The organism is Pseudomonas sp. PGPR40 (genome assembly GCF_022014505.1).
Lineage (GTDB): Bacteria > Pseudomonadota > Gammaproteobacteria > Pseudomonadales > Pseudomonadaceae > Aquipseudomonas.
In genome coordinates this window covers 342,746-398,789 of the sequence record NZ_JAKLSP010000002.1, presented here as the reverse complement: position 1 = coordinate 398,789, position 56,044 = coordinate 342,746, and the positions used below count along the sequence as shown (strand labels likewise).

Annotated in this window: 54 protein-coding genes, 1 tRNA gene and 4 pseudogenes (2 of these 59 cut by a window edge); 40 read left to right on the top strand and 19 right to left on the bottom strand. The window is 57.8% G+C overall.

Features of this window, described 5'->3' with window-relative positions:
• The 5 genes in view from MEB48_RS03785 to MEB48_RS03765 are tightly spaced (at most 55 nt apart) and all read left to right on the top strand, a layout consistent with a single transcriptional unit that may run on beyond the window.
• Nucleotides 1–342, top strand: the end of a protein-coding gene (locus MEB48_RS03785; RefSeq protein ID WP_095052164.1) for an ABC transporter permease. The gene continues 636 nt to the left of window position 1, outside the view; the window shows 342 of its 978 coding nt (coding positions 637–978); the start codon falls outside the window, past its left edge; its stop codon occupies nt 340–342.
• Between the two features lie 3 nt (nt 343–345).
• Nucleotides 346–1,365 (top strand): LacI family DNA-binding transcriptional regulator, encoded by a 1,020-nt coding sequence (locus MEB48_RS03780; protein ID WP_237881959.1) that lies wholly within the window; start codon nt 346–348, stop codon nt 1,363–1,365.
• Between the two features lie 55 nt (nt 1,366–1,420).
• Nucleotides 1,421–2,338 (top strand): ribokinase, encoded by a 918-nt coding sequence (rbsK, locus tag MEB48_RS03775; RefSeq protein WP_237881957.1) that lies wholly within the window; start codon nt 1,421–1,423, stop codon nt 2,336–2,338.
• Nucleotides 2,335–2,739: a D-ribose pyranase gene (gene rbsD, locus MEB48_RS03770; protein ID WP_237881955.1), complete on the top strand. Its 405-nt coding sequence runs from the start codon at nt 2,335–2,337 to the stop codon at nt 2,737–2,739. Before rbsK ends, rbsD begins: the two co-directional genes overlap by 4 nt.
• Nucleotides 2,740–2,772: 33 nt before the next feature.
• Nucleotides 2,773–3,801, top strand: coding sequence for a nucleoside hydrolase (locus tag MEB48_RS03765; protein ID WP_237881953.1), 1,029 nt, complete (start codon nt 2,773–2,775; stop codon nt 3,799–3,801).
• A 40-nt stretch (nt 3,802–3,841) separates the two neighbouring features.
• On the opposite strand, the gene MEB48_RS03760 is transcribed toward MEB48_RS03765, so the two are convergent.
• A complete protein-coding gene (locus tag MEB48_RS03760) occupies nt 3,842–4,048 on the bottom strand; it encodes a hypothetical protein (RefSeq protein WP_237881951.1) in 207 nt (68 codons plus the stop codon).
• Between the two features lie 132 nt (nt 4,049–4,180).
• Here MEB48_RS03760 and MEB48_RS03755 point away from each other — a divergent pair, with 132 nt between their 5' ends.
• Both MEB48_RS03755 and MEB48_RS03750 read left to right on the top strand, forming a co-directional pair.
• On the top strand, nt 4,181–4,486 hold the full coding sequence (locus MEB48_RS03755; protein ID WP_237881949.1) for a hypothetical protein: 306 nt from the start codon (nt 4,181–4,183) through the stop codon (nt 4,484–4,486).
• Nucleotides 4,487–4,650: 164 nt separating this feature from the next.
• Complete coding sequence (locus tag MEB48_RS03750) at nt 4,651–4,968, top strand: I78 family peptidase inhibitor (protein ID WP_237881947.1); 318 nt, start codon at nt 4,651–4,653, stop codon at nt 4,966–4,968.
• A gap of 72 nt (nt 4,969–5,040) precedes the next feature.
• Here MEB48_RS03750 and MEB48_RS03745 read toward each other — a convergent pair whose 3' ends face one another.
• Both MEB48_RS03745 and MEB48_RS03740 read right to left on the bottom strand, forming a co-directional pair.
• The gene (locus MEB48_RS03745) at nt 5,041–5,253 is read right to left on the bottom strand and encodes a cold-shock protein (RefSeq protein WP_003179963.1); all 213 of its coding nucleotides are present in this window, start codon (nt 5,251–5,253) and stop codon (nt 5,041–5,043) included.
• A gap of 290 nt (nt 5,254–5,543) precedes the next feature.
• On the bottom strand, nt 5,544–5,846 hold the full coding sequence (locus MEB48_RS03740) for a hypothetical protein (RefSeq protein WP_007905881.1): 303 nt from the start codon (nt 5,844–5,846) through the stop codon (nt 5,544–5,546).
• A 374-nt stretch (nt 5,847–6,220) separates the two neighbouring features.
• Here MEB48_RS03740 and thrS point away from each other — a divergent pair, with 374 nt between their 5' ends.
• The 10 genes from thrS (at nt 6,221) to MEB48_RS03690 (ending at nt 13,951) form a co-directional block, all read left to right on the top strand.
• Entirely contained in the window at nt 6,221–8,143 is a 1,923-nt protein-coding gene (thrS, locus tag MEB48_RS03735; RefSeq protein ID WP_237881945.1) for a threonine--tRNA ligase, read from the top strand.
• Nucleotides 8,143–8,694 carry a translation initiation factor IF-3 gene (gene infC / locus MEB48_RS03730; RefSeq protein WP_172435341.1) on the top strand — a complete coding sequence of 184 codons (552 nt, stop codon included), beginning with the start codon at nt 8,143–8,145 and terminating at the stop codon, nt 8,692–8,694. The genes thrS and infC overlap by 1 nt, the downstream gene beginning before the upstream one ends.
• Before the next feature lie 60 nt (nt 8,695–8,754).
• Nucleotides 8,755–8,949 carry a 50S ribosomal protein L35 gene (rpmI, locus tag MEB48_RS03725; protein ID WP_002553160.1) on the top strand — a complete coding sequence of 65 codons (195 nt, stop codon included), beginning with the start codon at nt 8,755–8,757 and terminating at the stop codon, nt 8,947–8,949.
• Nucleotides 8,950–8,977: 28 nt separating this feature from the next.
• The gene (rplT, locus tag MEB48_RS03720) at nt 8,978–9,334 is read left to right on the top strand and encodes a 50S ribosomal protein L20 (protein WP_007905879.1); all 357 of its coding nucleotides are present in this window, start codon (nt 8,978–8,980) and stop codon (nt 9,332–9,334) included.
• A gap of 109 nt (nt 9,335–9,443) precedes the next feature.
• A complete protein-coding gene (gene pheS, locus MEB48_RS03715; protein WP_007905876.1) occupies nt 9,444–10,460 on the top strand; it encodes a phenylalanine--tRNA ligase subunit alpha in 1,017 nt (338 codons plus the stop codon).
• A gap of 26 nt (nt 10,461–10,486) precedes the next feature.
• Nucleotides 10,487–12,865 carry a phenylalanine--tRNA ligase subunit beta gene (pheT, locus tag MEB48_RS03710; RefSeq protein ID WP_237881943.1) on the top strand — a complete coding sequence of 793 codons (2,379 nt, stop codon included), beginning with the start codon at nt 10,487–10,489 and terminating at the stop codon, nt 12,863–12,865.
• A gap of 3 nt (nt 12,866–12,868) precedes the next feature.
• Nucleotides 12,869–13,171, top strand: coding sequence for an integration host factor subunit alpha (gene ihfA, locus MEB48_RS03705; RefSeq protein WP_002553164.1), 303 nt, complete (start codon nt 12,869–12,871; stop codon nt 13,169–13,171).
• On the top strand, nt 13,152–13,508 hold the full coding sequence (locus MEB48_RS03700; protein ID WP_003179985.1) for a MerR family transcriptional regulator: 357 nt from the start codon (nt 13,152–13,154) through the stop codon (nt 13,506–13,508). The genes ihfA and MEB48_RS03700 overlap by 20 nt, the downstream gene beginning before the upstream one ends.
• 89 nt (nt 13,509–13,597) lie before the next feature.
• Nucleotides 13,598–13,674, top strand: a tRNA-Pro gene (locus MEB48_RS03695).
• A gap of 97 nt (nt 13,675–13,771) precedes the next feature.
• Nucleotides 13,772–13,951, top strand: coding sequence for a hypothetical protein (locus MEB48_RS03690; RefSeq protein ID WP_223509289.1), 180 nt, complete (start codon nt 13,772–13,774; stop codon nt 13,949–13,951).
• A gap of 47 nt (nt 13,952–13,998) precedes the next feature.
• Here the strand turns inward: MEB48_RS03690 and MEB48_RS03685 are convergent, their stop codons facing one another.
• A complete protein-coding gene (locus MEB48_RS03685) occupies nt 13,999–15,051 on the bottom strand; it encodes an AraC family transcriptional regulator (RefSeq protein ID WP_237881941.1) in 1,053 nt (350 codons plus the stop codon).
• Between the two features lie 5 nt (nt 15,052–15,056).
• Nucleotides 15,057–16,058 (bottom strand): AraC family transcriptional regulator, encoded by a 1,002-nt coding sequence (locus MEB48_RS03680; protein WP_237881939.1) that lies wholly within the window; start codon nt 16,056–16,058, stop codon nt 15,057–15,059.
• A gap of 167 nt (nt 16,059–16,225) precedes the next feature.
• On the opposite strand from MEB48_RS03680, the gene MEB48_RS03675 reads away from it, so the two are divergent.
• Complete coding sequence (locus MEB48_RS03675; RefSeq protein WP_167362856.1) at nt 16,226–16,372, top strand: hypothetical protein; 147 nt, start codon at nt 16,226–16,228, stop codon at nt 16,370–16,372.
• A 27-nt stretch (nt 16,373–16,399) separates the two neighbouring features.
• Here MEB48_RS03675 and MEB48_RS03670 read toward each other — a convergent pair whose 3' ends face one another.
• Complete coding sequence (locus MEB48_RS03670; protein ID WP_237881937.1) at nt 16,400–16,972, bottom strand: TetR/AcrR family transcriptional regulator; 573 nt, start codon at nt 16,970–16,972, stop codon at nt 16,400–16,402.
• 118 nt (nt 16,973–17,090) lie between these two features.
• Between MEB48_RS03670 and MEB48_RS03665 the strand changes: the two genes are divergently transcribed.
• The 3 genes from MEB48_RS03665 to MEB48_RS03655 are packed head-to-tail and all read left to right on the top strand — an operon-like array spanning nt 17,091 to nt 22,820.
• Nucleotides 17,091–18,248, top strand: a complete 1,158-nt coding sequence (locus tag MEB48_RS03665) for a MexC family multidrug efflux RND transporter periplasmic adaptor subunit (RefSeq protein ID WP_237881936.1) — start codon at nt 17,091–17,093, stop codon at nt 18,246–18,248.
• A gap of 27 nt (nt 18,249–18,275) precedes the next feature.
• Nucleotides 18,276–21,407, top strand: a complete 3,132-nt coding sequence (locus tag MEB48_RS03660; RefSeq protein WP_237881934.1) for an efflux RND transporter permease subunit — start codon at nt 18,276–18,278, stop codon at nt 21,405–21,407.
• Nucleotides 21,408–21,410: 3 nt separating this feature from the next.
• On the top strand, nt 21,411–22,820 hold the full coding sequence (locus MEB48_RS03655) for an efflux transporter outer membrane subunit (protein ID WP_237881932.1): 1,410 nt from the start codon (nt 21,411–21,413) through the stop codon (nt 22,818–22,820).
• A 102-nt stretch (nt 22,821–22,922) separates the two neighbouring features.
• On the opposite strand, the gene MEB48_RS03650 is transcribed toward MEB48_RS03655, so the two are convergent.
• The 3 genes and pseudogenes from MEB48_RS03650 to MEB48_RS03640 all read right to left on the bottom strand — a co-directional run.
• On the bottom strand, nt 22,923–23,489 hold the full coding sequence (locus MEB48_RS03650; protein ID WP_237881930.1) for a TetR/AcrR family transcriptional regulator: 567 nt from the start codon (nt 23,487–23,489) through the stop codon (nt 22,923–22,925).
• A 665-nt stretch (nt 23,490–24,154) separates the two neighbouring features.
• Entirely contained in the window at nt 24,155–25,222 is a 1,068-nt protein-coding gene (locus MEB48_RS03645; protein ID WP_237881928.1) for a phosphotransferase family protein, read from the bottom strand.
• Nucleotides 25,223–25,365: 143 nt separating this feature from the next.
• Nucleotides 25,366–25,668 (bottom strand): annotated as a pseudogene (locus MEB48_RS03640) (NAD(P)-dependent oxidoreductase); the annotation flags it as partial.
• Nucleotides 25,669–26,446: 778 nt separating this feature from the next.
• Here MEB48_RS03640 and MEB48_RS03635 point away from each other — a divergent pair.
• From MEB48_RS03635 to MEB48_RS03625, 3 genes are all read left to right on the top strand, one after another.
• Nucleotides 26,447–28,558 (top strand): 3-hydroxyacyl-CoA dehydrogenase NAD-binding domain-containing protein, encoded by a 2,112-nt coding sequence (locus MEB48_RS03635; RefSeq protein WP_237881926.1) that lies wholly within the window; start codon nt 26,447–26,449, stop codon nt 28,556–28,558.
• 112 nt (nt 28,559–28,670) lie between these two features.
• Nucleotides 28,671–28,811, top strand: coding sequence for a hypothetical protein (locus MEB48_RS03630; RefSeq protein WP_237881924.1), 141 nt, complete (start codon nt 28,671–28,673; stop codon nt 28,809–28,811).
• Nucleotides 28,811–29,593, top strand: coding sequence for an SDR family NAD(P)-dependent oxidoreductase (locus tag MEB48_RS03625; protein ID WP_237881922.1), 783 nt, complete (start codon nt 28,811–28,813; stop codon nt 29,591–29,593). Before MEB48_RS03630 ends, MEB48_RS03625 begins: the two co-directional genes overlap by 1 nt.
• Nucleotides 29,594–29,784: 191 nt before the next feature.
• On the opposite strand, the gene MEB48_RS03620 is transcribed toward MEB48_RS03625, so the two are convergent.
• Together MEB48_RS03620 and MEB48_RS03615 are read right to left on the bottom strand one after the other, a co-directional pair.
• A complete protein-coding gene (locus MEB48_RS03620; protein WP_237882026.1) occupies nt 29,785–30,366 on the bottom strand; it encodes a TetR/AcrR family transcriptional regulator in 582 nt (193 codons plus the stop codon).
• A 2-nt stretch (nt 30,367–30,368) separates the two neighbouring features.
• Nucleotides 30,369–30,680, bottom strand: a complete 312-nt coding sequence (locus tag MEB48_RS03615) for a hypothetical protein (RefSeq protein WP_237881920.1) — start codon at nt 30,678–30,680, stop codon at nt 30,369–30,371.
• A 133-nt stretch (nt 30,681–30,813) separates the two neighbouring features.
• On the opposite strand from MEB48_RS03615, the gene MEB48_RS03610 reads away from it, so the two are divergent.
• From MEB48_RS03610 to MEB48_RS03540, 15 genes and pseudogenes are all read left to right on the top strand, one after another.
• Nucleotides 30,814–32,238, top strand: coding sequence for a DUF1329 domain-containing protein (locus MEB48_RS03610; RefSeq protein WP_237881918.1), 1,425 nt, complete (start codon nt 30,814–30,816; stop codon nt 32,236–32,238).
• 22 nt (nt 32,239–32,260) lie between these two features.
• Nucleotides 32,261–33,907, top strand: a complete 1,647-nt coding sequence (locus MEB48_RS03605; protein WP_330932689.1) for a DUF1302 domain-containing protein — start codon at nt 32,261–32,263, stop codon at nt 33,905–33,907.
• A 26-nt stretch (nt 33,908–33,933) separates the two neighbouring features.
• Nucleotides 33,934–36,330 (top strand): efflux RND transporter permease subunit, encoded by a 2,397-nt coding sequence (locus tag MEB48_RS03600; RefSeq protein ID WP_269137380.1) that lies wholly within the window; start codon nt 33,934–33,936, stop codon nt 36,328–36,330.
• A 10-nt stretch (nt 36,331–36,340) separates the two neighbouring features.
• Nucleotides 36,341–37,306, top strand: coding sequence for a WD40/YVTN/BNR-like repeat-containing protein (locus tag MEB48_RS03595; RefSeq protein ID WP_237881913.1), 966 nt, complete (start codon nt 36,341–36,343; stop codon nt 37,304–37,306).
• Between the two features lie 166 nt (nt 37,307–37,472).
• Nucleotides 37,473–38,195 (top strand): annotated as a pseudogene (locus MEB48_RS29215) (PAS domain-containing protein); the annotation flags it as partial.
• 30 nt (nt 38,196–38,225) lie between these two features.
• A pseudogene (locus tag MEB48_RS29320) lies at nt 38,226–38,438 on the top strand (methyl-accepting chemotaxis protein); the annotation flags it as partial.
• Nucleotides 38,439–38,753: 315 nt separating this feature from the next.
• Entirely contained in the window at nt 38,754–38,912 is a 159-nt protein-coding gene (locus MEB48_RS03580; protein WP_237881911.1) for a hypothetical protein, read from the top strand.
• Nucleotides 38,912–40,195: an acyl-CoA dehydrogenase family protein gene (locus MEB48_RS03575; protein WP_237881908.1), complete on the top strand. Its 1,284-nt coding sequence runs from the start codon at nt 38,912–38,914 to the stop codon at nt 40,193–40,195. Before MEB48_RS03580 ends, MEB48_RS03575 begins: the two co-directional genes overlap by 1 nt.
• Before the next feature lie 54 nt (nt 40,196–40,249).
• Nucleotides 40,250–41,383 (top strand): saccharopine dehydrogenase family protein, encoded by a 1,134-nt coding sequence (locus MEB48_RS03570; RefSeq protein WP_237881906.1) that lies wholly within the window; start codon nt 40,250–40,252, stop codon nt 41,381–41,383.
• 10 nt (nt 41,384–41,393) lie between these two features.
• On the top strand, nt 41,394–42,953 hold the full coding sequence (locus tag MEB48_RS03565) for an AMP-binding protein (protein WP_237881904.1): 1,560 nt from the start codon (nt 41,394–41,396) through the stop codon (nt 42,951–42,953).
• Between the two features lie 17 nt (nt 42,954–42,970).
• Nucleotides 42,971–44,209, top strand: coding sequence for a thiolase family protein (locus MEB48_RS03560; RefSeq protein WP_237881902.1), 1,239 nt, complete (start codon nt 42,971–42,973; stop codon nt 44,207–44,209).
• 11 nt (nt 44,210–44,220) lie between these two features.
• Nucleotides 44,221–45,585, top strand: a complete 1,365-nt coding sequence (locus MEB48_RS03555; RefSeq protein ID WP_237881900.1) for an NAD(P)/FAD-dependent oxidoreductase — start codon at nt 44,221–44,223, stop codon at nt 45,583–45,585.
• Between the two features lie 115 nt (nt 45,586–45,700).
• Nucleotides 45,701–47,179 carry a flavin monoamine oxidase family protein gene (locus MEB48_RS03550; protein WP_237881898.1) on the top strand — a complete coding sequence of 493 codons (1,479 nt, stop codon included), beginning with the start codon at nt 45,701–45,703 and terminating at the stop codon, nt 47,177–47,179.
• 9 nt (nt 47,180–47,188) lie between these two features.
• Nucleotides 47,189–47,845, top strand: coding sequence for a c-type cytochrome (locus tag MEB48_RS03545; RefSeq protein ID WP_237881897.1), 657 nt, complete (start codon nt 47,189–47,191; stop codon nt 47,843–47,845).
• Nucleotides 47,846–47,880: 35 nt separating this feature from the next.
• Complete coding sequence (locus MEB48_RS03540) at nt 47,881–48,543, top strand: hypothetical protein (RefSeq protein WP_237881895.1); 663 nt, start codon at nt 47,881–47,883, stop codon at nt 48,541–48,543.
• Between the two features lie 146 nt (nt 48,544–48,689).
• Here MEB48_RS03540 and MEB48_RS03535 read toward each other — a convergent pair whose 3' ends face one another.
• The 7 genes and pseudogenes from MEB48_RS03535 to MEB48_RS03505 form a co-directional block, all read right to left on the bottom strand.
• Nucleotides 48,690–49,367 carry a c-type cytochrome gene (locus MEB48_RS03535; protein ID WP_237881893.1) on the bottom strand — a complete coding sequence of 226 codons (678 nt, stop codon included), beginning with the start codon at nt 49,365–49,367 and terminating at the stop codon, nt 48,690–48,692.
• Nucleotides 49,367–50,854 (bottom strand): flavin monoamine oxidase family protein, encoded by a 1,488-nt coding sequence (locus tag MEB48_RS03530; RefSeq protein WP_237881891.1) that lies wholly within the window; start codon nt 50,852–50,854, stop codon nt 49,367–49,369. Before MEB48_RS03530 ends, MEB48_RS03535 begins: the two co-directional genes overlap by 1 nt.
• A gap of 313 nt (nt 50,855–51,167) precedes the next feature.
• Nucleotides 51,168–51,848 carry a TetR/AcrR family transcriptional regulator gene (locus MEB48_RS03525; RefSeq protein ID WP_237881889.1) on the bottom strand — a complete coding sequence of 227 codons (681 nt, stop codon included), beginning with the start codon at nt 51,846–51,848 and terminating at the stop codon, nt 51,168–51,170.
• Between the two features lie 207 nt (nt 51,849–52,055).
• Complete coding sequence (locus MEB48_RS03520) at nt 52,056–52,352, bottom strand: EthD family reductase (RefSeq protein WP_237881887.1); 297 nt, start codon at nt 52,350–52,352, stop codon at nt 52,056–52,058.
• An 84-nt stretch (nt 52,353–52,436) separates the two neighbouring features.
• Nucleotides 52,437–52,853, bottom strand: coding sequence for a RidA family protein (locus MEB48_RS03515; protein WP_237881885.1), 417 nt, complete (start codon nt 52,851–52,853; stop codon nt 52,437–52,439).
• 14 nt (nt 52,854–52,867) lie between these two features.
• Entirely contained in the window at nt 52,868–53,701 is an 834-nt protein-coding gene (locus MEB48_RS03510; protein ID WP_237881883.1) for a phytanoyl-CoA dioxygenase family protein, read from the bottom strand.
• A 433-nt stretch (nt 53,702–54,134) separates the two neighbouring features.
• Nucleotides 54,135–54,495: pseudogene (locus MEB48_RS03505) on the bottom strand (transposase); the annotation flags it as partial.
• A gap of 789 nt (nt 54,496–55,284) precedes the next feature.
• Between MEB48_RS03505 and MEB48_RS29080 the strand changes: the two are divergent.
• On the top strand, nt 55,285–55,413 hold the full coding sequence (locus MEB48_RS29080) for a hypothetical protein (protein WP_256214295.1): 129 nt from the start codon (nt 55,285–55,287) through the stop codon (nt 55,411–55,413).
• A 437-nt stretch (nt 55,414–55,850) separates the two neighbouring features.
• On the opposite strand, the gene MEB48_RS03500 is transcribed toward MEB48_RS29080, so the two are convergent.
• On the bottom strand, nt 55,851–56,044 hold the 3' portion of the coding sequence (locus MEB48_RS03500) for an IS1182 family transposase (protein WP_237881881.1). 1,237 nt of this gene lie beyond the right edge of the window; 194 of the gene's 1,431 nt are visible here — the last part of the coding sequence; the start codon falls outside the window, past its right edge — the gene reads right to left on this strand; it ends in the stop codon at nt 55,851–55,853.

The window sequence follows — 56,044 nt, the reverse complement described above, 5'->3', positions numbered from 1 at the left end:
CCCAAACCGTACAAGATTCTGGTGTTCAGTCTGATGGGGCTGTTGGCCGGTATCGCTGCGTTGTTTCAAATTTCTCGCCTGGAAGCGGCGGACCCGAATGCCGGCTCCGGTCTGGAGTTGCAAGTGATCGCTGCGGTCGTGATCGGCGGTACCAGTCTGATGGGCGGGCGCGGTTCGGTCATCAGCACGTTCTTCGGCGTTCTTATCATCTCCGTTCTGGCAGCCGGTCTGGCGCAGATCGGCGCGACCGAACCAACCAAGCGCATCATCACCGGTGCAGTGATCGTGGTGGCGGTGGTGCTTGATACTTATCGCAGTCAGCGCGCAAGCCGGCGGACCTGAGCCATGGCAACAATCAAGGATGTAGCGGCACTCGCGGGCATTTCCTACACCACGGTTTCCCACGTGGTGAACAAGACACGGCCGGTCAGTGACGAAGTGCGGATCAAGGTCGAGGCTGCGATCAAAAGTCTCGACTACGTGCCCAGTGCCGTGGCTCGGTCGTTGAAAGCGAAAACCACCGCGACCATCGGCCTGCTGGTGCCTAACAGCCTCAACCCGTACTTCGCCGAGTTGGCCCGTGGCATCGAGGATTACTGCGAGCGCAACGGCTATTGCGTCATCCTCTGCAACTCCGACGACAACCCGGACAAGCAACGCAGCTACCTTCGCGTGTTGCTGGAAAAGCGCATTGACGGCTTGATCGTTGCCTCGGCTGGTGGTGACAGTGGCCTGGCCGAAGGTCTGGCGGGTGTGCGTACGCCAATGGTGATTGTCGACCGAGGGCTCGAAGGCGTTAATGCGGATCTGGTGCGCATCGATCACGAATATGGCGCCTATCTGGCGACCCGGCACTTGTTGGATCTGGGGCATCGGGACATCGCCACGATTGGTGGGCCGGCGAGTACCAGCGTGGCGCAGATGCGTCTGGCCGGTTATTGCCGCGCCTTGAAAGAGGCAGGTGTCGAAGTGCCGCGCGAGCGCATGCTGGAAAGCGACTTCACCAGCACCGGCGGCTACAACGCCGCCGCGATCCTGCTGGAAAAGAACCCGCCCAGCGCGATCTTCGCCGGTAACGACATGATTGGCATCGGTGTGTTGCGCGCCGCCGCCGAACGCAATATTCGGGTACCGACCGAGCTGTCGGTGATCGGCTTCGACGACATCCAGATGAGCCGTTACGTCTATCCGGCACTGACCACCGTGGGCCAGTCGATCCTGCAGCTTGGCGAGATGGCGGCCGAAGTGCTGTTGCGCAGGATTGCCACACCGGATCTGGTGACCGATCAACGCATCGTGACGCCCAGTATCGTCCTGCGCGAATCGACTGCGCCGCTGGCTGGTGTGTTTGCCCACTTCCGTTGAAAACAGACCGTCGCTAAACCAAAAGCACCGCTGAAACCGAATTGATGAGTGATGTATGCCAGCAAAAGTAGTGGTAATAGGCAGCCTGAACATGGACCTGGTAACCCGGGCGCCACGGCTGCCCCGTGGTGGTGAAACGCTGATCGGCCAATCGTTTACCACGGTTTCCGGCGGCAAGGGCGCGAATCAGGCCGTGGCCGCGGCGCGCTTGGGCGCGCAAGTATCGATGGTCGGTTGTGTCGGCAGCGATGCCTATGGCGAAGCGTTGCGGGGGGCGTTGTTGGCCGAGCAGATCGATTGCCAGGCAATCAGTACGGTCGAAGATTCCAGTGGCGTGGCGTTGATCGTGGTCGATGACAATAGTCAGAACGCGATCGTGATTGTTGCCGGTGCCAACGGTGCGCTGACGCCCGAAGTTATCGACCGTTTCGACGCGGTGTTACAAGCGGCAGATGTCATTATCTGTCAGCTGGAAGTACCGGATGCCACGGTCGGCCATGCTCTGAAACGCGGTCGTGAGTTGGGTAAAACCGTGATTCTCAATCCGGCGCCGGCCAGTCGCCCACTGCCGGCGGATTGGTATGCGGCCATCGATTACCTGATCCCCAACGAAAGCGAAGCCTCGGCCTTGAGCGGTTTGCCAGTGGATTCCCTGAGCACCGCCGAAACCGCTGCGAGCCGCTTGATCGCCATGGGCGCCGGCAAAGTGATCGTCACCCTGGGTTCCCAAGGATCACTGTTCGCCGATGGCAAACGCTTCGAGCATTTCCCGGCGCCGAAAGTGAAGGCGGTCGACACCACCGCAGCCGGCGACACGTTCGTCGGTGGTTTCGCAGCAGCCTTGGCGGCCGGCAAAAGCGAGGTCGAGGCGATCCGCTTCGGCCAGGTCGCCGCAGCGCTGTCGGTCACCCGGGCTGGCGCGCAACCTTCGATTCCCACCTTGTCCGACGTACAGGCCTTTAAAGCACCATGAAAAAGACTCCTTTGCTCAACGTCGCGCTGTCGCGGCTGATCGCCTCTCTGGGTCATGGCGACACGGTGGTGATCGGCGATGCCGGCTTGCCGGTTCCGCCTGGCGTCGAATTGATCGACCTGGCCTTGACCCACGGGATTCCGGATTTCGTCAGTACCTTGAAGGTCGTGCTCAGCGAAATGCAGGTCGAAAGCCATGTGCTGGCCCATGAGATTCTCGACAAGAAACCGTCGGCCTTGAGCACGCTGGCTGAACTGAATGCCGAAGGTGCGCTGGGCCGGCGTGAACTGCTCAGTCATGACCAATTCAAAGTACTCAGCCGACAAGCACGGGCGATTATTCGTACAGGCGAATGTCAGCCGTACTGCAACATTGTGCTGGTGGCTGGCGTAACGTTCTAACTTTCTGTTCTTCCCACGCACAAGGAGTGCGCTATGCACCGCTATGCTCAAAAACTGCACCACCTGCTCCGGAGTCTGCTGCTTTTGTCCCTGATTACCGCAACAAGCGCCCAAGCGGCGGAAAAGATCGACTTGATCATCGACACCGATCCAGGTGCCGATGACGTGGTCGCCTTGCTGTTTGCCCTGGCATCGCCAGAAGAGCTGAATATTCGTGCGCTGACCACCGTTGCTGGCAATGTGCGTCTGGACAAGACCTCGCGTAATGCCCGTCTGGCCCGTGAGTGGGCAGGGCGCGAGGAGGTGCCTGTTTATGCGGGCGCACCGAAACCGATGATGCGCACGCCGATCTATGCCGAAAATATCCACGGCAAGGAAGGTCTGTCGGGTGTCACCGTGCACGAGCCGAAGAAAGGCCTGGCCGAAGGCAATGCGGTCAACTATCTGATCGATACCCTGAAGACCGCCAAACCCCACAGCATCACCATCGCCATGCTCGGTCCACAAACCAATTTGGCGCTGGCGCTGATCCAGGAGCCTGAAATCGTTCAGGGCATCAAGGAAGTGGTGATCATGGGCGGTGCACACTTCAATGGCGGCAACATTACCCCGGTGGCCGAATTCAACCTGTTTGCCGATCCTCAGGCTGCGGAAGTGGTGCTGAAAAGTGGCGTCAAGCTGACTTACTTGCCGCTGGACGTGACCCACAAGATCCTGACCAGTGAAGCGCGCCTGAAGCAGATCGCCGCCCTGAACAACAATGCGAGCAAACTGGTGGGCGATATTCTCAACGAGTACGTCAAAGGCGACATGGAACACTACGGCATGTCGGGTGGTCCAGTGCATGACGCCACAGTCATCGCTTACTTGCTCAAGCCAGAGCTGTTCACCGGGCGTTCCGTCAATGTTGTGGTTGATAGCCGCGAAGGGCCGACCTTCGGCCAGACCATTGTCGACTGGTATGACGGCCTGAAGGCACCGAAAAATGCTTTCTGGGTTGAAAATGGCGACGCACAGGGCTTCTTCGACCTGCTGGCGCAGCGTCTGGCTCGCCTGAAGTAAGCTGTATACCCGCAGGTGCCAGCCTGCGGGTTTTTATGCATCATTCGGTCTCGGTTGCGCCCATATAGTCGACGGGGTACTTTTCGAGCACCTGTTTGATGAATGTTTGCGCGGCTTGTGTCCCCAATTCCTTGACCAGCAAATCAATACCGATGATTGCCAACTCTTCAGGGCTACCCGGGCTGTAAGAGCTATGACCCTGTGGCCACTTGGCTTTGATGTCGGCGTCGATGCTTACGGTGGTCATGATGGCGCTCGTGAAGTCGGGAAAGGCTGAATGTCGAGTTAACCATTTTGCGGGACGTTTGGCACTCCGACTTAGGCATGAGGGGAGGGCTATGCGACACTTGGTCTTTGACGAATTTTCAAGGACCATGCTGTGCAGATCGATTTGAACACTCCTGACGGCTTGACCCTCGAAGCGGTGCGTCAGCTGCTGGCCTCTGCCAGCGACGATGAACACACTCAGCTGCGGATCACCAAGGGCGGCATCGCCTACATTTCGTCGGGCATTGTGGGCGGCACGGATATCGAAGGGTTGCTGTTTCGGCTGGAGACCTGGGCCAAAGGTTCCGGTTATGTCGGGAAGGTAGCGGCCAGCGATGAGGTCTGGGTCATGCAGATTTTCAATGCACTCAAGGATAACTGGCCGAACCCGCCTTTCGACTACATCGACGTTTATTGAGCGCTGTTCATATTCAGTCACGATTGAATGATGAACGGCATGGCGATGCTCAGGCACACTCGCCGTGGCACGGATGGAGGGCAGGGTGATAGCGCCTGCCTGAAACCAAACGCCAAAATGGCGGTCGCACGATTTCAGCTTAACTATTGAAAAAAGGAGGCTTCATGCCTTGGAAGCTCGCGTCATTGGGTACTTTGTTGGCCGCCACTCTGCTGGCCGGTTGCAGCAGTACGTCCACCGATTCGGCAAAGGATTCTGTGGCGACCGACACCGGCCACAGCCGTTGTGAAGCCAAGGCTGCCGAATTCACCATTGGCAAAAAGGCTTCGCCCCAATTGCTCGAGCAGGCACGTACCCGCGCAGGCGCGCAGAATGCCCGGTTCCTCAAGCCTGACGACATGGTGACCCTGGAGTACCGTTCCGATCGCCTGAACCTGAACACCGACAACAACCTGGTGGTCACCCGCGTCAACTGCGGCTGATTGCTTCAGGCTTTTGTTTCGCCCATAAAAAACCCCGTCACATGGACGGGGTTTTTTTAGTGCGCCAGAAAATTACTCTGGGCGGACTTGTGCAGCTTGCATACCCTTTTGGCCTTTCTCAGCCACGAAGGAAACGGTCTGGCCTTCTTTCAGGCTTTTGAAACCGTCGCTTTCGATAGCTTTGAAGTGTACGAACAGGTCGTCACCGCCACCTTGAGGAGTGATGAAGCCGAAGCCTTTTTCATCGTTGAACCATTTAACGGTGCCGGTTTGGCGATTAGACATGGTGTATCTCCAAGAAACTTATATTTTCAGTAGTACTGTGCTGCTCAGGCCAACTGGGCACACCGGACTATCATAGTCGAAATGTTCGCTTTGGGAGCCCCCTGGGTGTGCTGTTTGCCCTACAGTCGCGTTTGCTTTGTTGCTTCGTGTGGCTGAAAGCCCCGGTTTAAAAGGCTTTCAGCCGAAAGTAAAGACAATAAAAAAACCTGAAAAACCTGCGCGATTTGTACGAAAAAGCCGAAAATCCTCACTTTTTATCAGCGTTGGGCCGAGTCAAAAGGACTTTTTTCTCATTTTTTCGCCGGTGCATTGGCCTTGCATTTGGCAATCTGCCCCAGTGCCTTCTGTTGCAGTTCCGGGCTGGCCTTGTTATCCATCAATGACTGAATGTCGCTGGCCGGGTACGACTTGATCGCGTCGGCACCACAAGCGCAGTGAGACTTGGCTGCCGCAGCGCCGATCTGCGGAGTAGCCGCCTGAGTGCACTGAGCCATGTATTTCTCGCGCTCGCCCTTTGGCCAATCGGCATGGGCAGCCAGGGGCAGCAACAGGACGACGGGTGCGACGATGGCGAATAAACGATTCAGACGCATGCTGGGATGCTCCTTTTGGGTCAATGTCTTGTTATCTGAGGGGTAAAGCAGGGTTCAAGTTCAGCACTCTGGCATAAAATTGCCTGATTTGCCCCAGCAGAAAACCTTGCCACCGCGACGACCGTTCATCTGTGCTAGCATGCCTCGCTCGGGCGTTTGCAGGCTCCGGATGACCTTCAGTCCCGGTAGCGGCAAAGGCGCGAATAACCCTGATTTGAATCCCAGTCACTCTGGTTCGGTTTTCCGGTTGGCCGCAAGGCTCCTGCCGCTGTAAGGCAGGCGTTCGTCATTGAATGGCCTGGATCGGATCTTGTACTGGCTCATCCCAACCCACGTGACCTTTGGTAGGGGTCACCACTAGGAGAGGAGGCGCCATGCCAACTATTACTCTTCCCGACGGCAGTCAACGTTCATTCGATCACCCGGTTTCCGTAGCCGAGGTCGCCGCATCCATCGGTGCCGGTCTGGCCAAGGCCACTGTGGCCGGCAAGGTCGATGGCAAGCTGGTCGACGCCAGCGACATCATCAGCAGCGACGCTTCGCTGCAAATCATTACGCCAAAGGATGAAGAGGGGCTGGAGATCATTCGCCACTCTTGCGCCCACCTGGTTGGCCACGCGGTCAAGCAGCTGTACCCGACGGCCAAGATGGTCATCGGGCCGGTGATCGACGAAGGTTTCTATTACGACATCGCCTTCGAGCGTCCGTTCACGCCGGACGACCTGGCCGCCATCGAACAGCGTATGCAGCAGCTGATCGAGAAAGATTACGACGTGATCAAGAAAGTCACTCCGCGCGCCGAAGTGATTGAAGTGTTCAAGGCCCGCGGCGAAGACTACAAGCTGCGTCTGGTCGATGACATGCCGAACGAGCAGGCCATGGGTCTGTACTATCACGAAGAATACGTCGACATGTGCCGCGGTCCGCACGTGCCGAACACGCGCTTCCTGAAATCCTTCAAGCTGACCAAGCTTTCCGGCGCCTACTGGCGTGGCGATGCCAAGAACGAGCAATTACAGCGCGTTTACGGCACCGCATGGGCGGACAAAAAGCAGCTGGCGGCTTACATCCAGCGCATCGAAGAAGCCGAGAAGCGCGATCACCGCAAGATCGGCAAGCGTCTGGGCCTGTTCCACACCCAGGAAGAGTCGCCGGGCATGGTGTTCTGGCACCCGAACGGCTGGACTCTGTACCAGGTGCTTGAGCAGTACATGCGCAAGGTTCAGCGCGATAACGGCTATCTGGAGATCAAAACTCCACAAGTCGTTGACCGCAGCCTGTGGGAGAAATCCGGGCACTGGGCCAACTACGCCGACAACATGTTCACCACGCAGTCCGAAAACCGCGACTACGCCATCAAGCCGATGAACTGCCCGTGCCACGTGCAGGTGTTCAATCAGGGCTTGAAAAGCTACCGCGAGCTGCCAATGCGTCTGGCCGAGTTCGGTGCCTGCCACCGTAACGAGCCGTCGGGTGCGCTGCACGGCATCATGCGCGTTCGCGCCTTCACTCAGGACGATGCTCACATCTTCTGTACTGAAGAGCAGATGCAGGCCGAATCCGCTGCATTCATCAAGCTGACCATGGATGTTTATGCCGACTTCGGCTTCAAAGACGTCGAGATGAAGCTGTCCACTCGTCCGGAAAAACGCGTCGGTTCCGACGAGCTGTGGGACCGCGCCGAAGCTGCATTGGCTGCAGCCCTTGATAGTGCTGGCCTGCCGTACGATCTGCAGCCTGGCGAGGGTGCGTTCTACGGTCCGAAGATCGAGTTTTCGCTGAAAGATTGCCTCGGCCGCGTCTGGCAGTGTGGTACCCTTCAGCTCGATTTTAACCTGCCTGTCCGTCTGGGAGCCGAATACGTCTCCGAAGACAACAGTCGCAAGCACCCGGTGATGTTGCACCGGGCGATCCTGGGTTCCTTCGAGCGTTTCGTCGGAATTCTGATCGAGCACTACGAGGGTGCATTCCCCGCGTGGCTGGCGCCGACCCAGGCAGTGATCATGAATATCACTGATAAACAGGCTGATTTTGCCGCTGAGGTTGAAAAAACCCTCAATGAAAGCGGATTTCGTGCCAAGTCTGACTTGAGAAATGAAAAGATCGGCTTTAAAATCCGCGAGCATACTTTGCTCAAGGTTCCCTATCTCTTGGTTATCGGAGATCGGGAAGTCGAGATGCAGACTGTCGCTGTGCGTACTCGTGAAGGTGCTGACCTGGGCTCGATGCCCGTCGCCCAGTTCGCTGAGTTTCTCGCGCAAGCGGTTTCCCGGCGTGGTCGCCCAGATTCGGAGTAATTATTATTAAGCGTGAAATGAGACAAGATAAACGAGCTGCACCGAAAGCCCCGATCAACGAGAATATCTCGGCACGCGAGGTTCGGTTAATTGGAGCTGAAGGTGAACAGCTTGGGATTGTGTCAATTGAAGACGCGCTTCTTAAGGCTGAAGAGGCCAAACTGGATTTGGTGGAAATTTCCGCCGATGCAGTACCCCCTGTTTGCAAGCTGATGGACTACGGCAAATCGATCTTCGAGAAGAAGAAGCAGATTGCCGCAGCCAAGAAAAACCAGAAGCAGATTCAGGTTAAAGAAATCAAGTTTCGTCCAGGGACGGAGGAAGGGGATTACCAGGTAAAACTGCGCAACCTGGTACGTTTCCTGAGTGATGGGGACAGGGCCAAGGTATCCTTGCGATTCCGCGGCCGTGAGATGGCCCACCAGGAGCTGGGGATGGAACTCCTCAAGCGAGTTGAAGGTGACTTGCTCGAGTACGGTTCGGTCGAACAGCATCCTAAGATGGAAGGACGCCAGCTGATCATGGTCATCGCCCCGAAAAAGAAGAAGTAATCAATAGGGCACGGCAGGCCTTCTGATTATGTTTATCAACTGAATGCGGAGTATCCGAACATGCCAAAGATGAAAACTAAAAGTGGTGCTGCTAAGCGGTTTCTGAAAACTGCTAACGGTATCAAGCACAAGCACGCTTTCAAGAGCCACATCCTGACCAAAATGTCGACCAAGCGTAAGCGTCAACTGCGCGGTAGCAGCTTGCTGCATCCGTCTGACGTGGCAAAAGTCGAGCGCATGCTGCGCCTTCGTTAATTTTAGTCAAGAATAGAGGAAGTAACTCATGGCTCGTGTAAAGCGTGGCGTCATTGCCCGTAAACGTCACAAAAAAATTCTGAAACTTGCTAAAGGCTACTACGGCGCTCGCTCGCGCGTATTCCGTGTTGCCAAGCAAGCGGTAATCAAGGCAGGCCAATACGCCTACCGTGACCGTCGTCAGAAAAAACGTCAGTTCCGCGCTCTGTGGATCGCTCGTATCAACGCTGGTGCACGTATCAACGGTCTGTCCTACAGCCGTTTCATCGCCGGCCTGAAAAAAGCGTCCATCGAGATCGACCGTAAGGTTCTGGCTGATCTGGCAGTGAACGAAAAAGCGGCGTTTGCTGCGATTGTCGAGAAAGCTAAAGCCACCTTGGCTTAAGTACCCCCGACAGTCACCCGGCCTCACCTCTGTGGGGCCAGGTGTTAAACGTCATAAATAGGGGAAGAGCCTTCAAGCTCTTCCCCTATTTTGTATCTGGAGTCTGTACATGGAAAACCTGGATGCGCTCGTCTCTCAAGCACTAGAGGCTGTGCAAAGCGCTGAAGATATCAATGCCCTGGAGCAAATCCGGGTTCACTACCTTGGCAAAAAGGGCGAATTGACTCAGGTGATGAAGACCCTGGGGAATTTGCCGGCAGAAGAGCGTCCGCAAGTCGGCGCGCTGATCAACGTTGCCAAGGAGCGTGTCACAGAGGTTCTCAATGCCCGCAAGGCACTGTTTGAAGAGGCCGACCTGGCCGCCAAACTGTCTGCCGAATCCATTGACGTGACCCTGCCTGGCCGCGGTCAGACCTCCGGTGGTCTGCATCCGGTTACTCGCACTCTGGAACGTATCGAACAGTTCTTCACCCACATCGGCTACGGCATCGCCGAAGGCCCTGAGGTCGAAGACGACTATCACAACTTCGAAGCGCTCAACATCCCAGGCCATCACCCGGCCCGGTCGATGCATGACACCTTCTATTTCAATGCCAACATGTTGTTGCGCACCCATACCTCGCCGGTACAGGTCCGCACCATGGAATCGAAACAGCCGCCGATCCGCATCGTCTGCCCAGGCCGTGTGTACCGTAGCGACTCCGATATCACTCACTCCCCGATGTTCCACCAGGTCGAAGGCCTGCTGGTCGACCGCGATATCAATTTCGCCGACCTGAAAGGTACCATCGAAGAGTTCCTGCGCGTGTTCTTCGAGAAAGAACTGGCCGTGCGTTTCCGTCCTTCGTACTTCCCGTTCACCGAGCCATCCGCCGAAGTCGACATGGAATGCGTGATGTGCAGCGGTAAAGGCTGTCGCGTCTGCAAGCAGACTGGCTGGCTGGAAGTCATGGGCTGCGGCATGGTTCACCCGAACGTACTGCGCATGTCCGGGATCGACCCGGAAGAGTTTTCGGGCTTTGCCTTCGGCATGGGCGTTGAGCGTCTGGCCATGCTGCGTTACGGCGTGAACGACTTGCGTCTGTTCTTCGACAACGACTTGCGGTTCCTCGCGCAATTTCGCTAGTCGTAACGAATTCTTAGGAGAGCAGGATGAAATTCAGTGAACAATGGCTGCGTGGCTGGGTAAGCCCGCAGGTAAATCGCGACGAGCTGGTTGCTCGTCTGTCGATGGCCGGTCTTGAGGTCGATAGCGTTACGCCGGCCGCCGGTGAATTCAGTGGCGTGGTGGTGGGCGAGGTGCTCAGCACCGAGCAGCACCCGGACGCCGACAAGCTGCGCGTTTGCCAGGTCAGTAGTGGTTCGGAAACTTTCCAGGTCGTATGCGGCGCGCCAAACGTGCGCCCAGGCCTGAAGATCCCGTTCGCCATGATCGGTGCCGAACTGCCAGGCGACTTCAAAATCAAGAAAGCCAAGCTGCGTGGCGTTGAATCCAACGGCATGCTGTGCTCCCAGGCCGAGCTGCAAATCGGCGAAGGCAATGATGGCCTGATGGAGTTGCCGGCCGATGCGCCAGTCGGTCAGGACATTCGCGAGTACCTGAGTCTCGACGACGCCAGCATCGAGGTCGACCTGACCCCGAACCGCGGCGACTGCCTGTCCCTGGCCGGTCTGGCTCGTGAAGTGGGCGCGCTGTACGCCGCCAAAGTCACTCGCCCGGTTGTTGCCAGCGTTCCGGCCGTGCACGATGAAGTGCGTTCGGTTGAAGTACTGGCACCGGCCGCGTGCCCGCGTTACCTGGGTCGTGTGATCCGTAACGTCGACCTGTCCAAACCTACGCCGCTGTGGATGGTCGAGCGTCTGCGTCGTGCCGACGTGCGCAGCATCGACGCCGCCGTCGACATCACTAACTACGTGATGCTGGAACTGGGTCAGCCGCTGCACGCATTCGATCTCGCCGAAATCAATGGCGGCATCCGCGTGCGCATGGCCGAAGAAGGCGAAAAGCTGGTGCTGCTCGACGGTCAGGAGGTCAGCCTGCGTAGCGATACGCTGGTAATTGCCGACCACGCTCGTGCGTTGGCCATTGCTGGCGTCATGGGTGGCGAGCACAGCGGTGTGTCCGCGACCACACGCGATGTATTCCTGGAAAGCGCGTTCTTCGACCAGATTGCCGTCGCTGGCAAGGCTCGTTCCTACGGCCTGCACACCGATGCCTCGCACCGCTACGAGCGTGGCGTGGATTGGCAACTGGCCCGCGAAGCCATGGAGCGTGCCACTGGCCTGCTGCTGGAAATCACCGGTGGCGAAGCGGGTCCGATCATCGAGACCGTTAGCGAGCAGCACCTGCCGTCGATCGCGCCGATTACTTTGCGTGCCCAACGCATCACCCAAATGCTGGGTATGGAGATGGATTCGGCCGAAGTCGAGCGTCTGCTCAGCGCCTTGGGCCTGACCATTTCTGCCGATGGGGCAAGGCAGTGGCGCGTTGAAGTGCCAAGCTTCCGTTTCGATATCAGCCTGGAAGTCGACCTGATCGAAGAGCTGGCCCGTCTGTACGGTTACAACCGTCTGCCGGTTCGCTACCCGCAAGCCCGTCTGGCGCCGCAAGCCAAGGCCGAAGCGCGTAGTGATCTGCCTGAACTGCGCCGTCTGCTGGTGGCTCGTGGTTATCAGGAAGCGATCACTTACAGCTTCATCGATCCGAAACAATTCGAGTTGTTTAATCCAGGTGTCGAGCCGCTGCTGTTGGCCAACCCGATTTCCAACGACATGGCCGCCATGCGTTCGTCCCTGTGGCCGGGTCTGGTCAAGGCGCTTCAGCACAACCTGAACCGTCAGCAGGATCGTGTCCGCCTGTTCGAAAGCGGCCTGCGCTTCGTCGGTCAGCTGGAAGGCCTGAAGCAAGAGCCGATGCTGGCGGGTGTGGTGTGCGGCAGCCGTCTGCCGGAAGGCTGGGCGCAAGGTCGCGATGTCGTGGATTTCTTCGACGTCAAAGCTGATGTGGAAGCGGTACTGGGCTTCGCCGGCGCGCTGGATTCGTTCACGTTTGTGCCGGGCAAACACCCTGCGTTGCACCCGGGTCAAACCGCACGCATCGAACGTGAAGGCCGTTTGGTAGGTTTCGTTGGCGCGATTCACCCTGAATTGTCGAAAACCCTCGGTCTCGACCGTCCGGTCTTTGTTTTCGAGCTGGTTCTGGCCGAAGTAGCTTCGGGCAAAATGCCTAAATTCCAGGAGTTATCGCGCTTTCCTGAAGTGCGTCGTGACCTTGCACTGCTGGCGGATAAAGACGTTGCGGCCATAGCCGTACTGGACGTAATCCGTGAAAATGCAGGTGAATGGCTGACAGACCTCAGGCTCTTTGACGTGTATCAGGGTAAAGGCATTGATCCTGATAGAAAAAGCCTCGCCGTCGGCTTGACCTGGCAGCATCCATCGCGCACTCTTAATGACGATGAGGTGAATACCACGACGCAAAACATCCTCACCTCGCTCGAACAAAGGTTGAACGCCACGTTAAGGAAGTGACGTATGGGGGCTTTGACGAAAGCTGAGATGGCGGAACGTCTGTATGAAGAGCTGGGCCTGAACAAGCGGGAAGCCAAGGAATTGGTCGAACTGTTTTTTGAAGAAATCAGGCACGCTCTTGAAGACAACGAACAAGTCAAATTGTCCGGTTTCGGCAATTTCGACCTTCGGGACAAACGCCAGCGGCCTGGCCGCAATCCGAAAACGGGAGAAGAAATCCCGATCACGGCTCGCCGTGTGGTCACCTTTCGTCCAGGGCAGAAGTTGAAGGCCCGAGTTGAGGCTTATGCTGGAACCAAGTCATAACGACGAGCTACCCGTCATCCCAGGCAAACGCTACTTCACCATTGGTGAAGTCAGCGAGCTATGTGCGGTAAAACCGCACGTGCTGCGCTACTGGGAGCAGGAGTTTCCTCAACTCAACCCCGTCAAACGCCGCGGAAACCGCCGGTATTATCAGCGCCAGGACGTGCTGATGATCCGGCAGATCCGCGCGCTCCTTTACGACCAGGGGTTTACCATCGGCGGCGCACGCTTGCGTTTGTCCGGCGATGAAGCCAAAGACGACACCACCCAATACAAACAAATGATCCGCCAGATGATCGCCGAGCTTGAAGATGTTCTGGTGGTGCTCAAGAAATAAATTCCTGCTTTTAAATACTTCCAGTTTTCAAAAGCTTGCGATATATTCTTGAGCGTTCCTCGAGATGAGGGACAGATTTAACGCCTAGTCGGGGCGTAGCGCAGTCCGGTAGCGCACTAGCATGGGGTGCTAGGGGTCGAGTGTTCGAATCACTCCGTCCCGACCATATAATTCAAGGGGTTGCGAGATTTTATCTCGCGACCCCTTTTTATTTATTGAGTTTTTTACCCCTACAAAATGACTGGCTCTGGGTGGAATCTTCGATGGATATCAAGGACGCAATTTGCGCGTTTTCGGTTCTTTTTTATGATCGGCTGCTGCGGTATCGGGGCGATCCGCGCGGATACGTAACAGACCACCTCTGGCCGAGAGCCGCCGGTATTAAAGGCAGCTATCACCTCAAAGCGGATACCTATGGGCAGGCGGCAATATCGGCGAGCTAAGTCGGCACTCAGCACAGAAGCACTATCAGATATTCGCCAGAATACGTTCACGGCCGATCTTTCAATCGGTTCTGAAACAGTAATGGCTGCCTGCGCAATCCCGACTTCCTGCACCATTCCAGCGGGGACACACTAAACCAGCGATTGAATGCCCGCGAGAACGTGCTGACATCGGCATAACCCAGCAGATGCGCCATTTGTGTCAGGCTGATCGTCGGAACTTGCAGGTAATTGCGCACCAATTGCTGGCGTGTCTCATCCAGCAATTGCTGAAAGGACGTGTTTTTTTGCTCCAGGCGACGCTGCAAAGTACGAGGGTTGAGCGCCATGCAGTCGGCCACTCTGTCGATCGTCGCACGACCGCTGGGCAACAGATTGCGAAGTAATTGTCTGACGTAGCCGGGCATTTCGTCTGCCGACAAGCGTTCCATGCCGGACAGATGTTGAGCGATGAGTTGATGCAGTGCTTCGCTGGCGCAATCCAGCGGCTGCGTCAGCACGCAAGCGTCGAATATCAGACCGGTATGTGCCGCAGAGAAGGTCGGCGTAATGCCCAGCGTCTTCCGATAGACGAACTCATCTGCATGGGGCGAGTGACGAAGCATTATTGCTTCGGGCTGCCATTGGTCCCCGACCAAGGTCCGCATCAGTTGCATACCGACACCACACGCTAACTCTTCTGCCTGTGGCAGTCCGGCCATTGTCGTTTCATTTGTCTGGTAACTGAGCACGGCAACGCCGTCGACAACCTCGAGGTCAATTTGCGCTGATCCGTTGTACAACGAGAAATTGGCGCGCAGCTCAAACAAGGCATCACCGACGGTTCGAGTGTTGTGAATCAGGAAAAAAATATCACCGAAAACGTCGACCCCTTGATAGAGCCCGAATTCCAGGCCGAACAATGGGTTATTCGAACCCTGTTGGCACAGCTCCAGCAAGCCGCAATAGTGCTGGAAGGACAGGATATCTTCCGGACGGTGCAGCGAAGCCACGTGCAATGAGGCCTGGCGTAGCATCCGGTTCGGGTCCAAGCCCTGACTACGGGCGAATTGATCGAATCCTGCAAGGCTGAGCGCACGAATGAAAGGATTGGAAGCCATTTCTATCACCGAGGGATTTGATACTTATGTTGCTTCCACTTTTGCGGACTGATGCCGTTCCAGCGAGTGAAAGCCCGGGAGAATGTACTCAGATCGGCGTAACCCAACAGACTTGCCAGTTGCGTCAAGCTGATCGACGAGTCGCTGAGGTAACGCGCGGCCATTGCCTGACGCGTGTCGTCCAACAGTTCCTGAAATCCTGTGCCTTGCGCCATAAGGTAGCGTTGCAGGGTGCGCGGGCTGATCATCATGTGCTCGGCAATCTGACCAATCGCGATGGGGCCATTGGCAAGCCTGCTGCGCAACAGCTTTTGCACGTAAGATGGCAGCTCTTGCAGCGTCACGCGGGCCAGCTCATCGATGTGTTGCTGGGCCAATTGCTGACACCTGAGGTCCGTCACCTCCAGAGGTATCGCTAGCAATGATTCATCGAACACCCACGCATTGACGGGGCAATTGAAGCGCGGCAACACACCCAGTAGTGCACGGTAGGCGCTGCGATTTGCCACAGAACAATGGCGCAACATCAGGCTTCGCGGTTGCCAGGCGTACCCCAGCAGTTCGCGGAGCAAGCACGCTGCTATCCCCATCGCCAACTCCACCGTCTGACGCACCGAGGCCAACGCTCCATCGGTGATTTCATACAGGAACAGGGCGTTGCCAGCCTGACGTTCAAGGCGCACTTGCGCGCCGTCGCTATGAACATGGAAATAGCGGGTCAGTAGATTCAGCGCCTCGCCCACGTTGCCGGTACAGCGCATGGCGTAGAGCAGGGTGCCGAGACTTTGCGTGCCCTGGTGTAAGCCGAACTGCAAGCCGAACAGGGGATTGTTCGAACGCAACGCACACAACTCGACCAAGGCGTTGAACTGAGCGCCGGAAAGTTGCGCATCCAGCAGGTCTAAAGGCAGATGAACCTCAGCCAGCGCCGAATCCGGATCGATGCCCTGACTGACAGCGAACTCCTTAAACCCTAACAGAGCAGTACCACGGACAGTGGACATCATCTCGATCCCCTGAATGAAACACAGCCTGTGGCCAAGGGTGCACTGGCACGATTTGCAAAATCTCTGGCGCGATCTGCAAAGCTTTCACCCTGGTCCCGAGACCAGACTTGAACCACCAATAACAAAAGACCTGCGTTCGGCCCAAGGCTGGACGATGGAGGTATTCGATGCGTCGGTTCCTGTTCGCTTTCCTGGTGGTCGCGCTGATTTCGGGTGCGCTTTATTTTCAGCCTCAGCCCGCTGGCCACACTGTTGTTCATCATTCTAATCACCCACCGGTTGCCGGCATCAGCGATGCCTTCACGCATTTTTGAGGACTAAAGCGTTCTTTCCTGCACAGATTAGGGTTCGCGGAACTCGCCGCCAGACAGCGCTCCATGTAGGAACATCTGCTCAAGCGTTCGTGCCGAATCAGCATTGGCGGCACGCCCGCGCTGTTCGGCATCCACCAGGCCATAGACCAGCGTGATGAACAGCTCGGTAAAAATCGCTGCAGTGATGTCGATACGAAACAACCCTTTTTGCTGGCCTCGCAGGAAGAACCCATCCAGCGCCTCCAGGTAAAACTGCCAGCGTATGTCACCCCGTTCGAAGTCCAGGAAGTCAGGGCGGTATTGCGCCATCAGAAAGGCCAGCAGTTCACGATGGGTGAGGTGCTCCCGGATCAATCGGCGTAGCGCGTCCAGTGGCTCCAGATGCTGCAGGCCGGCGCTGCGGATAATCAGATTGAGCGTGCCCTCGGCGTATTCCTCCAGTCGCTGCCCCAGGTTTTCCCGTGTTCCACAGTAGCGGTGCAGGGTCGCCTTGCTCACGCCTGCCAATTGCGCCAACTCCTTCATCGTCGCTCGCGGCCGGCTGACGACCGCCACGGTCAGCGTCTTGAGCAGGTGTTCATCATGGGAAATCGGGTTCATCACCAAGCCTCAAGCGATGTTTATAAAGGTTCTCATATTTCTCATATGAGACAATATTGACTCATTAGGGTTTAGAAAGTAGCATTCGCACCAAATTCAATCAAGCTTTGGGTGAGTTATGGGCAATTTGCGTGCAGTAGGGATGGCGGGCTCGCTGGCAGTAGCCATTGCGCTGGCGGGATGTGGGCCGGCAAATGATCAAGCGGGTGTGGCCGAAGTGGCGCGCCCGGTAGAAGTATTAGCGGTGAAGACTGAGCCTCTGGCGCTGACTTCGGAGCTACCGGGCAGGGTGGAACCCATGCGGGTTGCGGAGGTGCGTGCACGGGTGCCTGGCATCGTGATGCAAAAGCGTTTTGAAGAGGGCGCTGACGTCAAAGCCGGGGACGTGCTGTTCCAGATTGACCCGGCACCGCTCAAAGCGGCTTTATCGCGCGCCGAGGGTGAGTTAGCTCGAACTCAGTCCGTAGTGCTGGAAGCGCAGGCGCGGGTCAAACGCTATGAACCGTTAGTGAAGATCGAGGCGGTCAGCCAACAGGATTTCGACAGTGCCACGGCCGATCTACGCAGCGCTCAGGCGACCACCCGTTCGGCCCAAGCCGACCTGCAAAGCGCCCGCTTGAACCTCGGTTATGCCTCGGTGACCGCACCGATTTCGGGTCGCGTCGGCCGCGCGCTGGTGACCGAAGGTGCCTTGGTTGGCCAGGGCGACGCGACGTTGATGGCGCGAATTCAGCAACTTGATCCGGTCTATGTCGATTTCACTCAGTCGGCCGCTGATGCGCTGCGCCTGCGCGAGTCGCTCAAGGACGGGAAACTCTCCGCTACCGACAACAAGGCGCTGTCGATTCGCGTCGACGGCACGGCATACGAACGCCAGGGCGCACTGATGTTTACCGACGTCGCGGTTGATCGCGGCACGGGGCAGGTGTCGTTGCGTGGCAAATTCGCCAATACCGACGGCGTCCTGTTGCCGGGCATGTTTGTACGCGTGCGCACGCCACAAGGCACTGACAACCAGGCCATTCTTGTGCCGCAACGTTCGGTGCAACGAGGCAGCGATGGCGTTGCACAGGTGATGGTGGTCGGCGTAGACGACCGAGTCGAGTCACGCAATGTGGTCACCGGTGCCATGCAGGGTTCGCGCTGGCAGATCAGTGAGGGATTGAAGGCGGGCGATCAGGTGATTGTCGGCGGCCTTACCGGTCTGCAACCAGGTGCCAAGGTCGCACTTGGTCAGCCCCACGCCCAGGCCCAGTCGCCTGAGTCGAAACAGTAAGGGCGCAGTCGCCGCGAGGATATTCCGATGTCTCAGTTTTTCATCAAACGCCCGAATTTTGCTTGGGTGGTGGCGTTGTTCATCTCTCTGGCTGGTCTGTTGGTCCTCCCGATGCTGCCGGTGGCGCAGTATCCAAACGTTGCGCCGCCGCAAATCAAGGTGACAGCGACCTATCCCGGTGCTTCGGCGAAAGTACTGGTGGACTCGGTCACCAGCGTGATCGAGGAGTCGCTCAATGGTGCCAAAAATCTGCTGTATTTCGAGTCGACCAACAACTCCAACGGCATCGCCGAGATTGCCATTACGTTCCAGCCCGGCACTGATCCGCAGCTCGCCCAGGTTGACGTGCAAAATCGCCTGAAAAAGGCCGAAGCACGTATGCCGCCAGCCGTGCTCACCCAAGGGTTGGAGGTGGAGCAGACCAGTGCCGGTTTCCTGCTGATCTATGCACTCAACTACAAGGAGGGCACCCAGCACAGCGATACCACCGCTCTGGGTGACTATGCCGCGCGCAACATCAACAACGAACTGCGCCGGGTGCCCGGCGTCGGCAAGCTGCAATTCTTCTCTTCTGAAGCAGCCATGCGGATCTGGATCGACCCGCAGAAACTGGTGGGTTATAGGCTGTCTATCGACGACGTGAGCACAGCCATTCGCGGACAGAACGTGCAGGTGCCGGCCGGGAGCTTCGGCAGTACGCCGACCAGCAGCCAGCAGGAACTAACTGCCACGCTGGCGGTGAAAGGTACTCTGGATAATCCGGAAGAATTCGCACGCATCGTTCTGCGCGCCAACGTAGATGGCTCGACGGTCAGACTGGCGGATGTCGCTCGCGTGGAAGTCGGTCAGGAGAGTTACAACTTCAATTCGCGTCTGAATGGCAGACCGGCGGTGGCGGCGGCGATCCAGTTGTCCCCCGGCGCCAACGCGATCCAGACCGCCACGGCAGTCAAGGAACGCCTGGCCGAACTGTCGGCCTACTTCCCGGACGACGTGGAATATTCCGTGCCCTACGACACTTCGCGTTTCGTCGATGTCGCTATCGAGAAGGTGATCCATACCTTGATCGAGGCGATGGTGCTGGTATTCCTCGTGATGTTCCTGTTCCTGCAGAACATCCGCTACACGCTGATCCCGTCGATTGTCGTGCCGGTGTGTCTGCTGGGCACGTTGCTGCTGATGTACCTGCTGGGCTTCTCGGTAAATATGATGACCATGTTCGGCATGGTGCTTGCGATCGGCATTCTGGTGGACGACGCCATCGTAGTGGTGGAGAACGTCGAACGGCTCATGGCCGAGGAGGGGTTGTCACCGGTCGACGCTACAATCAAAGCGATGGGACAAGTATCGGGAGCGATCATCGGCATCACTCTGGTACTGTCGGCGGTGTTCATGCCGCTGGCGTTCATGTCCGGCTCGGTGGGTGTGATCTATCAGCAGTTCTCGGTGTCGCTGGCGGTGTCGATTCTGTTCTCGGGCTTCCTGGCGCTGACGTTCACTCCAGCGCTGTGTGCCACGCTGCTCAAGCCGATTCCACAAGGACATCATGAGAAACGCGGTTTCTTCGGCGCCTTCAACCGTGGCTTCGCCCGGCTCACCGAGCGTTACTCGATCCTGAACAACGGGCTGGTGTCGCGTGCCGGCCGGATGATGCTGGTGTACGTGGGCATTATCGTGATGCTCGGTTACTTCTATCTGCGCTTGCCGGAGTCGTTTGTGCCCGTGGAGGACCAGGGCTACATGATCGTCGACGTCCAGTTGCCGCCGGGCGCGACCCGTACCCGCACCGAAGCCACCGGTGAACAACTGGAGCGTTTCCTCGCCTCCCGTGATGCGGTCCAGTCGACGTTCTTTGTGTCGGGCTTCAGTTTTTCCGGGATGGGCGATAACGCAGCGCTGGCTTTCCCGGTATTCAAGGACTGGTCGCTGCGTGGCGAAGATCAATCGGCCAGGGCGGAAGTCGCGGCGCTGAACAAGCAATTTGCCGTGACTAACGACGGCGCCGTGATGGCAGTGCCTCCGCCACCGATTGAGGGCCTGGGGAACTCCGGTGGTTTCGCGCTGCGCCTGCAGGATCGCGCCGGTCTGGGCCGCGAAGCATTGATTGCAGCCCGTGATCAGTTGCTCGGTCAGGCCAACGGCAACCCGAAAATCCTCTACGCAATGATGGAAGGCCTGGCGGAGTCGCCGCAATTGCGGGTGGTGATCGACCGTGACAAGGCCCGCACCTTGGGTGTGAGTTTCGAGTCGATCAGCGGTGCATTGTCAGCCGCGTTCGGCTCGGAGGTAATCAATGACTTCACCAACGCCGGCCGTCAGCAGCGTGTAGTGGTACAGGCCGAGCAGGGCGACCGGATGACTCCGGAAAGCGTGCTCAAACTGTACGTACACAACAGCGCGGGCGATCTAGTGCCGCTCAGTGCCTTCGTCACCACGCATTGGGAGGAAGGTCCTGTGCAAGTGGTGCGCTACAACGGTTATCCGTCGATCCGAATCGTCGGTGACGCCGGGCCGGGATACAGCACCGGTGAAGCCATGGCGGAAATGGAGCGAATCGCCGCGCAATTGCCGGTGGGTTTCAGCTACGAATGGACCGGCCTGTCGTATCAGGAAAAGGTCTCCAGCGGTCAGGCGACACAACTGTTCGCGCTCGCGATCCTCGTGGTGTTCCTGTTGCTGGTCGCACTTTATGAAAGCTGGGCTATTCCCCTGACCGTGATGCTGATCGTGCCCATCGGTGCCATCGGTGCGGTACTCGCGGTGATGGTCGCCGGCATGCCCAACGACGTGTACTTCAAGGTTGGCCTGATCACCATCATCGGTCTGGCAGCGAAGAACGCAATCCTCATCGTAGAGTTCGCCAAAGAGCTCTGGGAGAAGGGTTACAGCCTGCGCGATGCAGCCATCGAGGCCGCACGCCTGCGCTTCCGGCCGATTGTCATGACCTCCATGGCTTTCATCCTAGGCGTCGTGCCGCTGGCATTGGCAACCGGGGCGGGGGCTGCGAGCCAGCGTGCAATCGGTACCGGTGTGATCGGCGGCATGCTCAGCGCGACGTTGCTGGGTGTGCTGTTCGTACCGATCTGTTTTGTCTGGGTGCTGTCGATGCTGCGCAGTAAACCGGCGCCCATTGAACAACCCGCTTTGACTCAGGAGTGACTCATGCGTATTTCAGCTTTTTCTACGCTGGTGATCGCCATGCTGCTGGGCGGTTGCTCGTTGGCGCCCACTTATCAGCGGCCCGTTGCACCGGTTGCGGATAACTGGGCGGGTGAGTCGACGAAGCAGGGCAGTCCGATCAATCAACTGGCGTGGCAGACGTTTATCGTCGATCCCGATCTGCGCCGCCTGGTGGTGATCGCTCTGGGCAACAACCGTTCACTGCGTCAGACGCTTCTGGATATCGAGCAAGCTCGGGCGCAATACCGCATCCAGCGGGCCGACCGGGTACCGGGCTTAAATGCCAATGGAGCGGACAATCGCCAGCGCTTGCCGGCGGATCTGGCCAACGACGGGCGGGCGGGAGTTGCCAGCAACTATCAGGTCGGCCTGTCACTGCCCGAGTACGAGCTTGATCTGTTCGGTCGAGTGAAGAGCCTCAGTGACTCCGCGTTGCAAGAATACCTGGCCACCGAAGAAGCCGCCCGCGCGGCGCAGATCGCCCTGATTGCCGAAGTCAGCCATGCTTATCTGGTTCACGATGGCGCCCAGCGTCGCCTGGACCTGACGCAACAAACCCTGATCAGCCGGGAATACTCGTTCATCCTGATCAGTCAGCGTCGCTCGAACGGTACGGCGACCGCGCTGGACTACCAGGAGGCGCTGGGGCTGGTGGAGCAGTCCCGCGCAGAACAGGAAAGCAATCTGCGCCAGAAACAGCAGGCCTTCAATGCGTTGGTACTGTTGCTCGGAACCAAAGACGCTGCGAAGTCGATTCCCGAACGGTTGCAAAAGGAGCCGATGCTGGTTCAGGACATCGCACCTGACACCACCTCGACGCTGATTGAACGCCGACCGGACATTCTCGCCGCCGAGCATCGCCTGCAGGCGCGCAATGCCGATATTGGCGCGGCGCGTGCGGCGTTTTTCCCGCGCATCAGTCTGACGGGCAGTTTCGGCACTTCCAGTGCGCAAATGTCCGGCTTGTTCGACGGCGGCTCTCGGTCCTGGAGTTTTGTGCCGAACCTGTCGCTGCCGTTGTTTGATGCCGGCCGCAACAGTGCCGGGCTGAATTTGGCCGAGGCCCGCAAGGACTCGGCGGTGGCGGCGTATGAGGGCACGATTCAGACGGCGTTTCGCGAGGTCGCCGATGCACTGGCCGCCACCGACACCTTGCGCCGGGAAGAGGCGGCCCGACGTGCGCTGGCCAACACCAGCAGTGAGACACTGAAACTGGCCAAGGCCCGTTATGAAGGTGGCATCGACAGTCACCTGCGATACCTCGATGCCCAGCGCACCAGCTTCGTCAACGAGACGGCCTTTATCGAGGTCAGCACTCAGCGGCAGATTGCCTTGGTCGATCTGTTCCGTTCGCTGGGCGGAGGATGGTCAGCGCAGGCAAGCGTCAGATAAATCCTGGCAAGCGCTCCTATGGGTTGGCGCATCCAACCTGCTTTTTAGCCCCGTGGACCGTCAGGTAGCGGGGCTTTTTTTTGGAGGAGCGAGGAGGGGGGATTATTGGGGACGCACTACTCCGGCAGCGCCATGCAAGAACATCTGCTCCAGCACATTGGCTGAGTTGGCACTGGCCGCGCGCCCACGGCGCTCCGCATCGACCATGCCGAAGATCATGGTCAGGAACAGTTCCGTGAAGACTGCTGCGGTAACATCGATGCGGAAGGCACCCAATTGTTGGCCGCGCAGAAAGAAAGCATCAAGGGCATCGGCATAAGACTGCCAACGATCACCTTCACCATTTACCGCGAAGGTGTCGGGACGATACTGAAAGAGCAGGAAGACCAGCATTTCACGATGCGCCAAGTGCTCATTGATCAGACTACGCAGCGCCTGCACCGGCTCGCCGTGCAACAGGTCGGTCGTGGTGGTGATCTGGTTCAGCACCGTCTCTCCATGGCTTTCCATCATCTGCACCAGGTTGTCACGGGTGCCGCAAAAGCGGTGCAGGGTGGCCTTGCTCACGCCAGCAGCTTCAGCCAGTTCTTTGAGCGTCGCACGAGGGCGATCAACGATGGCCAGAGCCAACGCCTTGATGAGTCTTTCGTCTTGGGGAGTCAGGGACATCAGTAGTCTCGGATCGAATTCAATGCCGGAATTGTGCAGGAAAAGCTCAATACCGCAACGAAAACCATAGAACAGGAGGAGATTACTTCATTTGAGACATTATTTGCTCAGTTGTCGGCTCTGAAGGTTGCCCTCATCAGTAATGTTTTTGAGCGTCATGATCTGCAAAAAAAAATGGCGTGATGCCAAGCTTTTGCATCTGCCAGTACCCAGAATTGAAACCCTCAAAAACAAAAGAAACTGCATTTGGCTCCCGCCGAATCACGGAGGTTTCGATGCGCCAACTCCTGCTGTTGGCTTTCAAAAAACATGGTTCTTTAGGGGTCTGTAAACTCAATCAGTTCTGCATCTTTTTGGACATGGCTGCTTCATCGGTTTTTCAATTTTGTTGATAAAAACCTTTGAGATTTTCGAAATAAACGAACCAGCTTCGGCTGGTTTTTTATCAAGAGTCATCCTTCCCCAGCTACTTTGCAGGGCTGCAGTTGGGCTTTTGGGTGAGCCATTCTGGTTGGGATGGGGTATCGGTTGTCTGATCGCATCAGACCCTGAAATGAGGAGGCGGACCAGGATGTCCAGGGACCTTGCCGTCGAGGTCGAACAAACTGAGTCTTGGACATGGGATTTCCTTGTAATGGAGTCTTTTTTTGGGGCCAAAGGCCTGGTCAGAGGCTTGATTTCTGGATGACCTGCAAGCTCATCTGCTCCAGCAGTTTGTTCATGTGAATGAACTGCGCGAAGCGTTTGTCCTGGGTCTGACCATGGAAGAAGCGGTAGTAGATCTGTTGCACGATGCCGGCCAGGCGGAACAGGCCGTAGGTGTAGTAGAAGTCGAAGTTGTCGATCTGGATGCCTGAACGCTCGGCGTAGTAATCGACGAACTCGCGGCGGGTCAGCATGCCTGGGGCGTGGCTCGGTTGACGGCGCATCAGTTGCACCGGAGCCGGGTCGTCGGCTTCGATCCAGTAGGCGAGGGTGTTGCCCAGGTCCATCAGCGGGTCGCCGAGGGTGGTCAGTTCCCAGTCGAGCACGCCGATGATCTGCATCGGGTTGTTCGGGTCGAGGATCACGTTATCGAAGCGGTAGTCGTTATGGACAATGCTCGAGTTGGGGTGATCGGCCGGCATCTTGTCGTTGAGCCAGGCTTTGACCTCTTCCCACTTCGGCGCGTCCGGGGTCAGTGCTTTCTCGTAGCGATCGCTCCAGCCTTTGATCTGCCGCGCGACATAACCTTCGGGCTTGCCGAGGTCGCCCAAGCCATAGGCGTTGTAGTCGACCTGGTGCAACTCGACAAACTTGTCGATGAAGCTCTTGCACAGGGCTTGTGTTTTCGCCGCATCGAGACCCAACTCCGCTGGCAACTCCGAGCGCAGGATGATCCCCTTGACCCGTTCCATTACATAGAACTCGGCGCCGATTACCGATTCGTCGGTGCAATGCACGTAGGCTTTCGGACAATACGGAAAGCCGTCGCGCAGTTGATTGAGGATGCGAAATTCGCGACCCATGTCGTGCGCGGATTTTGCCCTGTGGCCAAAGGGCGGCCGACGCAGGACGAACTCCTGTTCCGGGTATTCGAGCAAATAGGTGAGGTTGGAGGCGCCACCCGGGAACTGGCTGATCACAGGAGAGCCATTGAGGCCCGGAATGTGTTGCTTGAGGTATGGATCGATCAGGCTGGCATCGAGTTCTTCGCCGGAGCGGATACGGGTGGACTGATCAGTAAGCGCCATGCTTATCCCTTCTGCTTATTCTGGAGGCCTGCAACTATTAGCTAATCTAATGTGCGCATCCTGCACCGACAACCATGATCGGCCCTTATAGGTGAGCGTGTTACCGGGCAATCATTGTTTTTGATACACCTGTTTGAAATATCCTAAACGACAGCGCTGCTTATGTCATCCGGCAGCTCGACAGGCATCAGCACAGGTTGTGCCGACAAAGAACGCGGCAATGTTTTTGCCCACCAGTTCGACGGTGGCCTGGGTGGCTTCCGGTGACATGCGGAGTCAGGATCACATTGCTCAAAGCCTTGATGGCATCCGGCTCCTGTGGCTCGTTATCGAATACATCCAGCGCAGCCCCGTTGCTCAAGCGCGGTGATCAGGTCTGTAGTGACCACCACGCTGGCCCGGGCAATATTCACCAGAAAACCCTAGGGCCCCAGTGCGTCGAGGACCTGGGATCTTCTTGAACTGTTTTCTGACATGCCTGCCCCCGATACTGTCATTGGTCAACTGTCCGCAGACGTGACAAATCTAACTAATGAGCATGACCGAGCAGAACTTTGGAATCATCTACCAAAAGTGCTTAACCATCATAGGGGGGGCCAGATGCGGAGCGGTCTCTTTCTGAGATACGGCAACTGGGACTTCAGACTCTAACAATGCGAACGCAATGCCCAGGACAGAAGAGCTCATTTCGATATGCCTGCGTGACCATGTCGTCCGCTCTGAAGTTACGGCCGTTGTGAAAGGGAAGGGCAAAAGAGCCCAACGAACAGGTTGCCGAACGATCCTACACCAAGGTTTGGAACCATGGGCAGCCTGTGACGATGGGTTCACCGGTGGAACCCAAGGGCAAGCCTGGTGATGTTGACCGTCATGATTTGCCTATTTTGTGGCGCGATCTGCAAAGCGCTCACCCCTTCCGGAGACCAGAATCCAAGCCATCAATAACAAAAAACACTGCGTTCGGCTCAAGGCTGAATGACGGAGGTTCTCGATGCGCCGATTCCTGCTCACCTGCCTGACTGTAACCATAACCGCGATGCTGGTTTCGGCTGCTATCTACACCTTTGGATCAGTAGTTTCGAGTCGCGCCCCCAACGCCCCCCCAAACTATCCAATCACCAGCATCGACGAAGTCTTCAGGCATTTTTGACGAACCGCGGCCAATGAGTGCATTCCCGCGTGTTCGGCGTAAACCAGTCGTGTAGCAACATAAGGATCCCCCAAATGAGCGACCTCATCCTCTATCGTCTCGAAGGCGGTCTAGCCCTGATAAGCCTTGCCCGTCCACCGGTCAATGCACTCGGCCAGCCTCTGCGCGCCGCTATCATAGAAGCTTGCGAGCGCGCAGCCGCTGACGATAGGGTGGAAGCAATTATCCTCTATGGCGAGCACGGTATGTTTAGTGCTGGCGCCGATATCACGGAATTCGGCACCGAGGCCTCCTTCGCCGAGCCGGACCTGCCCAGCACGCTGGTTCGCTTGACCCAGATCCACAAACCGCTGGTTGCCGCCATTGGCAAGCTGGCCCTCGGTGGTGGTATGGAGTTGGCTCTGGCCTGTGGGTACCGGATTGGTGAGCCGGGCACCCGAGTGGGCTTATCAGAAATAAACCTGGGACTATTGCCCGGCGCGGGCGGGACTCAGCGCCTGCCAAGGCTTATCGGCGCTGAATCGGCGCTGAATCTGATTCTTTCAGGTCAACAGATAGACGCCGAACGCGCTCGCAGGCTGGGCATCCTCGACCGCATCGCTACCGCTGCTGAGCAACTGCTGGTTGAGGCGCGCGCTTATGCCAACGAGCTGATCGACTACGGCGCCCCGGCGCGCCCGGCAGAGGCTTGGCCGAACCCGGCCGAGGACCTACCGGATGATTTCCTCGCCCGCTACCGCACCGAGCATGAACCGCGCTGGAAAAGCCGTTTGGCCCCGCGTCTGGTGCTCTCTGCGCTGGAAGCGGCCTGCCTGCTGCCGCTGGAGGAGGGCCTTGCCCGAGAACTGGCGTTGTTCAAGCAGGCCGAAGCTTCCCGCCAGTCGAAGGCGCTGCGCCATGTGTTTTTCGCTGAGCGCGAGGCCGGACGCATTCCAGGTATCGGGGCGGACATCGAGCTGCGCAAGGTCGATAAGGTTGCGGTGATCGGAGCCGGCACCATGGGCGGTGGCATCGCCATGAACTTCGCCAATGCCGGTATCCCTGTCGCCCTGCTTGAGCTCAAGGGGGAGGCGCTGGACAACGGCCTGATGCAGATCCGCAAAAACTACGAGATCAGCGTTAAGCGCGGAAAGATGACCGCCGAACAATTAGAGCAGCGCATGGACCTGCTATTCGGCACCCTTGACTACAATGATTTGGCCGATGCCGACCTGGTGATCGAAGCGGTGTTCGAGCAGATAGAAATCAAGCAGCAGGTATTCCGCACTCTTGAAAAGGTGTGTAAGCCAGGTGCCATCCTCGCCACCAACACCTCGTCACTCGATGTCGACGCCATTGCGGCCACTGTCTCCCGTCCGCAGGACGTGATCGGTCTGCACTTCTTCAGTCCAGCCAATGTCATGCGCCTGCTGGAGGTAGTACGCGGCAAGGCCACCGCGCCGGATGTACTGGCAACCACCATGAAGATCGCCAAGCATATCGGCAAGCTCCCGGTGCTCTCCGGCGTTTGCTTTGGGTTCATCGGCAACCGCATGCTCGAGCCTTATTCCCGTGAAGCCCATCGCTTGGTGTTGGAGGGGGCGACACCAGCGCAGGTAGACGGTGTGCTCACCGGCCTGGACCTGAACATGGGCATATTCAGCATGCTGGACCTTGCCGGTATCGATGTGAGTTTCCTGATACGCGATTCGAATCGGGCCGCCATTGCCCATGACGAAAGCTACTGCCGCCTTGGAGAGGAACTCTATGCCCTAGGGCGATACGGCCAGAAAACCGGGCGGGGCTTCTACCTTTATGAGGGTCGCAACTGTAAGGAGGACGACGAGGTGGTGGTGCTTGCAGAGCGCCTTGCCGATGAGTTGGAAGTCTCCCGACGTTCCATCGACGATCAGGAAATCCATGACCGTTGCATGTTCATGCTGATCAATGAAGGCATCCAGTTGCTGGACGAAGGCATCGCTCTGCGCGCCAGCGACATCGATCTGGTCTGGATCAACGGCTACGGATTTCCGGCTCATCTCGGCGGCCCGATGCATTATGCCGAGCAGTTGGGACTGGACAAGGTGCTGGCCGGTATTGAGTACTACCGTCACGTTCTCGGTGAGTACGGTGAGATGTGGTTCCAGCCGGCACCGTTGCTGGAGCGCCTGGTCGCTGGTGGCAATACTCGCATCGAAATCATCTGAAATTCCCTCTCGCTCCGGGAGCAGGGCGAGTCATGAGGGCGACCACGCATCTCCCTTATCCTGGCCCTCTCTCAGAGGGAGAGGGAACCCAATATGCATACAAGGCACCACCATGAAAGAACCCGTGATTCACTCCACTACCCGCACACTGATTACCAAGGCCGCTTGTGGCGCGGTCAATGGTGTCATGTCGCAGCGTTGGGCCAGCCAGTTGACCCTGTGCGTCATCTGCATCGCAGTCGAGGTGTATTGATGGATTGCGACTTCGCCCAGCGCTTTTCCTTGGCCGGCCGAACGGTGCTGATCACTGGCGCCTCCAGCGGCATCGGCGCGCACTTGTCGCGGATCGCCGCTCGCGCTGGCGCCCGCGTCGTGCTCGCTGCGCGGCGCGTCGAGCGGCTCGAACAGGTTGCCAAGGACATCGAGTGGGAGAATGGCCAGGTGCTGTTGGTCTCTCTCGACGTCACCGACCGGGCCAGCGTCGAGGCGGCCTTTGACACCGCCGAGGCGCACTTCGGGGTAATCGACGTAGTGCTCAACAATGCCGGTATCGGCAATGGCCAACGCCCACTGGAAATCGGTGAGGAAGATTGGCGTGCAATGCTGGCGACCAACCTCGACGGTGTCTGGCGCGTTGCTCAGGTCGCAGCGCAGCGGCTGGTTAAAGCAGGATGTAGCGGCAGCATCGTCAATATTGCCTCGATACTTGGTCTACGTGTCGGCACCGGCTATAGCCATTACTGCGCCGCCAAAGCAGGCGTGGTGCAACTGACCAAGTCGCTGGCGCTGGAGCTCGCGCGCTACAAGATTCGCGTCAACGCCATAGCCCCGGGCTACTTCAAGACGGAAATGAATGAAGCTTTTTTCGAAAGTGACAAGGGCATCAACTACGTACGTGAGCTGATTCCCATGCGCCGATTAGGCGAACTCCACGAGCTGGAAGGGCCGTTTCTACTACTCGCCAGTGATGCCGGTGCGTTCATGACCGGTAGCGTTCTGGCTGTGGATGGAGGTCAATTGGTCAGTAGCTTGTAAGCAAGTTCGATGACAAGGCTTGTGCTCAATCAGAGTCGCCAGCTGCAACCATGATCTGGTGGAGCACTGACTTGCCATCACCGGCACTTCCAACAGCTAAATCCGCCACAGCTCAACAAATCACTCAGGCCCCGGCGATCACCCACCGGGGTACAGGTTGATGAGCGTCGGGTAGATACGGATCGAAATGTTCAGCGGCTGGCCACTAATAGCGCTACAGCTTCGCAGGCCGTTTCAGTTTCTGCCTCCAGCCGTGCCAAGTCTCCATGAGCGGACCAGGCGATGATCAGACCATCCACAAGATGAACCAGCAGTCGACTTGTGGCCTTCAAAAAGGTCTTGTCGAATTGCGCACCGATAGCTTTTTCCATGGCCTGTTCCGTTGCTTCTATTGCTACCGCGTAGATCCTGGTCGCCATCTCGGGGTTGTTGCGCATGGCCCAGAAGAAAAGCTCGGTTTGTGCCTTGGCTATGTCGGGGTTGGTGGAGAACCACGTGACTAATTGACGAAGCATTTCCGCTGTCGTTTCGGCTGCGGTAGTCCCCGTAGGCACGTTCGTCAGGGCCTGGTGTGGCAAGTTGAAAAGAGACTCATAGACCGCATAGAGGAGGTCGTCTTTTGTATGAAACACGTAGTGCAGCGACGCGAGAGGGCAGCCTGCGGCAGCGGCGATACGTCGAGTCGTTGCATTAGCAACCCCATGTTCAGCAATGACTTTGACAGTGGCTTCCACGAAGTCCTGTCTACGTAATTCAGCGCCCACTCTGGCCATAGTCAAGCAATCTCCATTGTTACTGCTGTAGCGCCTGCCTGGGCTTCGGCGTCAACGCCGGCGGATGCTACAGCATGACTGGTCTGCGAGTCATGAGCCGATGTGGGTCGGCTCATGGTTTTTTTTTTGCCAATGGCGTACATGAACAGCGCATTCCAAATGTGGTGATAATACGTAACGACTGTTTCGTAAATTCCCAGATTGGTGCGGCCTACTGACACAGGCTGGTGCGTACCTGAGTGAGTAGCTGTTGCCTGGCAGATTGATTTAACTTCTAACATATTGATAAATAAGCTAATTAATTCTATTCCCATGATCTGGCATGTGACTTGCTTTGTGGTCAATTGACTTGGTCAAGTGATCAAGTCGCTTGATTAGTGTGGCACAGCCCGAGTTTTCCCTCCAGGAAGGTCGCGCCGCCGGTTACAGCCCCATGAGGATCTTCCAATGAATGAAGTTATTGCGCGTCCATGCGCCGGCATCTCCACCAGAAGTGGAGTCAGGCATCTGATGGTGGCATTGGCAGCATTGGCTGCTATTGGCACGGTTCAAGCTGCGCAGAAGGATCCTGCGCTGCTCGGTACGAATCTAACGCCGCTGGGAGGGGAGGTTGCGGCAAGTGCCGATGGTGTGATTCCGGCCTGGACACCTCCCGGCCCGCAGGGCGGTAGTTGGAGTTATGGCCAGGTGCGTGGCCAATCCTGGAAATTCAAGAACGACAAGCCGCTCTTCAGCATCGACTCCGGTAATGTCTCGCAGTATGCGAAAAAGCTTTCACCCGGTCAGGTGGAACTGTTCAAGAAAGTCCCGGGCTATCGCATGGATGTGTATCCAACCCGTCGTAGCTGCGGTGCGCCTGACTTCGTTGCCGATAACACCCGTAAGAACGTCGGTTTCGCCTCTCTGGATGCCGATGGAGTTGTCCTCAAGGACGCTCATGTACCCGGCATTCCGTTCCCATTGCCTACCACCGGAGCCGAGGTGATGTGGAACATGAAAATGCGCTACCGCGGTGTCGGTTTTGATATGTCGAAAAACGCTTCCGGCATATCGCCTCGGCGTGGGAGTGACGACTGGTTGCGTACCTCTACGGACTGGTTCTTCTACACGCCTTGGGGAGAGAAGGGCAGCGCACTATTCTCGTCCTTCGATCGTACCGAGTTGGCTACCTACTTCACCTATTTAGAGCCAGCTGCGCTAGCTGGGCAGTCAGGAATGCAAACACTCAAGGCTGGCGAGCAGGCGACCACCTTCATTTACTTCCCCGGCCAACGTCGGGTGCGTCGCATGCCGGCCTACTCCTACGACGCACCGCAAATCGGCTTGGACAACCAGTACACCGTCGATGAGTCAAACATGTTCTACGGCCCCATGGACCGCTTTGACTGGAAACTGGTGGGCAAGCAGGAATTGCTAGTGCCCTATAACTCGTTCGGTGCTTACAACACCGACGCCAAAATCGAAGATGTCGCCAAGCGGGACTACATCGCACCTGAAGCACGGCGCTATGAACTACATCGCGTCTGGGTCGTTGAGGCCACAGTTCGAGAAGGTATGCGCCACCAGGCACCGAAGCGGCTCTTTTACATCGATGAGGACAGCTGGAACGCGCTCTTGGCCGTGGATTACGACAAGCAAGGTCAAGTGTGGAAGGTCCGTGAGGGGTACTCCATTCCGGTTTATGAGACCGGCACCTGCGACACTGAAGCACAAGCCCAGTACAACTTGGTAGATGGCCGCTATTTGTACGACATGACGTCTGTTGGTGTAGGCAAAAAAGACCATCGCTGGCTGATCGAAAGCGCCGCGAACCCGCGCCTGAAACGTGACTTCTATACCTCCGATAACCTGCGCGCCACCAGCGAACGCTAATCGCGGTACCCCGGGAGCTGTCATGAAAAGAATAATTACGAAAGCCTCAGGCCTTGTCATTGTGTGTGCGACCCCCCTGGCCATGGGGTTTACTTTTGAAACCGAAAATATCCGTGGTTCATTCGACTCTACCATCGCCATGGGCATGGGCCTGCGCACCGAGTCGCCATCCTGCAATCTGATCAACACCGGTGCCACCGGACACAACCCGCCTAGTGGCTGCCTGGCACAAACCTCAGGCATTGGTGACCAGGGCAACATGAATTATGACAAGGGCGACCTGTTCACCAACTACGTCAAAGGCTCCCATGAGTTGCTGCTGAAGTTACCAGAGGACTTCACCTTCATGGCGCGTGGGAGCTGGATTCGTGACTTCGCCGCCACCGATACCACCGGTGCCCTGTCTTTCAACGCGCCCCCGGGTGTTGGCAGCGACGGGCTTACCAATGACGCTCGTGACGACCTCGAATTCAAGGCTCGCCTGCTCGACCTGTGGGTGAGCAAGAGCTTCGATGTCGGCGACCAGCGCGTCCGAGCTCGCTTGGGCAACCAAGTGATCAACTGGGGCGAGAGTCTGTTCGTGGTGGGTGGCATCAACAACACCAACGCTTACGACTACCAGGCCCTTGCGCGTCCTGGTGTCCAGCTCAAGGAAGCCGTACTGCCGGCCCCGATGCTCAGCCTCGCTTCGGGTCTGGGATCGGGCCTGAACATTGAGGCCTACTATCAGTTTGGCTGGAACAAGAGCGAACTGCCGCCGGTGGGCAGTTACTGGTCGACTACTCACGGGCTCGGCGAGGGCATGAAGACTTATGGGTTCGACGATAAGGACGCTCGCGATAGTGGCCAGTGGGGCATCTCGCTGCGCTGGCAACCGGATAACACCGATCTCAATCTCGGCCTTTATGTGATGCGCTATCACGAAAAATTGCCATCGCTGACGGTGCAAGTACTCGATCCTCAGACCTTTGCCCTTGCGCAAAAGTGGGTATATCCGGAAGACCGTATGCTCTATGGCATCAGCGCCAACATGCCAATTGGTGACTGGGCTGTCGGTACGGAGTTGTCCTACCGTCCCAAGGATGCGGTGCCACTCAACCCTGTTATCGATCTTTGTGCGAACAATGGCGGTAAATGCTGGAAGGACGAGAAAAAATTCCAATGGCACCTGACCGGCCTATACAGCCTGACACCCTCCAACTCGCCCTCACTGCTCGATTTCACTGGCGCCAGTACGGGCACCCTGCTGTCTGAGTTGGTGGTCGTGAAGTATCCGGGCCTGCATGATGATTACAACGGTGAGCTGATCTCCGCCGGTTTGAACACCTGGCAGCTGGATCCAGCGACGCCGCCGACGGCCAAGGGCGACAAAACCTCATCGGGCATCAATCTCGATCTCAGTCTTACTTACGACAATACTTTACTTGCGGGTTGGCAGGTCACGCCAGGGATCTTCTATTCGCGGTCGCTGGGAGGACGAACACCTAATGCGTCTGCAACCTTTACCGAGGGCGCAAGCAGCATGAACCTGTACCTGAACTTCGTGCGTAACCCCGCGAGTTGGCAGGTCTCTTTCAATTACGCGAAATTCATGGGGGGCGATACCCCCTACGATCAAATGTTGGGTGATCGCGACTATGTCGGTTTCGTGGTTTCGCGCACTCTGTGAGGCATGTTGTGAACAATTCTGTAGAGATGCCCATTAAGGGGAGGCGCGGCGTGCTGCCGCGCATTGAGAAATGGCTGTTTGGACATCGCCGGCTAGTGCTGGCAAGTCTAGGCATCCTCACTTTGATCATGGCCTGGTTTGCCGTGCAACTGCGTATGGATGCCGGCTTTGAAAAGCAGCTGCCCATAGGTCATGAATACGTAGAAACTTTCAAGGCGTATCGCAATGACCTGCTGGGGGCAAATCGCCTGACTATTGTGGTCAAGCCCCGTGAAGGTAAGATCTGGAGTAAGGCTGGTCTCAAGCGGCTGTATGACGTAACTCAGGCGGTGATTTTTCTGCCCAGTGTTTCGCGCAGCAGCGTGCGTTCGTTGTGGACGCCCAACGCTTTCGTCAACGAGATAACCGAAGAGGGCTTCCGTGCTGATCCGCTGGTACCCGGTACGGTAACCCCCGAACGCCTCGATGATGAAACCATCGCCAGGATCGCCGATTCGACGGCTCAGGGGGGCTTCATCGGCACGTTGGTCTCGCGGGATCAGAACAGCGCGATGATAACAGTCGAGCTCAACGAGTTCGATGCCACTGGCACGCGGTTGGACTACGTGGCCTACAACCAGGTCCTGGAAAAACAAATTCGTCAGCAGTTCGAGGACGGCGATTTCGAAATTCAGATCATCGGCTTTGCGAAGCAAATCGGTGATATCGCCGACGGAGCGTCTGCAGTATTGGAGTTTTGCCTGCTGGCATTGCTGCTGACGGCCGCTGCGGTCTACTGGTACTGCCACTCCGTACGTTTCACTCTGCTGGCACTGGGGTGTTCATTGGCTTCATTGGTCTGGCAGTTCGGCAGTCTACGCCTGCTTGGCTATGGCCTTGATCCACTTGCGGTGTTGGTGCCCTTTCTGGTGTTCGCCATCGGCGTGTCCCATGGGGTGCAGCAAATCAATTTCATCGTGCGGGAAATCGCCCTTGGCAAAAGTGTCGAGGAGGCGGCGCGTTCCAGCTTCAGCGGTTTGCTGATCCCCGGCACGTTGGCACTGGTGACAGCTTTTGTTTCCTTTGTGACGCTGGTGTTGATCCCGATCCCGATGGTGCGCGAGTTAGCCATCACCGCCTCGCTCGGTGTGTCTTACAAAATCATCACCAACCTGGTGATGCTGCCATTGGTGGCGTCGATGTTGCGAGTCGACGGTGACTATGCGGCGGCCGAGGAAATCTCCCGTCAGCGACGTGCTCGTTGGTTGCATGGACTGGCCAGGCTTGCCGAATGGCGTAATGGGAAATGGGTGCTTTGCGTTGCTCTGCTAGTCTTCCTCGCGGCAGTCTGGCAAAGCCATGACCGAGTCGTTGGTTCCCTGCAGGCAGGCGCGCCGGAGTTGCGTGAGGATTCCCGCTTCAACCGTGATGCAGTGGCCATCGCCAGCAACTACGACATTGGCCTGGATTGGCTAAGTGTCGTCTTCGAGGTCAATCCAGGGAAGTCCGGTGAAGGTGCTTCCGTTGCCTGCGAAAATGTCGCCCTGGGCCAGTACCAGGACCGCTTCGTGTGGGCAATGGAGGGCATACCCGGTGTGCTGTCGGTTGCCGCTTTCTCCTCCAGCATGCGCCAGTTCAACGAGGGCTATAACGAAGGCAATCCGAAAATGAACGCGGTCCCTATCGATTCGGCGAACTATTCCTCGTTGGCTACCGAAGTTGCCCGTATTCCGGGGATCATGCGCTCCGATTGCAGCATGGCCGCCGTAAACCTATATCTGGCAGACCACAAGGCTACGACTATCAACAAGGTGATCGAAGCCGCCAAGACCTTTCGTACCGAATTCCCGATGCCTGGTGTGACTGTGCGACTGGCCTCGGGCAATGCAGGGGTGATCGCAGCTATCAACGAGGAGGTTGAAAAGAGCGAGACACCAATGATGTTGTATGTCTATGCCGCAATCGCGTTGCTGGTGTTTGTTGTCTACCGGGATCTGCGCGCTGTGTTGGTATGCTGCCTTCCTCTGACTATTGGCACCTTTATTGGCTACTGGTTCATGAAGGAACTGCAGATCGGCCTGACCATTGCGACGCTGCCGGTGATGGTCTTGGCAGTTGGCATCGGTGTTGATTATGCCTTCTACATCTATAACCGCATGCAACTGCATCAGGCCCATGGCCAGCCGATCGCCAAGGCTGTCGAGCACGCCTTGCTCGAAGTCGGTGTGGCAACCATCTTCACCGCGATTACCCTGGCAATCGGCGTCGCCACCTGGGCGTTCTCCGACCTCAAGTTCCAGGCCGATATGGGCAAGCTGCTCGCGTTCATGTTCATGGTCAACATGGTCATGGCCATGACCGTGTTGCCGGCTTTCGCAGTCTGCCTCGAGCGGGTGTTCCCGCGTAAACGCGCTGTGCGCATGGTTGGCGCACTGGCGCACTGAGGAGAGCAATATGCAATATATGAATTCATTCATGGGGACTCTGCTCGTTGTAGTGCTATCGCTCATCACACTTCAGGCATCTGCATTGGAGGTTGTGCCGGCAGTCCTTTCGAGCAACGCCACGCAGGCCACCTTGCTGGGTGCTGCATGGGCAAAGGGACGGGTGGTCGCCGTTGGCGATCATGGCATAGTGTTGCTGTCCGATGACCTAGGGAAAAGCTTCCATCAGGCAAGCTCGGTACCGTTGTCTACGCCACTGACCGGTGTTGCATTCGTCGATTCCAGGCAAGGATGGGCGGTCGGTCACTGGGGAGCGATTCTGGCCAGCAACGATGGCGGCGATTCCTGGAAGATTCAACGACTGTCCAGCAATGAGGATCGGCCATTGTTCGCTGTGCATTTCTTCAATGCCCAACAGGGTGTCGCCGTAGGCCTTTGGTCATTGGTGTTGACGACCGACGACGGCGGAAAAACCTGGAATGAGCAGTCGCTGAAAGCTCCACCGGGATATAGCCGTGCCGACCTCAACTTGATGGGGCTTTTTGCCGATGCTCGCGGCAGCGTCTATGCCACTGGCGAACGTGGCCAAGTGTTGCGTTCTGATGACTATGGGAAAAGCTGGCGATATCTGGATACAGGTTATGAGGGCACGCTATGGTCGGGAGCGGTGTTGGCCGATGGCTCCCTGCTGGTAGGTGGCCAGCGCGGCACGCTGCTGCATGGTTTCGCAGACGGACAGGTTTGGCAACGTGTGCCTCTGGAGAGCAAAAGCTCGATCACGGCCATCGCCGTGTCTGGTAAGCAGGTAGTCGCGGTGGGTCTTGATGGGCTGATGGTGCGCAGCAGCGATGGAGGAGGGAGTTTCCAGGAGCAGAAGACGCCCGATGGCGTTTCGCTGACGGCTGCGCTACTCAACGACAACGATTATCCCGTTCTGTTTTCTCGACGCGGTGTGGTAGCGGTACAACCCAGGTAATGGCAACTATCGAGGCATCGCGAGTCCGGCGAGTTGTTGACTCTGTGCTGTGACCCTATAGCTGATTTTGATTCCTCCCTTTGAGGGGCCTCGTCGTGATCCGGCGTCCGGCCCCTTTTTTTTAGATCAGCCCAATCATGAATTCGACTGTTTTTAAGGAGGGCCCATGTTTTCGGGAAGAAAGTTGAAGCGGCTGGCTGAAGAAGTCAGCTCTCGAATATCGTCGCTGTTGAGTGGTCAGCCCGCCCCCGATTTCCAAGGCGGTTTGATCAGCAAATATCCATGGTTGGCTGACAGCTTCGATGGGCTGGAGCGGCGGCTCAACCATCAGGAGCATAACAGTGCTGGTCAGAGACCAGATGACTCTGAAAGTGCCCTGGTCAATGATTTGAAAAATTCTCTGCAAGCCGCTCGGGATGAAATGCACCAGCTTCAATGTGAGATCAAGAAGAGCAACCTGAAGCTGTCTGATCTGAATGAGCAGTTGGTTTCATGCAGGGAAAAGGAACAGGTCTGGGAAGTGACCAAGAATGCGCTCACAGAGGTTTGCTGGGAGCTGTCTATTGTTGACGGAAATCCGGATCACCCTGAAAACCAGCTTCACTGGTCGAAGCAGTTCCGCGAACTCGTGGGCTATTCGGAACAGGATTTCAAGGATGACTGGGAGGGGTATTTTTCAATCGTCCATCCGGATGATCTGAAGCATGTCATGAAGGTGGTGACGGAATACCTCAATACCGCAGACCCTTCCTCAGGCTATACGGTCGAGTACCGAATGAGGCACAAATTCAAAGGCGATATCTGGTACCGCGAAAGGGGCCAGGGCGTGATGGATCGCAGTGGCAGGCTCCGCCGCATCATCGGGGCCGTACGTGATATCTCGGACGAAAAGCTTGCCCAAATGATACGCGCGCGGGAGTTGGCTGGCATGCAGGCGACTTACGAACAGATTTCGCAGATCGTGAATGTGATCAAGAGCATCACTGACCAGATCAACATGCTCGCCCTCAATGCAGCAATCGAAGCGGCACGAGCCGGTGATGCGGGGCGCGGATTTTCCGTAGTGGCAGATGAAGTGAAGAAGCTCGCGGGCAGAACTCGAGAAGCCACTCAGACGATTCAGGAAATGCTCTCTTCAAAGGCGCTTTAGCCAGGGCGTCCTTTCGGGGTACCGCTGTATAGCGGATTTATCTGCGCGCAAGTGTCCGTTGCTCCCCTGCATGTCAGGAACCCGTTCGGTGAGCGGGGCAGCTCGTGTTTTTGGCCCTTTTGTCAGGTGGTGCCTGCGCTGGGCCTTCCTTCTCCCGGTTGAACGACTGGCGAACCATAAGGGCTCGCTTTCAGGGAAAGTCTTGTGCCCGATTATTATTAACATAACGGTCGTTGCGCAAAATAAAACTCCTTGTTAAAGTCGACAAAACAACAAAAGGCCCCCAGGAGGTCGAACATGAAAGATTCCAAGGCTGGTTCCTGTCCGAACGACGGCTTCGCCGTCGCCAGAGGCTTTCTGGGCGAAACGCCAAAGGCCCCATCCACTATCGAACTCAACTGCCTGAGCGGTCGCCAGCCAATGACTTGCGGGCCGGTTCCGGCGAGGGTGCTCTGATGATTACGCTCAAATCCACCATGACGTTGCCGGCTGCCGGATTGTCCGGTTTCGAGCCCCCCCTGAGCGAAGAAGAAGCAGCGATCCAGGCCTCGGTACACCGTTTCTCTAAGGAGGTGCTGCGGCCGCTGGGTCGTGAACTGGACCGGATGAAAGCCGAGGAGGTCATCGCTCCTGGCTCGCCTTATTACTCACTCTTCAGTGAGTACGCCAAGCTGGGATTGGATCCCGCGCTGCTGGCGGAGCTGCCGCCGGAAATGGCGGTGCGGATCGAATCCCTGATCGGTGAAGAGCTTGGCTGGGGTGATGCAGGTCTGGCGGTTTCTCTCGGCTGTGCCGGTTTCCCGCTACAGATGGCGACCGCTGCCGGCAATGCTGAACTGGTGGAGCTTTGTCAGGGCCGAATCGGTTGCTGGATGGCCACCCAGCCGGATCGAGGGAGCGACAATCAACTCTTCGATATAGCGCGCGATTGGCCAGCGGGGCAGCAGGCTAACATCGGCAACCTGACCGCAAAGGTCGTCGGCGACGAGATCATCATCAATGGACAGAGCTCAGCCTGGGTGTCCAATGGCGCAGTAGCGCAGGTCGCCTTTGGCCTGATGTGCGCCGACTACGGCGACGGCTTTTTCGATAGCAACGGACTGCCCCATGGCATCGCCGTGGTCATCCCTCTGGACCTCAAGGGGGTTTCCAAGGGCAAGCCGCTGGACAAGATCGGGCAGCGTTCCTTGCCTCAGGGTGAGATCTATTTTGACAGTGTGCGGGTACCTCGACGCTTTGCCATCGCCGAGCGGGATGCCTACTACGGCGCCGTCAGCTCTTCTTGGTCCTATGCCGGTACTCACATGAGCCAAGTCTTCACTGGCGTCGCTCGGGCAGCCTTCGAGTATGCGCTGCAATACTGCCATGAGCGTCGCCAGGGCGGTCGGATGTTGATTGACCATCAGATGACGCGCCTGCGTCTGGGCGAAATGTTGCGCCGCGTAGAGACCGCCCGCGCCGTGGCTCGTCGTTCGCTGAGCTTTGCTCGTCTGTCGCCGCAAACCCACCCTTACGCCACTGCCTCCGCCAAGGTCACGGTGACTGAAGAAGCGTTGGCCGTTGTCGAGGAAGCCTTCCGCTTGTTCGGGGGTAACGGGACCACGCGCGAATACCCGATCGAAAAGCTGTTGCGAGACACACAGGCCGCTTTGATCGAGGACGGTGAAAACCGTGTCCTGACCATGCGCCTGGGGTTGCTGGCCCAGCAGCTCTACGCCGAAGGCTGGGCCCAAGGCTGAGCCGACAAAACCCACACTGTAAAAATCATCCAATAAGAAAGCGAGGAACACGAGATGGCCAAATATCCTGTCGTTGTCTATGGCGCCAGTGGTTACACCGGCATGCTGACCATGGACTGGCTGATCGACCAGAACATTCCTTTCACTGCTGTGGCGCGCAACGCCGGTCGTGCCCAGGAAATGATGGCGCAACGCGTCGTCGGCCTGGAGTCGGCCAAATATGAAATCATCGAGTGCCCGCACGAGGTCGAAGCGCTTGTAAAGGTGTTCAAGGGCGCGCGCGTGGTCTGCAACACCGTCGGCCCGTTCGTCAATTTCGGCAAGGTGGCGGTCGAGGCCGCGCTCAAGGCCGGCTGTCACTACCTGGACCCTGCCGGTGAGCAGGAGCACATTCGTGCACTGCGTGATGATTTCGGCGAGTTGTTCCGCCAGGCCGGCCTGCTGCTGTCGCCGTCGCTCGCCTACATGTACACCTTCGCCGAGATCGCTGCCGAGCTGGCCCTGGAAACCCCTGGTGTGGACTCTCTGGAAACCGCGACTCTGACCCGTGGGCCGCGTGTCGGTGCCGCCGGTGTGACCGTGGGCTCCACCGCCACCATCTTCGAAGGCTTTCGCCATCAGGGCTCCTATCTGTGGGACAAGGCGCTGGTTCCGTATGCGCCCAACGCCAGCTTCAACATCGTTTGCCCCAATCTGATGGAGTCGGTGTTCTGCCTGCCCTGGGGAGGAACCTCGCTGCCAGTGTATTTCGAGCAGGATGCGCGTGTGCGCAGCTGCATGTCCTGCGTCGGCTTCTACGACAACCCTGTGATGAAGAGCGTCCACGCGCTGGGGCAGAAGTGGGAAGCCGAATACAAGCACCTGCCGAAGGAACAGCAGGATGAGGTGATCCAGAGTCTGGTGGATTCGACCACGCCCAGCATGCCACCTCGTGAGCGCAGCACCCTGCAGCGCACAGTGGACTTCGCGATCGGCCGCGGTCAACTGACGGCAGTCCGTGCGACCGTGCACGGCATCACCCCCTACATCGCCACCGGCGCCCTGCAAGCCGCGGCAGTGACCAAGCTATTGGACAACGACGTCGCCAAGGTGGGTTTCGCCTCGTCTTCCAAGGCATTCGGTCACCGCTACATGCTCGGCTTCCTCGAGCAGCGCGGCCTGGCACGCGCCACCATTACCCAACTGTGAAGTGACAAAGATGGCGATTATTGATTTTTTCGATCGTGGCTGGCGGATCAATCCGCACGGCGCGGCTTACATCCAGGACGGCAAGGTCACGACCTTTACTGAAGCGGGGGAACTGTCCTGCCGCATCGCCAACGCGCTCCTCGCGCAGGGGTTCGGGTCCGGAGTCAAGGGCGCGGTCTGGGCGGCTAACGATGTGACGGCCTGGCTCTGTGCGCTGGGCCTGTGGCGCGCCAATCTGTGCTGGATTCCGGTGGGCGCGCGCAACGCGCCCGAGGAAAACCGTTACGTGCTGGACGCCTTCGACTGCGAGATCCTGTTCTTTCAGCGCGAGTTTACCGAGGTGATTGTTGCCCTGCGGCCGCAGTTGCCCAAGATACGCCGGTGGATCTGCATCGACGGCGAGGTGGAAGGTGCCGAGTCTCTTCAGCACTTCGTCGCGCAGCAGCCGGCAACCGACCCACAGGTGGACGTTGATCCGGAAGACGTAATCTGGGTTGGTCCCACAGGCGGTACGACGGGCTTGCCCAAGGGCGTCATGAACACGCATCGCAGCGTGCAGACCAGCTTTGCGCACTTCATGATCAATACCCCTTATCCGGCCAACGCCAGGCCGGTGAATCTGGCCGCGGCACCGATGACCCACACCGCCGGCATGCTGTCCATGCCCTGCACGGCCAGGGGCGGTACGGTTGTCGTAATCACTAAGCCAGAACCGCAACTGCTGCTCGCGGCGATCCCGCAGTACAAGGTGACTGAGTTCTTCCTGCCGCCGACCGTCATCTATCGGCTGCTGGACATTCCCGATCTGAACAAGAAGGTCGACTTCTCGTCACTACGCTACTTCCTCTACGGTGCGGCGCCGATGTCGGTCGAGAAGCTGCGCCAGGCGATCGAGGTCTTTGGGCCAGTCATGATGGAAGGCTACGGGCAGACCGAAGCACCAGGCGCCATCGCGCATCTGACGCCGGGCGAGCACTTTGTAGATGGACATGTTGCGGGTGATGAGCGGCTGTCCTCCGTCGGCCGACCCAATCCCCTGGTTCGCGTCGAGATCATGAACGACGATAACGTGATTCTGCCGCAGGGAGAAACTGGTGAGATCTGCGTACGCGGCGATCTCATCATGAAGGGCTATTACAAGGACCCGCAGAAGACCGCCGAAACCATCATCGATGGCTGGCTGCATACCGGCGATATCGGTCATCTCGATGCCGATGGCTATCTGCATATCACCGACCGCAAGAAGGACATGATCATTTCGGGTGGCTTCAACGTCTATCCGAGCGAGGTCGAGCAGGTGATCTGGGGGCATCCCGCTGTGCGCGACTGTGCGGTGATCGGTGTGCCGGACGAGACGTGGGGCGAGGCGGTCAAGGCCGTCATCGAGTTGAACGAGGGTCAAACCGTCGACGCGCAAGCGCTGATTGCCCTGTGCAAGGAACAGCTGGGCTCGGTGAAGGCACCCAAGACGGTGGACATAGTGCTGTCCCTACCGCGCAGCCCGGTCGGCAAGGTGCTGAAGAAAGACCTGCGTGCCCGTTATTGGCAAGACGCTAAACGGCAAATCTGAAGTCCAGGAGTCATCTGATGGAACCAATCTATATTGCCGGCATCGCCATGACCGAGTTCGGGCGCCATCCGGACCGCAGCCTCCAGGAGATGGCCCTGGAGGCACTCAATGGTGCGCTGGCGGATGCCCGCGCCCAACGCTCCGATATCGGTGCCGTCTTCTACGCCGGCATCACCAACGGCCACTTGCAGGGGCAGCTGTCGATCCCCGGGCAGGTGGTTTGCAGCAAGATCGGCATTGAAGGGGTGCCGATCTACAACGTCGAAAACGCTTGCGCCTCGGGCAGTACCGCCGTTCATCTGGCGGTGCAGAGCCTGCGCGCTGGCGCCACCGACGTGGCGCTGGCCCTGGGCGCCGAGAAGATGGTCGTACCCGACAAGATGAAAACCCTTGCCCTGTTCGAGGCTGGCTGGGACGTCTCCACCGCCGAGGAGAACTACGCGACGCTAGTGAGGATGGGGGAGGGCATCGTCCTTCCGGCGGGCTCCGAGTCCGATCGACCGTACAGCAAGTTCATGGCCATCTACGCGGCCATGTGCCGTTGGCACATGAAGACCTACGGCACCACCCAGCGCCAGATCGCCGCGGTGTGCGCCAAGAACCACAATCACTCGGTGCACAACCCCTATTCGCAGTTTCGCAAGCCCTTCACCATCGAAGAGGTGCTGGCCGCGCCACCCATCACCTATCCGATCACCTTGCCGATGTGCGCACCGATGACCGACGGCGCTGCAGCCGCGATCATCTGCACCGAGGCGGGCCTGAAACGAATAGGTGCCGACCCCAAACGTTGCGTGCGGATCGCCGCCAGCGTGATTCGCAGTTTCACCCTTCGCGACATGGCCGAACCTGAGAAGCATGTCAGTCACCTGGCCGCGCTTCAGGCCTACGAGATCGCCGGGCTAGGCCCGCAGGACATGCATGTCGCCGAGGTCCATGACGCCTCCGCGATGGGCGAGATCATTCAATCGGAAAATCTTGGCCTGGCGCCCCTGGGGCAAGGCGGGATCTGTGCCGAGCGCGGTGATTTTACCGTGGGCGGTCGGATACCGATCAATCCCTCTGGCGGCCTGGAATCCAAAGGCCACCCGCTCGGCGCAACGGGCATTGGCCAGTTGTTCGAGCTGACCACCCAACTGCGGGGCGAGGCCGGGGCTCGCCAGGTCCAGGGCGCACGCCATGCGATCCAGGAAAACGGAGGGGGACTCATCGGCATCGAGGAAGGCGCTGTGGCTGTCCATATTCTGACTCGCTAGGAGAACCCGCCATGTCTACCCACCATCGCAACGAAAACCTCATAACCCTCACCGATCCGGGGCAGTTTCGACGCTTCGGTGGGTGGATGGATAAGCCGGACGATCTGCAACCAGAACTACAGGACGATGTCAGCGCCGACGTGATAGTGGTCGGTGCCGGCTTCGCTGGCCTGTCCACCGCATTAGAGCTGACGGCTCGCGGGGCCAAAGTCATCGTCCTCGAGCAAGAATTTGCCGGCTTTGGCGCAAGTGGGCGCAATGCGGGCTACCTTGCCGGCAGCATGGGGCTTGAGTTTGAATTGTTCGTCAGTCGAGTGGGGCGCGAGCAGGCGAAGCAGATCGTCCGTTTCTACGATGCAGGCGTCCCCTATGTGGAAAAGCGGTTGATCGAGCTGGGCATCGACTGCGACTACAACCCTTCCGGGCTCATCCGCGCCGCCGTTCATCCCTCGCAGGAAAAGCGACTGCGCAAGAGCATGGAAGTTGGGCTTGATCTGGGTTCGGTCACGCGCTTCGTGGATCAGGCCGAGATGCGTGCACGCGGGATTCCGCCAGCCTTCCTGTTCGGTTGCACACAGCACGGCGGCACACTGGATCCGGGCAAATACGTACTGGGACTGCGCCGTGCAGCGATTCAGGCGGGCGTGAAGCTGTACGAGCAAACACCGCTGCTGTCCTATAGCGAGGGGCGAACCATCACCTGCAAGACCTCGCACGGTAGCGCGAGTGCGCCAATCATGGTGCTGGCCACCAATGCCTTTACACCACAACTGGGCCTGCTGCGCAATAAGGTCGCGCCGTTCCGTGTTTCTGCGATCGAAACCCGGCCGCTGTCCGCGACGCAGTTGTCATCGCTCGGCTGGCGAGGGCGCGAAGGCATTGTGACGCCGCATATAACCATGGAGAGTCACCGCCTGACTGCACGTAACACGCTGGTGCTGACCACCAAGCAGCTCAGTTACGTCTATGGCTCGAAGACACCCAACGTGCCGGACGACAGCGCCTATCGCGCATTGGCGCTGGCGCTGCACGAGCGCTTTCCGACCTTGCGCAGCCTTGGCATCCAATCCTGCTGGAGCGGTTACGTCAGCATGGCGTACGACGCTCTGCCGGTGGTGGGCGCAACCGGGGCACAGCAAAACATCCTCTACACGGCTGGGTGTGCGGGGCACGGTGTTGCTACCCAATCGCTCATGGGGCTGCTACTCGCCGAGCGAATCAGTGGTGTCGAGAATCCGCTATTGGAGGCGTTGCACCACAAGACGCCTTCAATGCTTCCCGAACCCCTGCAGTGGTGCGCCATGAATGTTGGCCTTGTGGCGGCCAAAGCTCTTGATGAGTGGACGAACCGGAAGGCCCTACAGCGGCGTAGCTGATCATCGTTGTTCTGATGTTTCCCATGCTACTGATCATGTTCGCTTCGCCAATTGTTGCGGAGCGAAATATCTGTTGGTCAGTGATCTCAATTAACCGCTGTGTGAGGCATTAGCCATGGCCAAGAGGCCTACCTCCGATACCGGACTCGATTCAAAACGTAGACAATTTCTGAAACTCGCCGGTGCCTCCGTGGCCGTAGGAGGTTTCGGCCTGAAAGTGGGGCTGGCGCATGCCGGTGCAGCCACTGGCGAGGCGGGCGATGTTCTGGATGTCGCCATCATAGGCGCGGGCCTGGCTGGATTGACTGCCGCCCGGGACCTGCAGCTGGCCGGCAGCCAGTCCTTCGTGGTCCTCGAGGCACGGGACCGCGTGGGAGGTCGAACCCTCAATTTCGACATGGGCAACGGCCATGTTTCCGAGGTCGGTGGCCAGTGGATCGGGCCGGGCCAGACTGCTGTCGAGGATCTCGCGCGGCAGCTGGGGGTGGGAACCTTCCCTAGCTTCTACGAAGGCAGCACGGTCATTCTCGGCGGCGACGGCCGCCTTGAGGTCGATCTCAAGGGAACCTTCGGCACTGATATGACCGTCGCTGGAAAGCTCAGCGAGCTTTCGCGCGATGTGCCTTCGGGGGCGCCTTGGAATTCGCCGAAAGCAGCGGAGCTGGACAAGCTTTCGGTTGGCGATTGGCTGGCCCAGCAAAACATCAAACCCGAGGATCAGCCAGGTTGGGATGCCAGCATGACGCTGAGCGGTGGTGTAACCCCGGCCAAAATGGGGCTCTTGCATTTCCTGTCCATGATCAACTCAGCCAGCTGTGATTACGAAAAGCTCGACTCGATCAAGGACAGCGCCCAGGGTACTCGGTTTGTCGGCGGCTCGCAGATTCTCAGCACCAGAATGGCCGGGCAACTGGGGGACAAGGTGCGCTTGCAGTGCCCGGTCCGCAGGATTGCCGACTGGGATCGCGAGGTCGTCACGCTACACACGGACCAGGGGCTGGTGCGTGCTCGCAAGGTTATCGTGGCCATCCATCCAGCCCTCTGCAACCAGGTGCAGTTCGATCCGCCCCTGCCGCAAGCGCGTGCCGCTCTGCAGCGTGCCTGGCCAGCGCACTCCCCGGCGCGCAAGACGGCCATGGTGTATTCCCGGCCGTTCTGGCGCGACAAAGGCCTGAATGGGCACATCATCATGCTCAACGGTCCCATTATTTGGGCCTGGGATAACTCGCCGGCCAATGGGGAAGTGGGCGTCATCAACGCCTTCATCTCCAATGCCAATCTGCCCTCGGACCCTGCAACGGCGAAGCGCATCCTGACGGAACTCTACGCGCGCGCCTGGGGAGACAAAGCGCTGCAACCCGTGGCCTACCACGATCAGGATTGGGGGCGTGACGATCCTTGGTCGATCACCTGCATTTCGGCCATACCTCCGGGATTCTGGACCACCCATGGCGAGGCGCTGCGGCCGGCCTGCGGCAATCTGATCTGGTCCGGTACCGAGACCGCCGATATCTGGGCCGGCTACATGGATGGCGCCGTGCGCTCGGGCCACCAGAGCGCCCTACAGGCCCTCAACGCCCTGCGTCGGGCATAGGAGGTGAATATGAAGAAGTGGATTTTGCTGGGATTTGTTACGGTCGTTGCCGGCCTGCTGGCTGTTTACGGTCGGGATCTGCTCGATCTCTATCGCCTGCTGACTCACATCAGCACGTCCAGCGAGGCGCGGCAGGCTGATGGTGGGCCGTGGCCACGCCTGACCGATGCGTGTGTCGGTTGTCATGGCGCCCGGGGCAACTCGCTGCATCAGGGCTACCCGAGTCTCGCGGGCCAGCCGGCTCCCTACCTGGCGACTCAGCTGCGCCATTTCGCCAGCGGCGAGCGAGCCAACCCGAACATGGGCCCGCTGGCGTTGAGCCTGAGCGAGGCTGACATTCAACTCCTGTCGGAGTACTTCGCCAAGCGCCCTGCTGCTGAAAACGGGTCGTTCAAGCCTGATCCCGCGCTGCAGGAGAAGGGCAAGAAGCTGGTGGCGAGCGGGGGCTGCGCCGCTTGTCATGGTGAGGGTCTGTTGGGGCATGACCAGTTCCCGCGGTTGGCCGGGCAAGGACATGACTATCTGCTGGCGCAGCTGAATGCCTTTGCGCAGGGTCGCCGGAAGGACTCGTCGGGCGCTATGACGGCCATTGTCGCGACGTTGTCCGCGGATGATCGCAAAGCACTTGCCCATTATCTCGCGGCACTCGCTCCTGTAGCGAAGTGATGTATTGAGTTCAGTATTTGATAGAGGCTATTACTATGGAAATCAGGGATACCTTTGCGTTGCTTGCTTGCGTTCTGTTGGTGCTTTGCGGAGTGACTTACGGGATCAAGTTTCTTAAAAAACAGAATTATCTGCTCGGTTTCGAGTGGCTGATCGTTGCCTTCTCCGGGTCGAATCTTCTGATATACCTCCTCACTGAGTGGAAGATTAACTACAGCATCTCATTCTTTCTCGATGCCTTTTCCCGCGGGTTCGGTATACCGATTGTTGCCACTCTTGGTCTGATGGCGGTCACCCATAATTACAAACCATCGGTTTCCAAGGATGTCGTGATATTCGCGACTTCATTCGCTGCCACCTTCGTGCTCGTCCTGGCTGACTTCGTTCGCGAGCCGCTCCCGTATTTTTATGTGATCATGTGGTCGGGCTACACGATTTATCTCGCGTATTTCACCTGGCAACTGGTTTGTGCCCGAGAGAACCTGCACGCCCTGGCCACGGCGGTGGGTGCTGTGGTCGCCCTGGTCGTGGCTCTCGTCTATGACTTCTTCCCGATCCCGGGTGACGACACCAAAATGGTGTTCATGACCTTTGCCTTGACCACTTGGTCTTACACTATGGTCCAACTGTATTACGCCTATGGCGCGCTGGCGCGCGCGATGGGCGGTTCGTCTCGGTCGCTTGTGCAGGCCCGCTAACCGATTTGCGAGCTGCATGGAGTGAGCCGCCATTTTCTGGCGGCTCATTCTTTGACTCCGGCCTCTCTGTAGATTCGGGGAGTTCTGTCTTTCGAATGGGAATGTAGGGCAGGTGAGCGTCTATGCCCACCTTCACGAACAACGGATTACTTGGCTTCCGGGGTCGAAGCTGGCCTCTGGTTGGCCAGGAAGTGGGCCGTGGCTCTGATCTCCTCCTCCGAGAGTGTGCTGGTCATGGCGTTCATGGCCTGGCTGGGGTCCTTGCGTTGCCCCTGCTTGAAGGCGGTGAGCTGGTCTATCAAATAGCGTTCGCCCTGGCCCGCAATGCGGGGAGCGAGCGGGCTACCCGACAGACCCTCGCCATGGCAGGCGGTGCATCCTCTAGTCGCGATTGTGACTTGTCCGCGTTGTTCGAGTGCTTCATCGCGGCTGGGGGCCTCTGTCCTTTCCGGCTGCTGACGCGCGAAATAGTCCGCCAGGAACTTGATTTGATCTGGAGTCAGGTTAGCCGCGAGCGGGGTCATTTGCGGGCTGAGTCGACGCCCTTCGGCGAAGGCGTGCAACTGGGCTTCGATGTACGGCGCGGGTAGTCCGGCCAGAGAAGCGTACTGGGCGTCCCGGGGCTGGCCATTGGTCCCGTGGCAAAGTGCGCAGGAATCCTGGATCTGTGGCCAGGCGCCGCCATTGGCCTCGTAGTTGGCATAATGCTGGTCGAGGGCGTCCATGAAACGATAGCCCGCCACCATCTCTGGGCCATATATCGCGCTCGATACCGCCAAGACCGCCACTGTTACGACCGCACCCATCGCAAATGCTCGCTTCATCACACGCTCCTCCGGCGTTGAACCAGCGTCTGGAGCGCCTCTAGTGCAGCCCGGTGGCCGGCACGGATAGCACCATCCATCGAACTGGCCCAGAGATCGGCAGTTTCAGTGCCGGACCAGATCAGGCGGCCGACTGACGGTTTCAGGTACTGACCCCATTTGGTCAGAAAACCGGGTGGTATCGATGCGACGCAGGTGAGGGTCCAGGGATCGACCTTGCCCCAGTCGTGGTCGTGGAACTGGATGGGGTGCAGCGCTTCGTCGCCCATTGCTTGCGCATAAATGGCCGATAGGGTGCCTTGTGCGCGCTTGGCGTCGTGGGGCAATTGGCCGCTTCTGACGAAGGCGCTGAGGACACCGACGCTGCCATCCGGGGGCGAGTTGTCATAGGACAGGATCAGCGGTCCGTCGGCTTGCGTGATCTGGCCGTTCAGGCCCTTGTCCCGCCAGAACGGACGCTCGTAGACATGCACGGTTTTGCGCATGGGGGCATGGGACGGCCAGAGGTGCTGTAACTGCGCGCGTCCGCTGGGGAGGGGCGGATCAAAGCTGATCTGATTGCACAAGGCCGGGTGCAGCGCAGCAATGACCTGCCGAGCGCGAAAGACGCCCTGGTCGGTATGCAGTTCGACCACATCTCGGTCCCAGCCGACGATCTTGCGCACCGGGCAGGACAATTTGACCTTGTCACCCAGTGCCTCTGTCATCTTGATACTGAGGATCTGTGAGCCACCGACGAAGCGAGTTTCCTGGGCACCACCCTTGAACCCCTCGAGTTTTTCCATGCGGCAATCGGCGGAATTGATGAGGGACAGGTAGTGCAACAGCGCCAGGACTGAGGGAGGGGTACCAGTTGTCAGGCCTATGGAGGTATCGAAGCTGAGCTTGCTCTCATTGCTGACTCCCTGCTGCGCCAGCCACTCGCCGACCGACAGTTTGTCCAGGGCGGCCGCATCCGTCGCGGTCCATGGCTCCTTGCTAGGTACTCCCCGCGCCAGTTCATTCAGCTTCTCGACTATCGAGGCATTGGGGTTCTGGCCTTTGGTCAGGTCCTGCTCGAATTTGGCGTCTCCCACCAGGTAGACGTTATTGCCCTGGTACCAGGTTGGGAAGGTGTCGATCTCGAGTTCACGGGCCAGGTCGAAGATGGCCGTCTGGCCGGGGCCGATCCACTCGCCACCGGCTTCTGACACAACGCCTTTACCTAGGTCGTGGTTGTAGGTGCGCCCACCCACACGGTCCCGGGCCTCAAGTACGACGAAAGACTCGCAGCCAGCGCGGCGCAGGTCCCGCGCCGAAGTCAGGCCGGCCAATCCTGCCCCGATGATGGCTACGTCAAGGACGTCTTCCTGGCCGGCATGTAGCACCTGAGCCGTGGCCCGCCCGCTCAGTGCGATCCCGCCGACTAGGGTGGCGCTTCCAATCGCCTGCAGCAGCAAGCGTCGCTGGCGCGCTGGCAGCGACAATTCATCGTTATCTGAATCCATCTTCGCCTCATATCTATTGTGTATTTTTACATAACAGTTGTTATGTAAAAATACAGCACATTTGAAACCGTGCAAAGCAGAATAGAAGGGCGTTTGGTGTTGAGAAGGGTGGAGGACGACACAGATCTCGGCTCCGGTGGGGTGGGCCGCGGCATGATGAGGGAAGGTGTGCTGCTGGATAGGGCGGTCAGAACAAGGCAGCCGGTGCCATTTAATGGCCATTGTAAGAAAGCGCGGTATGCAGACCCGACCTAATGATCCTGGAGACGCGCGCGGCCCGTGAAAGCAATCTCAGCTGCGCGCGTCAACTGCTTTACTTGGCGACTGCCTTTCTCTTGGAAGATGGTTTTTGCGGTTGGGGTGGAGTGATCAAGGTCATGAGGGCATCGAGAAGGGATTGACCTCGGCTCGAACCGAACCGTTCAGGTTCGATCGGCAACATCATCATCCATCCATCGCTGATCGCGCTGAGCTGATCGGCGAGCAAATCAGCGGGGATATCGTCGCGGATAATGCCTTGGCTTTGCCCTCTCTGCAGGACCGATGTAAACACCTGGCGGAACCGGGCATATCGTTGCTTGATGACGCCGGCGAAAGCCGGTTCGTGCCTTGCGTAGCCAAGCAATTGGAGCCATGCGAGCCATGCGTCCGGCTCGTCGGTGTTCGTCCAATCGAGCCATTGTTCGATGAGAGCCTTGATATCGATTCGCTCCTGATTGTTCTCCAGCAAAGTATCGATCTGGTCGAATAGGCTTTGTGCGACAGCGGTGATCATCTCCTCCTTGTTTGCGAAGTAGTAGGTCACCGCTCCCGTCGTGCAACCGGCGTGCTGCGCCACTTTGCGCATCGAAGCTCCGGCATAGCCCTGGCGTGCGATCACCGCGATCGCCGCCGCCAGCAACTCGGCCCGTTTCGCCTTGTGGTCGCCTACGGGCCGACCCCGGCGGGAGACTGGTTCGGATTCGCTATCACTCGCTTGAGAGCTGTTGTTCATGGGAGGCTGGGGTCGTGAATCAGGCATAGGAAATGGGTAATTTTCGCTGGCTCAATTGATCGGAGTAACAGTTGCAGTGAAAAAGCTGCAACTTGCTATTTGCGGCTCAGCATATGGAATTTATTTGAAGAAAGCACTCATGCAAGACTTGATACCGGGGCTCTCCCGAAGGGCGCATCAGCGGCCCTCGGGCAGCCGCGCGATGCATCAGTCGTCCGCGCGGAAGATTACTGGAGCGATATTGGTGAAATTCGCCACGTCGCTGAGAACCTCAGCCGTCCTGGGGGAGGTGAGCGCGGCATCGATTCCGGTCTGATTGCTGAAGCGCAGAATCACCAGGCCTGCCAAGGGCTGCGGACCGACGGCCGGAAACAGGAGCTCGGCCGATTGCAGTCCAAACTCACCCCATGCGGAGCGCGCAAGCGGGATGTGGGTGGAAAGGTAGTACTCCCGGTTGAATTTCGCATCTTCGGTTAAGGGGTAGCTCACGATAAGGGTAGCCATGGGTAGGTCCTTGCTCTTGTTGTGATGGGGTAGAAAGGGCATGACGCGCGCCTCGGCAGCCTGAGGCGCGATGTTTTTGTGAAATCAGCTTTCGCCGCAACCCGCGACCGCAACGGCGCGAATTTCCACGCGAAGCCCGGGAAGGGCCAGTTGCGAGATGCCGATGGCGGTCCATGACGGATACCGGTCGGGGAAGTACTGGTGCTTGACCTGGATGAATGCGTGCGTGTCAGCTTGAAGCTCAGTATGAAATGTCATCAGCTCGACAACATCCGCCAAGGTCGCGCCCGCCGCCTCAAGGGCGATTTTCAAGCCTTGGAAGGCTAGGTGCGCCTGCTCTTCGATACCGTTGCCCGGTGTCATTGTGGCGTCGATTCCGACCTGGCCGGAAACCCAGATCATGTCCCCGACACGCGTCGCTTGCGGAAAGTGATAGTTATCGTAGAACACTTGGGATTGGGGTGGGGTGATGGTTTGCCGTTTCAGGTTCTGGGTACTCATTGCTTGATCTCCGATCATACGAGCTGGCGGAAGGTGGGGTGACGGAAGGGTTCTCCCGGCTTCAAGGTCATCAATTCTTCGGTGAAGAGAACGCCTTCCTTCGGATAACCCGCGTCGCTGTGCTCAGGCAGGGGGGTGAAGGTTGCATCGTCACCAAAGAAGCGGAAAACAAAGGTGTGGCGATCCGGGAAGGCTTCGTCGACCGGCGCGCCGCCGTGTAGCGAGCCGGGATGGAGCACGACCACATCCCCGGGCTCGGTAGCCCACGACAGAATTTCGTACGCATCGGGCGCCTGCTCGCGCTCTGCCTCGATATCGGGAAGGCGAGGCAACATGCCGCCTCCATGCAAGGGTTGGGTTGGGTCGTTCGGGTCGAGGAAGGTGGTTCCATCAAAACGCGTTCCGCGGTGTGAGCCCCGAATGATCTCCAATGCATTCTGCTTGGGAACGGATTCGAAGCTGATCCATGCATTGCCCCAATGCATGCCGGCCCAGGGCAAATAAGAAGTGTCCTGATGCCAGAGTGTGCGCGAACCGCGTCCGCCGGCTTTGAGGAATACTTCCTCGGCGAAATACCAGACGTTTTCGGAACCCCAGAGGTGTGCGAACAACTGGCCAAAGGGGAGGGACGACACCAACTCCTCCAGGCGCTCCTTGGCGAGCGGATTGGCGTTGTCGACGTGCGATTGTTGCAAGGTTCCATCGAACATTCGAAACGCGTTGGGGCCGTGGTTCTCGACTGCCCAGTCATAGGAAGTCCGACACTGAGCTAGTTGCTCCTCGCTCAGAAGTCCTTTGATCAGGACTGCACCATCTTCCAGGAATGCCTTGCGCAGAGAGTCTTGCATAGCGGCTTTCTCCTACGAGATTTCACTAAGGTGAGATTGATCGTAGCAGCCAGATTTATTTTACACAACACGCGTTACGCAAAACTTGCATGACGCCGAAGACACCGACTCTCTGGGCGTGGTGGTGTCGGATATGGCAGCTTTTCCCCTCCAAAAAGCGGCCAGCCGCTGCCGAATCAATCAGGTCACTTGAACTATCGGCGAGGGTATATGCGTGGCGCAAAGGGGAGCACTAAAAGAAGTAATAGACGTAAGCCTCTATCAGATTCGAGTCCTCTGGAGGCGTACTGCTTGGTTCCATCATCAGGCCGCGCGTAACCGTAGAGTTCGCCCATCGCCCCGTGCTCGTTGGCAGCCGGTACAGGATCGACCTATTTGGCGAAGCGGTCATCTATCGACGGGAGGTACGGCAAGCCCTGCGCAGTGAGATTCAGCGAAACAGATCGCTGTCCCGAAAACGGCCGTGTCTATTTTTGGAAAACGTCGAGTGATTGGGGACTTCATCTTCAAGGCTTAACCGGCAGAACCAGCGATATGCCAGGTTCAAATGGGGCCTCTTCGCACAATCGCCGCTCTGAGCGAATGCCGTAGCAATAGCCCACGATCAGCATGCGGATTATCAGGATCAATCGACGGACGCCAATCGGGTTATAGAAATCGGCGAGGTAATGGCGCAGGTCGCTCAGATCGAGACACCGATCAATGCTGTGCAGAAGGTGATTGGCTGGAATGTGATCTTCAAGGTTGAATGAGTAAAACAGTCGCACCTGCCCACTCGATAACTGTCCCATCATGCTGTGTGCTTCCCTGCTGGCCAATGCAGAGATTTTGCCGCAGGCCAGACAGGGGAGCTACTTTTTCAACAGAATCAGCCAGAAGCAGTCATTCAATCTCGGGTCGCTAGCGGCTTGACAGCGAAATTTCGCAGTGGACGAGTACATACCTGACCCCATTTCCCCTAACACCACTATTATCCGCTCAAGTGCTCTAACTTTCCGTGAACATCAGGTAGGGTCTGCTGATCCCTTTGCCGGAGGCCTCGGTCTGGTTTTCTCAAGATCGTGATCGATTTCACATGACTTCAAGGTCACCGACGACATGGTAGCCATCGCACGTGGCCGAGCAATACGCGGCTATCGTCGCGGGGCGAACTGTCGTTGCTTATAGCGCCTCCTTTGATCGGCGCCTGCCCGCCATCGCCACGGACTAACCGCCTCGGAGCTGACCACCGCCTGCGCAATGCTGCTGTATATGGAGTGGTGAATGGGTAAAAGGACTGGCAATGGCGCTGGATCAAGCTTATCGAGGCCGCTATCGAATGCGGGGGGCTGGAGGTCGGCTCCCGCCGCGCCTTAAGCAATGCACGAATGACTCTGGACGTGCTGTGCTACCTGCAACGTCGCACAAATGGATGTAAATCAACAACCTGGCCTGCCGATAGATAATCAGTAGATACTGCCAAAGCTAATTCAATTTTCCACATGGCTAAAATCAAGCATCTCATGTCTATTGAAAGTATCAGTCAGCACCAATAAGATGATTCTGCAACAACCAAATCAATATTAAAATCAAGGAAAGATCTTATGGCACTTAAACCAGGCCCAAAGCCAATTGCTAAATCAACCGGCGAAGTTGATAAGCGTCGTCGTGACAATAAAGACACGCAGGGAAATAATCCCGACTTGAAACCTAGCAAATCCTCAAAAAAATAGGTTGTCACTGGCAGAAGCTACTTTAATGGTAGCTTTTGTCATTGAGGCTTTTAGGGAATGAAGGCGCAGTCGGTAATTTCGATTTATCTGACGATCATTGCCCGCTCTATGAGCGCTATAACAACATATCGGATAGCATCATTGCGGCAGCATAGCTTGAGAGTTTAATTCTCTTGGTTTTTCTAGATGCCCTCCAAGCTTGCCGTGTACAGTTTTTTCAACTCTACCGGTGACTGAACTTCCCTTGTTTCGCGAAGAAACTGAGTGACCGTTTTTGGCCCAGAGTGTGTAAAAACGCTCTGACCTCATCGTCTTGGATCATCGACCTTCGTTGGCTGAGCGATCGCACGGTCAATGCTGCGGGTCGCATCGGTCGCGACCTGGAATACGTCAACGCTGTTTTTACAGCCTCTGGGATGGGCCAAAATCAGCCTTTTTCAGGCCGTCAGCGCTTTCATCAAACCGTTGGCACCGATGATTTTCATCACCCGTTTCAAGTTGTAGGCGAGCACATTCAAGCTCATCTCCGCACTCACCCCGGCCAGCTTTCGCGTCAGGAAGTGCGCCGCCCCCATCCATTGTTTGAGCGTCCCGAATGGATGCTCAACCGTCCGTTTTCGGACTCGCATCA

Excerpts from the sequence above, each read along its gene's own strand:
- MEB48_RS03615 (WP_237881920.1), bottom strand. The coding sequence starts at position 30,680 with ATGGGAATAGAATTAATTAGCTTATTTATCAATATGTTAGAAGTTAAA.
- rplT (WP_007905879.1), top strand. The coding sequence starts at position 8,978 with ATGGCTCGTGTAAAGCGTGGCGTCATTGCCCGTAAACGTCACAAAAAA.
- MEB48_RS03595 (WP_237881913.1), top strand. The coding sequence starts at position 36,341 with ATGCAATATATGAATTCATTCATGGGGACTCTGCTCGTTGTAGTGCTA.
- MEB48_RS03635 (WP_237881926.1), top strand. The coding sequence starts at position 26,447 with ATGAGCGACCTCATCCTCTATCGTCTCGAAGGCGGTCTAGCCCTGATA.
- MEB48_RS03760 (WP_237881951.1), bottom strand. The coding sequence starts at position 4,048 with ATGACCACCGTAAGCATCGACGCCGACATCAAAGCCAAGTGGCCACAG.
- MEB48_RS03765 (WP_237881953.1), top strand. The coding sequence starts at position 2,773 with ATGCACCGCTATGCTCAAAAACTGCACCACCTGCTCCGGAGTCTGCTG.
- MEB48_RS03740 (WP_007905881.1), bottom strand. The coding sequence starts at position 5,846 with ATGCGTCTGAATCGTTTATTCGCCATCGTCGCACCCGTCGTCCTGTTG.
- rbsD (WP_237881955.1), top strand. The coding sequence starts at position 2,335 with ATGAAAAAGACTCCTTTGCTCAACGTCGCGCTGTCGCGGCTGATCGCC.
- MEB48_RS03565 (WP_237881904.1), top strand. The coding sequence starts at position 41,394 with ATGGCGATTATTGATTTTTTCGATCGTGGCTGGCGGATCAATCCGCAC.
- MEB48_RS03655 (WP_237881932.1), top strand. The coding sequence starts at position 21,411 with ATGCGTATTTCAGCTTTTTCTACGCTGGTGATCGCCATGCTGCTGGGC.
- MEB48_RS03675 (WP_167362856.1), top strand. The coding sequence starts at position 16,226 with ATGCGTCGGTTCCTGTTCGCTTTCCTGGTGGTCGCGCTGATTTCGGGT.
- MEB48_RS03550 (WP_237881898.1), top strand. The coding sequence starts at position 45,701 with ATGGCCAAGAGGCCTACCTCCGATACCGGACTCGATTCAAAACGTAGA.
- MEB48_RS03575 (WP_237881908.1), top strand. The coding sequence starts at position 38,912 with ATGATTACGCTCAAATCCACCATGACGTTGCCGGCTGCCGGATTGTCC.
- MEB48_RS03530 (WP_237881891.1), bottom strand. The coding sequence starts at position 50,854 with ATGGATTCAGATAACGATGAATTGTCGCTGCCAGCGCGCCAGCGACGC.
- MEB48_RS03620 (WP_237882026.1), bottom strand. The coding sequence starts at position 30,366 with ATGGCCAGAGTGGGCGCTGAATTACGTAGACAGGACTTCGTGGAAGCC.
- MEB48_RS03780 (WP_237881959.1), top strand. The coding sequence starts at position 346 with ATGGCAACAATCAAGGATGTAGCGGCACTCGCGGGCATTTCCTACACC.
- rpmI (WP_002553160.1), top strand. The coding sequence starts at position 8,755 with ATGCCAAAGATGAAAACTAAAAGTGGTGCTGCTAAGCGGTTTCTGAAA.
- MEB48_RS03690 (WP_223509289.1), top strand. The coding sequence starts at position 13,772 with ATGGATATCAAGGACGCAATTTGCGCGTTTTCGGTTCTTTTTTATGAT.
- MEB48_RS03645 (WP_237881928.1), bottom strand. The coding sequence starts at position 25,222 with ATGGCGCTTACTGATCAGTCCACCCGTATCCGCTCCGGCGAAGAACTC.
- MEB48_RS03610 (WP_237881918.1), top strand. The coding sequence starts at position 30,814 with ATGAATGAAGTTATTGCGCGTCCATGCGCCGGCATCTCCACCAGAAGT.
- MEB48_RS03525 (WP_237881889.1), bottom strand. The coding sequence starts at position 51,848 with ATGAACAACAGCTCTCAAGCGAGTGATAGCGAATCCGAACCAGTCTCC.
- MEB48_RS03650 (WP_237881930.1), bottom strand. The coding sequence starts at position 23,489 with ATGTCCCTGACTCCCCAAGACGAAAGACTCATCAAGGCGTTGGCTCTG.
- MEB48_RS03520 (WP_237881887.1), bottom strand. The coding sequence starts at position 52,352 with ATGGCTACCCTTATCGTGAGCTACCCCTTAACCGAAGATGCGAAATTC.
- MEB48_RS03580 (WP_237881911.1), top strand. The coding sequence starts at position 38,754 with ATGAAAGATTCCAAGGCTGGTTCCTGTCCGAACGACGGCTTCGCCGTC.
- MEB48_RS03685 (WP_237881941.1), bottom strand. The coding sequence starts at position 15,051 with ATGGCTTCCAATCCTTTCATTCGTGCGCTCAGCCTTGCAGGATTCGAT.
- MEB48_RS03660 (WP_237881934.1), top strand. The coding sequence starts at position 18,276 with ATGTCTCAGTTTTTCATCAAACGCCCGAATTTTGCTTGGGTGGTGGCG.
- rbsK (WP_237881957.1), top strand. The coding sequence starts at position 1,421 with ATGCCAGCAAAAGTAGTGGTAATAGGCAGCCTGAACATGGACCTGGTA.
- MEB48_RS03515 (WP_237881885.1), bottom strand. The coding sequence starts at position 52,853 with ATGAGTACCCAGAACCTGAAACGGCAAACCATCACCCCACCCCAATCC.
- MEB48_RS03700 (WP_003179985.1), top strand. The coding sequence starts at position 13,152 with ATGCTGGAACCAAGTCATAACGACGAGCTACCCGTCATCCCAGGCAAA.
- MEB48_RS03560 (WP_237881902.1), top strand. The coding sequence starts at position 42,971 with ATGGAACCAATCTATATTGCCGGCATCGCCATGACCGAGTTCGGGCGC.
- MEB48_RS03625 (WP_237881922.1), top strand. The coding sequence starts at position 28,811 with ATGGATTGCGACTTCGCCCAGCGCTTTTCCTTGGCCGGCCGAACGGTG.
- MEB48_RS03750 (WP_237881947.1), top strand. The coding sequence starts at position 4,651 with ATGCCTTGGAAGCTCGCGTCATTGGGTACTTTGTTGGCCGCCACTCTG.
- MEB48_RS03670 (WP_237881937.1), bottom strand. The coding sequence starts at position 16,972 with ATGAACCCGATTTCCCATGATGAACACCTGCTCAAGACGCTGACCGTG.
- MEB48_RS03680 (WP_237881939.1), bottom strand. The coding sequence starts at position 16,058 with ATGATGTCCACTGTCCGTGGTACTGCTCTGTTAGGGTTTAAGGAGTTC.
- MEB48_RS03570 (WP_237881906.1), top strand. The coding sequence starts at position 40,250 with ATGGCCAAATATCCTGTCGTTGTCTATGGCGCCAGTGGTTACACCGGC.
- MEB48_RS03745 (WP_003179963.1), bottom strand. The coding sequence starts at position 5,253 with ATGTCTAATCGCCAAACCGGCACCGTTAAATGGTTCAACGATGAAAAA.
- pheT (WP_237881943.1), top strand. The coding sequence starts at position 10,487 with ATGAAATTCAGTGAACAATGGCTGCGTGGCTGGGTAAGCCCGCAGGTA.
- MEB48_RS03545 (WP_237881897.1), top strand. The coding sequence starts at position 47,189 with ATGAAGAAGTGGATTTTGCTGGGATTTGTTACGGTCGTTGCCGGCCTG.
- MEB48_RS03605 (WP_330932689.1), top strand. The coding sequence starts at position 32,261 with ATGAAAAGAATAATTACGAAAGCCTCAGGCCTTGTCATTGTGTGTGCG.
- MEB48_RS29080 (WP_256214295.1), top strand. The coding sequence starts at position 55,285 with ATGGCACTTAAACCAGGCCCAAAGCCAATTGCTAAATCAACCGGCGAA.
- MEB48_RS03600 (WP_269137380.1), top strand. The coding sequence starts at position 33,934 with ATGCCCATTAAGGGGAGGCGCGGCGTGCTGCCGCGCATTGAGAAATGG.
- MEB48_RS03630 (WP_237881924.1), top strand. The coding sequence starts at position 28,671 with ATGAAAGAACCCGTGATTCACTCCACTACCCGCACACTGATTACCAAG.
- thrS (WP_237881945.1), top strand. The coding sequence starts at position 6,221 with ATGCCAACTATTACTCTTCCCGACGGCAGTCAACGTTCATTCGATCAC.
- MEB48_RS03555 (WP_237881900.1), top strand. The coding sequence starts at position 44,221 with ATGTCTACCCACCATCGCAACGAAAACCTCATAACCCTCACCGATCCG.
- MEB48_RS03510 (WP_237881883.1), bottom strand. The coding sequence starts at position 53,701 with ATGCAAGACTCTCTGCGCAAGGCATTCCTGGAAGATGGTGCAGTCCTG.
- MEB48_RS03540 (WP_237881895.1), top strand. The coding sequence starts at position 47,881 with ATGGAAATCAGGGATACCTTTGCGTTGCTTGCTTGCGTTCTGTTGGTG.
- MEB48_RS03535 (WP_237881893.1), bottom strand. The coding sequence starts at position 49,367 with ATGAAGCGAGCATTTGCGATGGGTGCGGTCGTAACAGTGGCGGTCTTG.
- pheS (WP_007905876.1), top strand. The coding sequence starts at position 9,444 with ATGGAAAACCTGGATGCGCTCGTCTCTCAAGCACTAGAGGCTGTGCAA.
- ihfA (WP_002553164.1), top strand. The coding sequence starts at position 12,869 with ATGGGGGCTTTGACGAAAGCTGAGATGGCGGAACGTCTGTATGAAGAG.
- MEB48_RS03665 (WP_237881936.1), top strand. The coding sequence starts at position 17,091 with ATGGGCAATTTGCGTGCAGTAGGGATGGCGGGCTCGCTGGCAGTAGCC.